At 54.0% G+C, this 57,671-nt stretch carries 49 protein-coding genes and 1 pseudogene (2 of these 50 running past the window's edge); 22 read left to right on the forward strand and 28 right to left on the reverse strand.

Going from position 1 to position 57,671, the window contains the following annotated elements; translation table 11 throughout:
• Window positions 1–2,791: the 5' portion of a hypothetical protein gene (locus ACFIO0_RS08125; RefSeq protein ID WP_390914842.1), read on the reverse strand. Its footprint begins 1,034 nt before the window's first position; 2,791 of the gene's 3,825 nt are visible here — the first part of the coding sequence; it begins with the start codon at window positions 2,789–2,791; its stop codon lies beyond the left edge, outside the window.
• A gap of 291 nt (window positions 2,792–3,082) precedes the next feature.
• Between ACFIO0_RS08125 and ACFIO0_RS08130 the strand changes: the two genes are divergently transcribed.
• From ACFIO0_RS08130 to ACFIO0_RS08140, 3 genes are read left to right on the forward strand one after another with little or no spacing between them, the layout of a single operon-like run.
• Window positions 3,083–3,256, forward strand: coding sequence for a hypothetical protein (locus ACFIO0_RS08130; protein ID WP_390914843.1), 174 nt, complete (start codon window positions 3,083–3,085; stop codon window positions 3,254–3,256).
• The gene (locus ACFIO0_RS08135; RefSeq protein ID WP_390914844.1) at window positions 3,253–5,514 is read left to right on the forward strand and encodes a hypothetical protein; all 2,262 of its coding nucleotides are present in this window, start codon (window positions 3,253–3,255) and stop codon (window positions 5,512–5,514) included. Before ACFIO0_RS08130 ends, ACFIO0_RS08135 begins: the two co-directional genes overlap by 4 nt.
• Window positions 5,515–5,526: 12 nt before the next feature.
• Window positions 5,527–6,921: a hypothetical protein gene (locus ACFIO0_RS08140; RefSeq protein ID WP_390914845.1), complete on the forward strand. Its 1,395-nt coding sequence runs from the start codon at window positions 5,527–5,529 to the stop codon at window positions 6,919–6,921.
• Between the two features lie 496 nt (window positions 6,922–7,417).
• Here ACFIO0_RS08140 and ACFIO0_RS08145 read toward each other — a convergent pair whose 3' ends face one another.
• A complete protein-coding gene (locus ACFIO0_RS08145; protein WP_390914846.1) occupies window positions 7,418–7,891 on the reverse strand; it encodes a TrmH family RNA methyltransferase in 474 nt (157 codons plus the stop codon).
• A gap of 278 nt (window positions 7,892–8,169) precedes the next feature.
• Between ACFIO0_RS08145 and ACFIO0_RS08150 the strand changes: the two genes are divergently transcribed.
• Entirely contained in the window at window positions 8,170–8,622 is a 453-nt protein-coding gene (locus tag ACFIO0_RS08150; RefSeq protein WP_390914847.1) for a methyltransferase domain-containing protein, read from the forward strand.
• On the opposite strand, the gene ACFIO0_RS08155 is transcribed toward ACFIO0_RS08150, so the two are convergent.
• From ACFIO0_RS08155 to ACFIO0_RS08165, 3 genes are all read right to left on the reverse strand, one after another.
• Complete coding sequence (locus tag ACFIO0_RS08155) at window positions 8,619–9,470, reverse strand: hypothetical protein (protein WP_390914848.1); 852 nt, start codon at window positions 9,468–9,470, stop codon at window positions 8,619–8,621. The genes ACFIO0_RS08150 and ACFIO0_RS08155 overlap by 4 nt on opposite strands.
• Before the next feature lie 154 nt (window positions 9,471–9,624).
• The gene (locus ACFIO0_RS08160) at window positions 9,625–10,434 is read right to left on the reverse strand and encodes a polysaccharide lyase family 7 protein (RefSeq protein WP_390914849.1); all 810 of its coding nucleotides are present in this window, start codon (window positions 10,432–10,434) and stop codon (window positions 9,625–9,627) included.
• Between the two features lie 209 nt (window positions 10,435–10,643).
• Entirely contained in the window at window positions 10,644–11,507 is an 864-nt protein-coding gene (locus ACFIO0_RS08165; RefSeq protein ID WP_390914850.1) for a LysR substrate-binding domain-containing protein, read from the reverse strand.
• Window positions 11,508–11,599: 92 nt separating this feature from the next.
• Between ACFIO0_RS08165 and ACFIO0_RS08170 the strand changes: the two genes are divergently transcribed.
• Window positions 11,600–12,466 carry an EamA family transporter gene (locus ACFIO0_RS08170; RefSeq protein ID WP_390914851.1) on the forward strand — a complete coding sequence of 289 codons (867 nt, stop codon included), beginning with the start codon at window positions 11,600–11,602 and terminating at the stop codon, window positions 12,464–12,466.
• Between the two features lie 60 nt (window positions 12,467–12,526).
• On the opposite strand, the gene ACFIO0_RS08175 is transcribed toward ACFIO0_RS08170, so the two are convergent.
• The 9 genes and pseudogenes from ACFIO0_RS08175 to ACFIO0_RS08215 all read right to left on the reverse strand — a co-directional run bounded on the left by ACFIO0_RS08175 (window position 12,527) and on the right by ACFIO0_RS08215 (window position 21,461).
• Window positions 12,527–14,311 (reverse strand): endo alpha-1,4 polygalactosaminidase, encoded by a 1,785-nt coding sequence (locus tag ACFIO0_RS08175; protein WP_390914852.1) that lies wholly within the window; start codon window positions 14,309–14,311, stop codon window positions 12,527–12,529.
• A gap of 365 nt (window positions 14,312–14,676) precedes the next feature.
• Window positions 14,677–15,219: an AAA family ATPase gene (locus tag ACFIO0_RS08180; protein ID WP_390914853.1), complete on the reverse strand. Its 543-nt coding sequence runs from the start codon at window positions 15,217–15,219 to the stop codon at window positions 14,677–14,679.
• A gap of 80 nt (window positions 15,220–15,299) precedes the next feature.
• Window positions 15,300–15,431: a hypothetical protein gene (locus ACFIO0_RS08185; protein WP_390914854.1), complete on the reverse strand. Its 132-nt coding sequence runs from the start codon at window positions 15,429–15,431 to the stop codon at window positions 15,300–15,302.
• A gap of 328 nt (window positions 15,432–15,759) precedes the next feature.
• On the reverse strand, window positions 15,760–16,143 hold the full coding sequence (locus ACFIO0_RS08190) for a hypothetical protein (RefSeq protein WP_390914855.1): 384 nt from the start codon (window positions 16,141–16,143) through the stop codon (window positions 15,760–15,762).
• Between the two features lie 48 nt (window positions 16,144–16,191).
• Entirely contained in the window at window positions 16,192–17,736 is a 1,545-nt protein-coding gene (locus tag ACFIO0_RS08195) for a tetratricopeptide repeat protein (protein ID WP_390914856.1), read from the reverse strand.
• A 158-nt stretch (window positions 17,737–17,894) separates the two neighbouring features.
• Entirely contained in the window at window positions 17,895–18,881 is a 987-nt protein-coding gene (locus tag ACFIO0_RS08200; protein ID WP_390914857.1) for a cytochrome P450, read from the reverse strand.
• Window positions 18,882–19,203: 322 nt separating this feature from the next.
• A complete protein-coding gene (locus tag ACFIO0_RS08205) occupies window positions 19,204–19,368 on the reverse strand; it encodes an SDR family oxidoreductase (RefSeq protein ID WP_390914858.1) in 165 nt (54 codons plus the stop codon).
• A gap of 52 nt (window positions 19,369–19,420) precedes the next feature.
• Window positions 19,421–19,609 (reverse strand): annotated as a pseudogene (locus ACFIO0_RS08210) (3-ketoacyl-ACP reductase); the annotation flags it as partial.
• A gap of 115 nt (window positions 19,610–19,724) precedes the next feature.
• Window positions 19,725–21,461 (reverse strand): hypothetical protein, encoded by a 1,737-nt coding sequence (locus ACFIO0_RS08215; protein ID WP_390914859.1) that lies wholly within the window; start codon window positions 21,459–21,461, stop codon window positions 19,725–19,727.
• 428 nt (window positions 21,462–21,889) lie between these two features.
• Between ACFIO0_RS08215 and ACFIO0_RS08220 the strand changes: the two genes are divergently transcribed.
• Window positions 21,890–24,049, forward strand: coding sequence for a Hint domain-containing protein (locus ACFIO0_RS08220; RefSeq protein WP_390914860.1), 2,160 nt, complete (start codon window positions 21,890–21,892; stop codon window positions 24,047–24,049).
• A gap of 2 nt (window positions 24,050–24,051) precedes the next feature.
• Here the strand turns inward: ACFIO0_RS08220 and ACFIO0_RS08225 are convergent, their stop codons facing one another.
• Both ACFIO0_RS08225 and ACFIO0_RS08230 read right to left on the reverse strand, forming a co-directional pair.
• Complete coding sequence (locus ACFIO0_RS08225) at window positions 24,052–27,099, reverse strand: efflux RND transporter permease subunit (protein ID WP_390914861.1); 3,048 nt, start codon at window positions 27,097–27,099, stop codon at window positions 24,052–24,054.
• Window positions 27,100–27,102: 3 nt separating this feature from the next.
• Window positions 27,103–28,335 carry an efflux RND transporter periplasmic adaptor subunit gene (locus tag ACFIO0_RS08230; RefSeq protein WP_390914862.1) on the reverse strand — a complete coding sequence of 411 codons (1,233 nt, stop codon included), beginning with the start codon at window positions 28,333–28,335 and terminating at the stop codon, window positions 27,103–27,105.
• A gap of 72 nt (window positions 28,336–28,407) precedes the next feature.
• On the opposite strand from ACFIO0_RS08230, the gene ACFIO0_RS08235 reads away from it, so the two are divergent.
• The 3 genes from ACFIO0_RS08235 to ACFIO0_RS08245 all read left to right on the forward strand — a co-directional run bounded on the left by ACFIO0_RS08235 (window position 28,408) and on the right by ACFIO0_RS08245 (window position 32,677).
• Window positions 28,408–28,842, forward strand: coding sequence for an ion channel (locus ACFIO0_RS08235; RefSeq protein ID WP_390914863.1), 435 nt, complete (start codon window positions 28,408–28,410; stop codon window positions 28,840–28,842).
• A 97-nt stretch (window positions 28,843–28,939) separates the two neighbouring features.
• The gene (locus ACFIO0_RS08240) at window positions 28,940–30,058 is read left to right on the forward strand and encodes a metallophosphoesterase (RefSeq protein ID WP_390914864.1); all 1,119 of its coding nucleotides are present in this window, start codon (window positions 28,940–28,942) and stop codon (window positions 30,056–30,058) included.
• The gene (locus tag ACFIO0_RS08245; protein WP_390914865.1) at window positions 30,059–32,677 is read left to right on the forward strand and encodes a chromosome segregation protein SMC; all 2,619 of its coding nucleotides are present in this window, start codon (window positions 30,059–30,061) and stop codon (window positions 32,675–32,677) included.
• Window positions 32,678–32,719: 42 nt separating this feature from the next.
• On the opposite strand, the gene ACFIO0_RS08250 is transcribed toward ACFIO0_RS08245, so the two are convergent.
• The 7 genes from ACFIO0_RS08250 to ACFIO0_RS08280 all read right to left on the reverse strand — a co-directional run bounded on the left by ACFIO0_RS08250 (window position 32,720) and on the right by ACFIO0_RS08280 (window position 41,723).
• Window positions 32,720–33,526, reverse strand: coding sequence for a putative DNA-binding domain-containing protein (locus tag ACFIO0_RS08250; protein WP_390914866.1), 807 nt, complete (start codon window positions 33,524–33,526; stop codon window positions 32,720–32,722).
• Window positions 33,523–34,473 carry a DUF692 family multinuclear iron-containing protein gene (locus ACFIO0_RS08255; protein ID WP_390914867.1) on the reverse strand — a complete coding sequence of 317 codons (951 nt, stop codon included), beginning with the start codon at window positions 34,471–34,473 and terminating at the stop codon, window positions 33,523–33,525. The genes ACFIO0_RS08250 and ACFIO0_RS08255 overlap by 4 nt, the downstream gene beginning before the upstream one ends.
• On the reverse strand, window positions 34,470–35,171 hold the full coding sequence (locus tag ACFIO0_RS08260) for a hypothetical protein (RefSeq protein WP_390914868.1): 702 nt from the start codon (window positions 35,169–35,171) through the stop codon (window positions 34,470–34,472). The genes ACFIO0_RS08255 and ACFIO0_RS08260 overlap by 4 nt, the downstream gene beginning before the upstream one ends.
• A 45-nt stretch (window positions 35,172–35,216) precedes the next feature.
• Window positions 35,217–36,770 carry a ferritin-like domain-containing protein gene (locus ACFIO0_RS08265; protein ID WP_390914869.1) on the reverse strand — a complete coding sequence of 518 codons (1,554 nt, stop codon included), beginning with the start codon at window positions 36,768–36,770 and terminating at the stop codon, window positions 35,217–35,219.
• 71 nt (window positions 36,771–36,841) lie between these two features.
• Window positions 36,842–37,828, reverse strand: a complete 987-nt coding sequence (locus ACFIO0_RS08270; protein ID WP_390914870.1) for a heme-binding protein — start codon at window positions 37,826–37,828, stop codon at window positions 36,842–36,844.
• Between the two features lie 181 nt (window positions 37,829–38,009).
• On the reverse strand, window positions 38,010–39,890 hold the full coding sequence (locus tag ACFIO0_RS08275; RefSeq protein WP_390914871.1) for a thiamine pyrophosphate-binding protein: 1,881 nt from the start codon (window positions 39,888–39,890) through the stop codon (window positions 38,010–38,012).
• 45 nt (window positions 39,891–39,935) lie between these two features.
• Window positions 39,936–41,723, reverse strand: coding sequence for an FAD-dependent oxidoreductase (locus ACFIO0_RS08280; protein ID WP_390914872.1), 1,788 nt, complete (start codon window positions 41,721–41,723; stop codon window positions 39,936–39,938).
• Window positions 41,724–42,112: 389 nt separating this feature from the next.
• Here ACFIO0_RS08280 and ACFIO0_RS08285 point away from each other — a divergent pair, with 389 nt between their 5' ends.
• Together ACFIO0_RS08285 and ACFIO0_RS08290 are read left to right on the forward strand one after the other, a co-directional pair.
• Window positions 42,113–43,282: a 2Fe-2S iron-sulfur cluster-binding protein gene (locus ACFIO0_RS08285; RefSeq protein ID WP_390914873.1), complete on the forward strand. Its 1,170-nt coding sequence runs from the start codon at window positions 42,113–42,115 to the stop codon at window positions 43,280–43,282.
• Window positions 43,279–45,546: a mechanosensitive ion channel domain-containing protein gene (locus ACFIO0_RS08290; protein WP_390914874.1), complete on the forward strand. Its 2,268-nt coding sequence runs from the start codon at window positions 43,279–43,281 to the stop codon at window positions 45,544–45,546. Before ACFIO0_RS08285 ends, ACFIO0_RS08290 begins: the two co-directional genes overlap by 4 nt.
• A 25-nt stretch (window positions 45,547–45,571) precedes the next feature.
• On the opposite strand, the gene ACFIO0_RS08295 is transcribed toward ACFIO0_RS08290, so the two are convergent.
• Together ACFIO0_RS08295 and ACFIO0_RS08300 are read right to left on the reverse strand one after the other, a co-directional pair.
• A complete protein-coding gene (locus tag ACFIO0_RS08295) occupies window positions 45,572–46,165 on the reverse strand; it encodes a response regulator (protein WP_390914875.1) in 594 nt (197 codons plus the stop codon).
• A gap of 243 nt (window positions 46,166–46,408) precedes the next feature.
• Window positions 46,409–47,230: an isocitrate lyase/phosphoenolpyruvate mutase family protein gene (locus tag ACFIO0_RS08300; protein ID WP_390914876.1), complete on the reverse strand. Its 822-nt coding sequence runs from the start codon at window positions 47,228–47,230 to the stop codon at window positions 46,409–46,411.
• Between the two features lie 171 nt (window positions 47,231–47,401).
• Here ACFIO0_RS08300 and ACFIO0_RS08305 point away from each other — a divergent pair, with 171 nt between their 5' ends.
• Window positions 47,402–47,584 (forward strand): hypothetical protein, encoded by a 183-nt coding sequence (locus ACFIO0_RS08305; protein ID WP_390914877.1) that lies wholly within the window; start codon window positions 47,402–47,404, stop codon window positions 47,582–47,584.
• A gap of 15 nt (window positions 47,585–47,599) precedes the next feature.
• Here the strand turns inward: ACFIO0_RS08305 and ACFIO0_RS08310 are convergent, their stop codons facing one another.
• Both ACFIO0_RS08310 and ACFIO0_RS08315 read right to left on the reverse strand, forming a co-directional pair.
• Window positions 47,600–48,361 (reverse strand): SAM-dependent methyltransferase, encoded by a 762-nt coding sequence (locus ACFIO0_RS08310; RefSeq protein ID WP_390914878.1) that lies wholly within the window; start codon window positions 48,359–48,361, stop codon window positions 47,600–47,602.
• A 1-nt stretch (window position 48,362) separates the two neighbouring features.
• Window positions 48,363–49,478 carry a Ppx/GppA phosphatase family protein gene (locus ACFIO0_RS08315; protein ID WP_390914879.1) on the reverse strand — a complete coding sequence of 372 codons (1,116 nt, stop codon included), beginning with the start codon at window positions 49,476–49,478 and terminating at the stop codon, window positions 48,363–48,365.
• Window positions 49,479–49,767: 289 nt separating this feature from the next.
• On the opposite strand from ACFIO0_RS08315, the gene ACFIO0_RS08320 reads away from it, so the two are divergent.
• The 9 genes from ACFIO0_RS08320 to ACFIO0_RS08360 all read left to right on the forward strand — a co-directional run bounded on the left by ACFIO0_RS08320 (window position 49,768) and on the right by ACFIO0_RS08360 (window position 56,457).
• A complete protein-coding gene (locus ACFIO0_RS08320) occupies window positions 49,768–50,064 on the forward strand; it encodes a virulence factor (protein ID WP_390914880.1) in 297 nt (98 codons plus the stop codon).
• Window positions 50,065–50,089: 25 nt separating this feature from the next.
• Complete coding sequence (locus tag ACFIO0_RS08325; protein ID WP_390914881.1) at window positions 50,090–51,025, forward strand: methylenetetrahydrofolate reductase; 936 nt, start codon at window positions 50,090–50,092, stop codon at window positions 51,023–51,025.
• A 25-nt stretch (window positions 51,026–51,050) separates the two neighbouring features.
• Window positions 51,051–52,130 (forward strand): dihydropteroate synthase, encoded by a 1,080-nt coding sequence (locus ACFIO0_RS08330; RefSeq protein ID WP_390914882.1) that lies wholly within the window; start codon window positions 51,051–51,053, stop codon window positions 52,128–52,130.
• A gap of 225 nt (window positions 52,131–52,355) precedes the next feature.
• Complete coding sequence (locus ACFIO0_RS08335; protein ID WP_390914883.1) at window positions 52,356–52,634, forward strand: STAS domain-containing protein; 279 nt, start codon at window positions 52,356–52,358, stop codon at window positions 52,632–52,634.
• Window positions 52,631–52,996, forward strand: a complete 366-nt coding sequence (locus tag ACFIO0_RS08340) for a response regulator (protein ID WP_390914884.1) — start codon at window positions 52,631–52,633, stop codon at window positions 52,994–52,996. Before ACFIO0_RS08335 ends, ACFIO0_RS08340 begins: the two co-directional genes overlap by 4 nt.
• An 11-nt stretch (window positions 52,997–53,007) precedes the next feature.
• Window positions 53,008–55,098: a chemotaxis protein CheW gene (locus ACFIO0_RS08345; protein ID WP_390914885.1), complete on the forward strand. Its 2,091-nt coding sequence runs from the start codon at window positions 53,008–53,010 to the stop codon at window positions 55,096–55,098.
• Between the two features lies 1 nt (window position 55,099).
• A complete protein-coding gene (locus tag ACFIO0_RS08350; protein WP_390914886.1) occupies window positions 55,100–55,573 on the forward strand; it encodes a chemotaxis protein CheW in 474 nt (157 codons plus the stop codon).
• A 141-nt stretch (window positions 55,574–55,714) separates the two neighbouring features.
• Window positions 55,715–56,101, forward strand: coding sequence for a response regulator (locus ACFIO0_RS08355; RefSeq protein WP_390914887.1), 387 nt, complete (start codon window positions 55,715–55,717; stop codon window positions 56,099–56,101).
• 32 nt (window positions 56,102–56,133) lie between these two features.
• The gene (locus ACFIO0_RS08360; protein WP_390914888.1) at window positions 56,134–56,457 is read left to right on the forward strand and encodes a hypothetical protein; all 324 of its coding nucleotides are present in this window, start codon (window positions 56,134–56,136) and stop codon (window positions 56,455–56,457) included.
• 46 nt (window positions 56,458–56,503) lie between these two features.
• Here the strand turns inward: ACFIO0_RS08360 and ACFIO0_RS08365 are convergent, their stop codons facing one another.
• Window positions 56,504–57,424 carry an aminotransferase class IV gene (locus ACFIO0_RS08365; protein ID WP_390914889.1) on the reverse strand — a complete coding sequence of 307 codons (921 nt, stop codon included), beginning with the start codon at window positions 57,422–57,424 and terminating at the stop codon, window positions 56,504–56,506.
• Window positions 57,425–57,537: 113 nt separating this feature from the next.
• On the opposite strand from ACFIO0_RS08365, the gene ACFIO0_RS08370 reads away from it, so the two are divergent.
• Window positions 57,538–57,671: the start of an aldose epimerase family protein gene (locus ACFIO0_RS08370; RefSeq protein WP_390914890.1), read on the forward strand. Its footprint extends 814 nt past the window's final position; the window shows 134 of its 948 coding nt (coding positions 1–134); the start codon lies at window positions 57,538–57,540; its stop codon lies off the right edge, out of view.

Consider the following 57,671-nt stretch of genomic DNA (forward strand, 5'->3'; position numbering starts at 1 on the left):
CCCATTCCTTGTCCCAAAGCTCCATGACATGCTGAAGACACGGTTTCTTACCGATGTGCTCGGTGGCAAAGGTCGCAGGTTGAATAATCGCGGTATCGAGGCGCACACAGACAATTCGGTTATATTTCCCCATAGCGGCTACATCTTTTTCAATCGCATGTTCCTGTATGTGCTTTTGGGCGACGCCAAAAGCCCAAGCGACAACATGGTTCAGTTGTGAATGGTAAGCTGACAAGGCGACTGACAACAACAAATCCAAGCGCTCAACAGATGTTAGAACAGCGTTTAGATGCTCTGGAATATTTGCTGGTAAACCTCTAACTACCTCGGCCTTGCGCAAAGCAACGACCCCTACACGTTCAAGTTTTGATAAAGGCATGAAAAGGCGTAAAAACAATTGAAGTCTAAGCTCATCTTGATCGGTGACCATCGATAACCTGTTAGATTGATCGATATCTTGCTTCAGCAGAACCTTAATAACAAATCGCAAACTGAGCTCCGGAGAATGGATTATATCATTTGATGACTCGTCCTCCACTTGCCGTTCTATCGAATAGCCAAACGTTTCACCTGTGAGCATCCGCAGGTTACCAAAAGAAATATCTGGTGCCTTTATTGGCTCCAGCTTATCAGGTAGGCTGGCAAGCAAAGCATAGAAAGATTGGATATCGCGAGCGGGAGAAAAGCTGGCCTGGACACCAAAATTACCATCTTGAAGTCGGCGAAATTGCGCGCGACGACGTGCAGCAATTGAGAGTACACGAAATGCTTGCCTACGGATCCGACCTTCGTCACGCTGATTAATTTCGCCCATCAACCTCAATGCGAGGCTACGGCTCATATACCATTCTTCGCGGGCCTTCATTGTATTGCTTTCCCGCAGGCCGTATTCCTCCTGATTGTACTGCGTCACCTTCCCTTTGCTCAGATACAAAGCTTGTGTCCCTTTATAGACGCGTCGCAAACAAGCATGAACCTCTTTTGCATTTGCATTGATGCCAGGAAGGACCCCTGACCGCGGATAATGGTCCTTCCAGAGTTTCAGCATCTTTGGCAAAGACTGCACCATGACTCCGTCCTCGGTAATCGCGGCCGCGCTGATCAATGCCATGGCTGGCAAGATGCCTTCGTCAAAAAAGCCATCCACTAGATTTCGTACAACAAGGGGCTGGAGCTTTTGAAATTCCTCCTCGTTTTCTTTTTCTGCCTCATCGTCGACTGCATCAAGGATAGATTGAAATTCAGATGTCAGTTTGACCGTATCAGTTCGCACAGAAAGCAGGGCCGACATGGTCAACAATATCTCACCCGAAACGGGCACATCGTTATAATTCGTAAAAGACGTAATCTTCGGTTCGATGTTCTTTTGAAACAGATCCAGCCGCTCGTCACTGGGGTACCAATAGAATCTGCTTAGATCGGGTGCATCCATCTTGAGCCAACGGTACCAAATGCGTGGCTCCTGGCTCCAATCGTCAAAGGATTTGTCGGGCTGGGTGACCAGAAATCGCGAAGCACAGTTCTTGTACATCAACGTGTCCAATAGCCGGTAGATACCACGGTCTCCAAGAACACGCTGCAAAGCGTCAGCCTCCAGACCATGCACATCCGAAAAGATGAAAAACGCCGGGATAACGTCATGCAAGACAGCAATCTCTGCCAGCAAATCCGACATAGCCCCACGATGCGGATTGGCAGGCAACTGCGCGCGAGCGATTTCTTCGATGCTGCGGGTTTCTTTTGGATCATGTATCCGTTTGAGAAAACCAAGAACTTTCGCGGCCAGTTCAAAATAGTTGTTGTGCTGTACATTAACGGCAAACACTGGCAGCTGCGTGACCGTCCCATCCTCCCCCAGCAACGGCAGCGATGTGGTCCGGTCATGCCGATCATGTGCTTTACGCTGCAAATCCAGCAACAAGTCTCCGACCACGGATTTCTTACCGGTATGTTGCCCGCCATGCAGAATTATGAGTTCGAACCGGGTTTTGCCCCCTACTTTTTCCTTTTCAAGACAGGATTTGATGTCGACAACAAGATTCTCGACGTCCGTGTTCCGTTCAGTGATTGCACTGTGGTCTGCCGCAGCATAATCCAAAAACTGTTCGTCAATGTAATGCAGCTCCCGCACCTTTATCGTCTGATCCTCTGTACGTATCAGACCCAAGTCGAGAGAGAGGGCGCGAAAAAGATCAACAGGCATTTCATAGCCGATGTCTTTGTCGTCCTGATCATAAAGACAGCCTTCAATACGCGCTACGATCTGCTCCTTGCTCAGGGTCGCGCCGTCCACTTCGCATAGTCCCACAAGGTGCACAGCGACAAAGGCTAAAGCCCATTTCATCGCCCTATCGCGCTCGGCGATTTCCCGGATAAAAACAGACTTCCCATGAATGCGCGTACCGGGATCAACGAGGATTGTGACTGTCTGTATTGTGGCCTTGAGAGTATCCGCGCTGACAGTGGGGCGCGCCTCATCCACGATCAACTTGGCAAGTTTCGTGGGCCGTTTGACATCGAGCGAGCTGAGCGCCAGTAAGGCTGTGAGTCCTTGCAGCCGACCGCGCAGCGCTATGGACCGCTTTCCGGTCGTGTTCGTAGTGAAATGTAAGGCGTCAAGGACAGCCTGTTTGTCGCCATAGGCTTTCTTAAGACAATCGGTTCCAGCAGGGAACTTGGTGTCGTACTTCGATATTTCGAAGGCCGCCTCGACTTCTTCGGCGGCGTTGCATGCAAAGGGGCGGCCTTCTGGATTTCTTGTCGGCGCGGAACGAGGAACAGTCTTATTCACATGTGTGCCTTTGATCTGGAAAGTGCCAGAAACCGGCCACTAGATTCTCTTATTCGTAAAAATTGATAGCACATTCCCTTACTCTTTTACCTCAAAATTCACACATTTTTAGCACTTTTTACAAACTGCAAAAATCTGTGCTTAAAAGTGACGGAATTATGAAGCGTTAAGAAACTGGCAACAAAATAGAGATTTTTGCCAGATTGTGTGAATTCTGGAAAAAACGAATTTCCCCGTTTAAATTTATCCGCTCTCCTGGCCGAACCACAACAGATCCAGGGAGAACACAAAATGATAAAACACGTTTTCACACCGTTCGGTACAGGTATCGCGTCGGCCTTTTTCTCAGAGAAGTTCAGCCTGCTGGACATATCAACAATGGATCTGGTCACGACCCGCAACCATGTAGCAACCCTGCCAGCACGCTTTAATGCAAAGGCCTGCGACAGTGGTGAGCGCAAATGAGCTCTCCTTTCGGTAAAACCCCCGATCACACCGCGGCAAAGAGCGAAATTAAGTCTTACGCCAAGGGTTACGTAAATCAGGAAGCCGCTTGGAATGCGGCCCTCAGGAAGTCGTTCAACCGTTTAGAGTACTTTATCGACAGTGTCAGCAAGGCCAGACGCGGCTTTGGTTTGGTTTCCGTATCGATCCCAGCAATCCTCAGCCCGCTTCAGGTCTTGGGGTTGTTGACCAAACCGTTCCGGCAAATCTTGCCCAGTTTGCGCCTTACGAGAACCGGCAGCAAACTGCGGATGGTTGCGCGAGCGGCAGTTTTTACGACGCTCAGCGCTGCAACAGTCTCCGCGGGCACGGTCGCTTTCTATTGGCCCCAAGTGGCCAAGGACGTGGCTCAGATCGAGAACAACCTCACATGCGCACAAGCGCACATGCTGACTGATACCGATGGTTATGCCGGTGCCTTGCCCTTAGGTGATTGTACCAACCGGATGGCTGTTACCGCTGACTTTGGCGAGATGATCAACATGCAGATCACCATCGCCTTCGAAGCGATCGAGGGGGGCGTTTTGGGGGAGAACACTTTTCTTGCTCAGGACCTCAGAGGCTATCTACGCTACTTTGGGTCTTTGATGCCCTTTGCCCAGTCTGTGGCAGAGACTATTGGCTTACCCTTCACCAAAGGCGGATCATCGGGCATCCAGACCACCTTTGAGGCGTATTCCGGCAATTCTCATGCCCTGCGCCTGCGTGAGAAGCCCCGCATGGTTACCATGGGTATCCGCGCTTCACTGACTACCTTTCGTGACGACGACGACCGCGCGCGGCTGGTAGTGCAACTGCCTGTGATCTCCGGCTATGGCGGGGTGCCGATTGGCGGGCGCCATGCGGCACAGATCCTCTTTGACGGCGCTCCAAAACAGATCTGGCAGCAGTGCCTCTTTGCGGCTGCATTGGGCAAGAACTTGTTGCTCAGCCAGTCACCAACCCTTGAGGATGGCAAACGTTCGTCGATTAATCGCGCAGTGATCCGCGCCGAGGCCTGCATTGAAGAAATCTCACCGGATACAGCGACCGCGCAAGTACAGATTGCTACGCTGGGGTTATGGGTTGTGCCACAAGTGCCAGCACCTGACGCGTTGGACCCTGCCATTCGCCGTCATGCCCGGGCCGAAGCGAGGCTGGCTCACATCGACGAAGTCGCCCAAACAATCGTCTTGACGGCCAGCAGAGAGGCCCAAAGCGTTTTAATGGCTGCGGGTGATATCTCTGCCGGTACGGGTGCAATGAAACCGATTACGGATGCGCTTCCTGCGGATGCTTGTCTTGACGGTTCATGCGCGGCTCAAGTTGGGTTTGCATTTGCTGCCGCCGAAATTGTCGACGAAAGGCTGATTCCGACAGCTGTGCGGACCAATGTTACGGGCGCACTCTTCGGCAATCTGAGACCGAGTGAAGGTGGCTTCAAACGTGTTGCCCCCGCAATGGGCCAAGCCAGCTTGCATAAGATCACACACCTTCTTGTGGCGGCAGCGAATAATGTCCAGTCGCTTTGCTCAAAATGGCGCGGAGGGAAACTGAAGGACTTTGACGGTTTTGCAGGGGTAAAGGACTGCGACGACGCCTTTGGTCCGCCAGAACGTCGAAGTGTCTCTGACGCGATCCAATGGAGTGCAAACCTTGGCTTTGCCCACCTCGTAGACCGCTTCCCTGAGGACTTTGAGGATCTACATGAAAACCTGGGGTGGCTTGGCGAGATGACTGGCGAAGCTTCGATCGGAGCGACTTTGGGTCTTGGTGTCATGCCAGCCGGGCCTGCTGATTTTATGCAGCTACTCGGGGCAATCGAGACCGGCAAGATGAGCCCGCTCAGCATGCTGGACGCCCCGCGTGCTACAGGTAACGGCCATGTCTATGACATGGCAGCCATGGGCTTTAATGACGCCGCATTACGGCGCGTGCGCAACTGGCTTGGTGAACCTATTGCAGGCACTCTCAAAGGTACGGTTAACCGAGTCAACTGGCCCAAAGGCTGCAGCAAGCCGCATATGGGAAAGACAGGCACAAATTTTGCCAACAAGAAGCGACTTTCCAAAAACATGGTCATGATCGTCAAATGCGATGGCAGAAAGATCGTCCTCTATGGCGGTGTCTGGACCCAAGATTTGGCAAATGGCTCCGTCGGGCGTGTCAGTCATTCAACACTTGCACCCATGATCGAGGCAACCCTCAGGGCTGCTTTGCTTAACACACCCTCAGATTAAGGAACCGAAACCATGAAAAAGCACTCAAAATCTGTTCTCGCCTTGAATGGCGTCTCAACGATCACTTCGGGGTTGGGCCTATTTGCGATTGCTAAGACCATGCCCCAGCTCGTGGATGTCCCAATTTGGTGGCTGGCACTGCTTTCGATGGCGGGTACTGCAATTATTCAGGCGTTTATCAACAATGGTTGGCGTCCCTTCTTCTTGCGCACCGAGTATTCAGGTGCGGTCATTGGTGGGCTGGCGACAACCGCCAGCTTTGTCTCTGCTTGCGCGGGCTGGCTGATGTTGTTCGACGCAGGCGGTTTGCAACTGGACTTGCAGGCCAAGGCCACAGGACCACACGTGCAGGTGATGCAGGAACAAGAGCAGAAGTATCTGATCGCCCAGACGACCCTTGCAACTCTCAGCACTCAGATGGCCCAAAAGTCGAAACAGGAAAGCACTACAGGTCCAGCCTGCAACAACGATAGCACTTCAAACTGGAAGAACATCTGTGGTCCACGTTGTCGCTATATGAAGCGCGCAGCTGCGCTAACGTCCGAAATGTCAACCGCGTCACAAACCTTAGCGCAAAAAATGTCAGCGTTGGCGATTCAGATGTCCTCTGGCTCTCAGGCCGATATGGACGCCTCATACAACGCAGCACTTGCATTGCCCCAGTCAACTGAATCGGCGCAATTGCGCAGCGGTGTTGCCTCTCTGAAGGCGGATCTTACTGGCGACATTACAGACCCAGATACAGGCCAAGTATTTGCCTGCCGGATGAACAGCACACTCAAACTGGTAACGCAGGCAGAAACAGAGCTGTCTCGTTTGATGAGTATGCCTCCACGGCCAACACGCCCCGAGCCCAAGATTGAAGACGCTTTGACAGCTGCCTTCACCACGGCCAAGGCGATGCTTGACGGCCAATCATCCGATCTACGGGCTTCTGAGCGTGTTTCTTTCTGGCTGGCTATGATCGTCGAGGCTATGCTTTTGTTGATGTTGCGCCGTGATGCGTTGCAAGCCATCCGTCAGGGTACCGAACAGTTGGAGCCAGAAGAGGTCGATGCGGCAAAGCCTCGTAAAAAGTTACATAATCCTGACAAGGTACGCAATATTCTGGGGTTGCTGGACTCTTACACACTGAATGGTGGCCGCCATGGCCGCTTCTTTGCAGTGCCTTATGACGGCAACGATAGTGCGTTTAGAACACGTTGCCTTGAAGTGGTAGACTACCTCAAACTGGTAAGCGCTCGCAAGGCAAGCAGCGCGGTGGATATGCGCATAGTTGCGCCAGAATGGGTCACATCCCGTGCAGGCGAGACCGGAGAAGCAGCCCATTTCGAGCTCTACGAGTGGCCAAGTCGTTTGGATCTCTGGCGGCGTTTTATGCGCAGAAATGCAACACAAACTCCTTAAGCTGAACACCAAATTGAAACCAAGTCCGCCTCCCTCTTTGGGAGGCGGAATGCGTTTGATGGCAGAAAAATGGAGCTGGTATTGACGGCCGTCGTTGGCGGTTTTGGGTGGCTGACCTGTAATTCGGTAGACCTTCCTGCTGGCAGGGAATATCGTTCGGGTATCACAAGAGGTTACACAAGTTTACACAAATACCAAAATCGATGATCATCGCTTGAAAATAAAACAATATATATCAGCGACTTAAGAGGTATTAACGAACTTAACTCCGACCCCTACCGTCGGAGCCATAAAAAGTCACCAAGTTCAAATACTTGGTGGCTTTTTTGCTTTTCACGCTTTGGGTTTCTTTGGTTTGGACAAGCATCAAACATGGCGTTGCAAACATAACGTTAATGCAGTGCTGCGACGTCAACGACAGATTTTAGGCATAGGGTCATGGCTGCGCTTTTGACGCCAACCCGGGGTTTCATCGCGCGTGCAAATCAAAGGTGGCTCAACCGCCCAATTGCGTGCGCATCGCTTGATAAATGACTGCTGTTGCGACGTTTGCCAGATTGAGGGACCGGACCCGTTGATCCAGCATTGGCAGATGAAAGACCCGGTCAGTGTTGCCTTCTAAGATTGCTGGCGGCAGGCCTGCGGACTCGCATCCAAAAACCAGATAGGCATCGCGCTGGTAGTCAGGCGCATACACGCTTTGCGCGCCATGTTCCTCAAAGAAATACAAGCTTTCGCGGGGCGGTTGCCGTTGTTCCAGAAAGTTCTGCCAACTGTCGTATTCAGTTAGGTTAACGTGCTTCCAGTAGTCCGTTCCCGCACGGCGCACCGACTTTTCATCCAGGGAAAATCCGTAAGGTTTGATCAGGATCAGTTCCAGATTTAACGCCACGCAAGTCCGCCCGATCGCACCGGTGTTATAAGGAATTTCGGGCGTCACCAATACCATTTTCATGCGCGGATCAGACATAGGATGTGTCGGCTTTCTAAAGGAACGGCGCGGGTCCCGCCCGCTGCTTGCATCCCGTTATCCTATCTTGCGGGCTTTGAACAACGCCAACTTTGCGCCATCAAACCCGCCTACCTGCCCGCAACCACGTAGCTTTGCTACATACGGTCAAAAAAGCAGCATTGTCGCTCTTTAACGTTTGTGTTTTCACTGACGTTCCAGATGGTCTGCGCTAATTGAACAGTAAACCAAGTACGGCGACGTGGCTAAAGAGTTTACCTTTCCAACAGAAATTACGCATGGGAAAATCCCAAGAAGAACGCGGCGAATATTGGAATTCTTACTATTCATCCAAGGCGGTTCCAGACATTCCGTCACAGTTTGCGGCGTTTGCGCTGAGCGAATGCAGAGATGCTGCCTACTTTTTGGATGTTGGTTGCGGGAACGGACGGGATTCATTCTTTTTTGCGCGCCGCGGGATGGCCGTTGTCAGTGTTGATGGCAGCACTGCCGCGATTGACGACATTGCTGATCGTGCAAAAACGGCCCAATTGCCGATCACAGCGCTGTCGTCGGCCTGTGATAATCCAACGCTGATAGACAAAGTGGCGGCTGCCATGGCCGCATCCAAAATGTCCGGTGTTGGCGTGATTTATGCGCGCGATTACGGAAACGGAGCAAGCCGGGTTTCTGGATTTCTGTGCCGCGTTCCTAAAGCAAAACGGCGGTTCAAACGCCCCCAAGCGGTCTAAAACCCCGGGTCTGGCACACGCAAGCCTTCGCCGTAACTGACAGCCAGCATCGCTTCGGCATCTTTGGGGATCGGCAAGCCGGTGGTCGGGCAACGTTGCAGCGGAAAGACATCACTTTCGGCCAATTCACCCCAGACATCCGGGTACACCTGCACCTTGCCGTTCGACACCCACGCCGGGAACAGATCGATGTTGTACGCGGTGTCCGATTTCAATTTGTAGCTACAGGGGTTGGGGCCAGTTTGTTCTTGCAACAGGTCGTGACTGCGCAGGAATTCGTAAACCTTCATCCATTTATGCTCGGCTGTTCCGGCCTTTAGAACATAGGCAAGGTCGACGTCATCGTCATGGGCAATCAAACTTTTGTCCCTGACAACGCCCAACAACGTGCCACAGCACAAGAACGCCTCGCCGCCCACGTCTTCTAGTTTGGCTATCATGTCTTCGACCTTGGCCCAGATTTCAGCCTGATCAAGCGAGCCAAATGCGCGTGGAAAATACAGCCCTTCCAAGGACGCACCGCCCTGTTCGGCCTTTTTCAAAACCGCCTCTAGCGCTTCGAATTTCTTGAGGTCGCCATTCGCAAGACAGGCTTGAAACAAATGATACAGCGGCTTTTGTGCGCGCCGTGGTTTCAAACCCGCAGCAATCATAAGCAGAATTTGTGCCTCGAGTGCGTCTGCGCTTCGTTTGTTCGACTTTTCCGGGGCCAACAGATCAAGTTCGTTTTGCACATCATCAGCCGAAAAACCGGCCTTTGGCGATGTCAGTTGGTTTCGCGCAAGGTCACCGACCTCAGCAATTCGCGCACGCCGCTGCTGCGGTGTGAGGGTGAGCTCCTTGCTCATTTTGATATCCTTCAACTTCTCGATCACGTTATTCTGCCGGCGTGCTGTAGGTCCAGCGCCAGCAGGAAAGCATGTTCAAAAATACGCAAACCGTGCGCCTAAGCCTCAAACCCTGTGACCATTCGATCATCACATCAGCCAGAGACCAAAACCGTCACGCCATAAACCAGTCGCTGCCGTCACCTGTCAGGTCAATGTCGTAGAATGAAGCTGCGGCAACACCGCTGCCCTCTTCTTGTTTGCCTGCGACATCGCTGACCCCGTTAAACACGCCGGCTTTGAAGTAGAATGTGTCGTCCGCCCACGCGTCAGTGATTTCAGTCGGGTCGACTCCGTCGGTTGCGACCGCAGAGTAGGTTTCGCCATCAGCGTAAATCTGAATGTTCAGTTCATCATCTGCGACGTTGATGTTGTAAGAAAAATCTTCGTCCAGTGACACATCCGGCTGTTCGCCATCCGCATTTTCAAAGTAGAATGTGCGTTCTTCACCGTCCGTTCCGGTTTGTTCGTTTGAAAAATACAGCTCACCGTCACTGTTGTAATAGAGGCGTGCAAGCTCGTCGTCTTGTCCGTGAATTTGGCCAACAATCACTTCGCCCGCGGCACCGTCGTCGCGTGTCGCAACTGACGTTACCTTAAGCGATGCAGATAGATTTGCGCCCTCGTCGATGGTCCATGCCGCGTTCGAACCATCGTCATTTACCTCGCGCAATTCAGAACGGGAATAGCTGCTGGAACCCGTTGTTGCACCGGCGACATCGGCTTGGAACACCATCGCTTCGTCGTCTTCATCATAAAAGAAAATTTCATCCGCCTCAAAGCCTTCGACATCGTCGCCGTCCACTTGAAACCCTTCATCATCCGTGGTGTTGCCATCGCCGCCGTCACTTGCAAAATAGTCCTCATCGACCGGCAGTGTCAGTTTCCAGTTCGACAAGTCCATCACGGTGTAGTCCCATGCCATCAATCATATTCCTTGTGGTGCGTTTCATTTCCGGGCCAGCAAAAATGCAAGTTCTGCACTGTGCCAAACCAACAGGTTCCACAAAAAATATCAGGTTCAAACGTCTGCCGGGTATTGATGCATAGACCAGTATAAAGCCGCCAAATCCGGGTTACATCGTGGCGAAAAAATACTGAGACGCGTTGCTTCTGACGGTTTGGATCAAAATTCTATGCGGCGCGTCTAAGCCATCTGACAAAGGCGTCGGACGCGGCATTCATGTGCGCATGAGCATGCAATGTGTAGTGGCCCAACAGCACTTCGGGCGTGTCAGGCACAGGGCACAGACGACCGGCATCCAGATCATCACGCACGATGAATTTCGATGCCAAAACCATGCCCATCCCTGAAATCGCCGCCCTTAGGGCAACATCATCGAGATCAAAGAAACCCTCTAGTCGAAGCTGAATGTCTGGCATTGCGGCACCTTGCAGCCAAACAGCCCAGTCCCAGTTGCTGCGCGTACATTGCAGCGCCGGAATGTTCGAAAGATCGGTCAGATCAGGGATCTGTGACAGCAAACTAGGCGCAAGGTACGGGCGGCAGCGGTCCTCAATCAGAACTTCGGCATGCGGCGCAGTTTCAGAGATCGGGAAATACGCGACTGTGATATCGGAGTGTGCGCTGTGCCCCAGACCGGTCGCGTCGTGCGTTTCAATCCGCACCGTGATGTCTGGCCAGCGTTTTTTGAACCCACTTAGCCGCGGAATTAACCAGCGTGTCGCCAGTGTGGTTGGCACTTGGACTGTGACCTCGTGCCCGTCTCCCATTGCGTTTTCGATGGCGTGATCAAGGATATGCAGGCCCGACTGGCATTGTCGCAAAAATACAGTGCCCGTGTCGCTCAAACGTATCGCATTGTTGCTACGGATGAACAGTTGCACGCCCATCGCGCTCTCAAGATTCAAGATCTGCCGACTGACAGCACCGGGCGTCACCGCAAGGCGCACAGCGGCGTCTTTAAAGCTACCGCACGCCGCAACGGTCGCAAAAATACGAACCGCATTCAGGGATATTTGATCTGACCTCGGCATGACTAAATCTCATCCAACAAGAGAATTTCTCGTTTGTTTGCAGGTGCCAGAACGGGCCTATCTCGGCCAAAAGTCAAGCGAGACCGTTTTTGATGCCACACCCGCAAAACCACCTCACTGCGATCCTCTGGGTTCTTCTTAGCACTTTTGTGTGGACCGTGATTTTTGCTGCCGCAAAATTTGCCGACGGCGGCATTGGCGTGTTCCAACTGACGCTTTTACGCTACTTTGGCGCATTGATTACCTTGATTGCAGCGCTTCCGTTCCAAGGCGGCATCAGAGCGCATCGCAGCACGCAACCCATGCCACATTTTGCCAGAGCCATCAGCGGTTGCGGGGCGGGTGTAGCGATTACGTGGGCCTGTGCGCACATGCCGCTTGTCGACGCCACAGCAATCGGAATGCTGTATGGTGTCATGGCCATCTTCCTTGGCACTATATTTCTGAAAGAGGCGGTGAATCCAAGGCATTGGGTGGCGATTCTACTGTCGCTCCTGGGTGCGGGAACGGTGATGCCCAGCAAAGGCGCGTTTCAGGGTGGGCTTGCAATTGTGCCCGCTTTGGTCGCATGCGCAAGTGCGGTTTTCTTTGCTATTGAAGGGCTTTTGATCAGCGTTTTGGGACGCGCTGAACGTGCTTTTACGGTGATGCTGTATGTGACGTTTTTCGGGTTTTGTCTGATGCTAATTCCCGCCATTCTGGAGTGGCAACGCATCAGTCTGAGCACAGCATTGATGTGTCTGTTGCTGGGCCCTCTTGGTATCCTTGGGCAATATTGCACGCTTCGTGGGTACCGCGCTGCGCCATTGTCGGTTGTCGCCCCAGTAGATTACGCTTGGTTATTATTCTCAGCGATTTTGGGCATCGTTTTCTTTGATGAAATACCCAACAGCGGTACGTGGCTTGGATGCGGTACGATCATTCTGGCAGGCGTGTTACTGGTCCGCTCGGGCAGGTAGAATTAGACGATGCCAAAGGGCCCCGCAACACGCTGCGAGGCCCAAGGGATACACGAAAAATCAGACGAGGAACGTGTCATCGACCGTCACGCCACCGTCAAACTGCAACGTCTCGATGTTGGTCAGAGTGTCGTAGTAGCCGGTTGATGTTTCGCTCACCGTCCACGCGCCGGTGGCCGTATTTTCATAGGTGTAGCCAGAGACATCACCTGAATACAGCGCGATGTCATCGCCGTCGCCGCCATCGATCGTGTCAGATCCATTGCCGCCCATAAACAGGTTGTTAGCGCTGTCTCCGGTTAGGAAATCGAAATTGTCAGAACCGATAATCCGTTCGACGTTGATGAATGTATCACCGGCTGCGTCACCGCCGACACCTGTTCCTGCCGCAAGATCGATTGTGACGGCTTCGGATGATCCGCGATAAGACACCCAGTCAACGCCGGCCCCACCATCAATAGCATCAGCACCCGCGCCACCTGTGAACAGGTTGTTGGCGTCATCGCCCGTCAGCGAATCGTCGAAATTAGAGCCGATGATCCGTTCGAAACCGATGATAACGTCACCTTCCGCGTCGCCGCCAGTTCCGGTTCCGGTGCTGAGGTCAACGTTCACCCCTTCGGAGGACGTATTGTAGTTCAGATAGTCAGTGCCATCGCCACCATCCAGCGTATCAGCGCCGTCGTTGCCTTTGATGATGTTATTGCTGGCATCCCCGGTGATGACGTCAGCAGATGCAGACCCCACCACATGTTCGAACGCGGTAAAGCTGTCGCCGTCTGCGTCACCGCCGGTGCCTGTGCCGGTGGTCATGTCGATGCTCACACCTTCGGTGGAATTGGAATAGTCGAGGTAGTCAGCACCCTCGCCCCCGTCCATCGTGTCAGCACCTGCGCCCCCCGCGACAACATCAGTTCCTGCGCCTGCGTCGATCACATCATTGCCTGCGTAGGTCTCTATGTAGTCACCCATGCCTGTGCCGAGCAAATCATCGTCCCCAGTGGTCGCATCGGCAATTTCACCAAAGTCACTGTAGCTTGCGTCTGAGGCAAAGAACGACAAAAATCCTGCCTTTTCAGCAGCTTGCTGCGCGAGGTAATTTTGGTAAGGCGTACCACCATATTCCAAAGCCAGAACATCCGCGTGCCCGAGAATGTATTCGCTGGCTTGCGCGATGGCTGCCTCTTCGGTCTGGGTAATACCAAAGAAAATCTCCAGCAACATGCCGTCAATTGAGTCCAGATATTCGGTCGCAGCCGTGGACGTCGCGCCACCCACACCATCGGTCACAACATAAGGATTACCGTTGGAAATCAGCACCGCGTCAGGGTTCACCGCCTTGATCGCCGCATCAATTGTCACCGCGAATTCCATCATGGCGGTGGCATTTTCGGACGTGCTCAGGCCTGTCGCTGCATCAACATAGTACTGCTGAAAATCATCCATAAATACGCCGTCAAATCCAGATTCCACCAGATCAACAGCCTGCGCGATGACAATGGCCTGCCAATCGGCATCGGTGTAATCGACAACAAACCCGAATTCATTTGACGGTTGATCCGCAAGCCAGGCCGGTGCCAAATCGGTCGGCGTGCCGGTGTCTGTGCCGTCATCTGTCCATGTCGGATCCCAGTAGGGGCGGGTATCGTCGGTGACCGACATGTTGATGTAACCGGCGACTTGGGTGCCCGCCGCTTGGATGTTAGACAGCTCTGCTGCCGTGATCGCACTGTTTGCGAAATTCGTTTCAGCGCCACCTTCGGTGATCAATAAATCGACATTGCTGTCAACCACTTGCTGAACGTCAACGCCGGAGTATAGCAGCGCGTAACTTGTAAAAGACATTATTTTCTCCAGTTTCATTATTGGTCGTTCGAGTGACCTAGGCGTGGGAAAATTGCGGTGCCAGATGCCGGTCCAGAACCGTCAGACTTGGGCGACAAGTGACGCAAAGGACGTGTTTTTAACTGCGGCATTCCGCTGGGGTCTGATCACAAACGCGTGTACTGCCGATTGTGCCTATTTATTTTGCAATTTGACCACGAGGTTTATATTTGCCCCGTAATTGATTGATTTTAATTAATTTTAGTTAATCTTGCACAGGCTTCGAGCGGTCAAAAACAGCCTTGCATCGGATAAAGCACATCATTTCACCCTACGCGGGAAACTCGAAACCGCAGGTCTATGGCCCCTCAGCAAAGCTGAAACTATCAGCCCTCAGATCTGCGTAACCTGTCCAGAATAAAGTCTGCACGTTCTTTCACCGACCATTTTGGCAATGGGCAGATGTCGTAGCCTAGATCAAGAAAAGCAGTCTCTAACCGGGATGTTTCGGCCACGGCTGACGTGAAATCGTGGCGGCGTTCTGTGTCTGGTGCGAAAATTTCCGGCCACGGCGGCGCAAAGAACACTTGTTTCGAATAGTGTCGTTTCTGGCCAAGGGTTTTTCGATACGGTTGTGTCGTCGCAAAGTTCAGCGCGACGGCGGCGTCAATCAGACCCCGGTCGAAAAACACCGGACCGTCGGTGGTGACGGCCGATCTGAGGTCACGCTGTGCCATCAAAACCGCGCGCCGTGCGAACGCGCCCATGTCGACCCAAGGCAACGCCTGTCCCGAACCTGACAGTTCTTGTGCCACAATCCGTCGACCGGGCTCGGGCACGGTGGCGAACCCTCTGGCGCTCAGTTCGCACAAGATCTCGGATTTTCCACCGCCCGAACATCCGGTGATCAGGATAAATTTTGCGCTCATTGTTGCGCACCCTTTCTTTGTTCAAAGTCGATAACGCACGACTGTCTAAGGCATGACTGATTTGGTGCGTTTGCATCCGCCTAGCGTGTCGGCTTGATTAACGTCGCGACTGTGCTTTCGGCCAGCTTGATCCTGTCGTCTCCGACTTGATTGGCTGTAACACCGCCCAACTCAACGAGCCCATTCAAGGCCGAGGCGGCGTCAAACCCCATCAGCCTGAGTAGAACGTACGCAAAGAACCCGGGTCGATGAATTCCCGCGGAGCAATGCAAGTAGATGTGAGTGTTCGGCGGCGCGTCATGGTCTACACCCAGAATGACGTCTTCAGGGTTGCGATCAACGCCGAGATATCAGAGTGGCGCAGCATTTCAAGGTTGCCGCCCCCATGGGCAATCAGACCCATTCGTAATGCGCGTCATCGGTCCCCAATTGCGCGCTGATCTTGGCAATCAAAAGCGCGGCCCCAAAGTGATCTTGGCGCGCGGGAAAGCAGTACTGTCAGTCATCTAACGCCCTTGCGAAACGACTATCACGGCAACCCTACCCGTAGATCGAAGTGAGCGACTTTGGATCAATCCAACCGCTGTCGCATCGGCCAACATAGGCCTGTTTTTCGGACACCGTTATGCCAACGCTGCAGGTTTCGCTGGTGCCATCAATGACACCGTCCCAACCGTTTTGTTCATCGCATCCGGATACCACGTGGCCTGCCTGCAATCTGGCAATGATCGGAAATTCAGGCCCCGGCCCTGATCGTAAATCGGCCCCACCAGCGTTGACTTGCAGCCCGATACTGCACGTGCCGTGATCTGTGTCCGGATACAGCATGACCGGGACAGTTTCGCCCAACGCGGTGGATGTTTGCGCCGACAAGCACCCAGATAGCAACGTGGCAACACAGGCGGAAATCATCAGTTCTTTCATTTTATCAAATCCTTGATTGTGCACACACGATGCTCTGAGCCTAGAAAACTATTGCCCCATTACCGCGTTACAGTGTCGGATTGCTGTTTCCATGTGCGGTTTGACGCCGGAAAAATCGCCCTCCAAACCGATGTAGAACGACACGTCCGCCTCTTTTTTGAAATCAGAGGTTCCATCGGGGTAGTTCGTCCAAATGCTTGACACCTCACGATCACCAAGTGTTCTGACGGTGAAAAACGCGGGCTTTCCAAAGAAGAAATGTTCCTCCCAGGCGACGCGTTCCGGATCGAAATGTCCGAGGTTAAATTCGTGGGTGGTTTTGCCCGTGTTGGGATGATCAACAAACGTTTGAAACACACACGCCGTGTCGGTTGCGACAAATGACTGGAGTCCGGCCTGTGCGCCGCCACCTGCGTGCACCCACTCGAGTGTTAACCTTTGGATCAAGGATTTTACCGCCGATCTGTAGGCCCCAGTGTCCGCTGATGACGCGTTTACGCTGCCGGAGTTGCCGATACGGCTGGACGATACGCCGTTCTGGCGTTCCAAAGTTTCGATCGCTTTGCGCGACCCTTTTAGGCCCAGCGTGTAAGTTTTGTTTCCGCCTTGGGTCACGTAGTTGAACGCGATGTATTTGCCGGACTTGATCGCCTCGAGAGTAGCGCGTTGGCTGGAGCGTGGGAGCGTGATCGTGATGAATGATCCCGGAGAGCCAAAGTTATCGCCATATTGCTCGACCTGGCAGGTTTCACTGGTGCAAAACCCAAGATCTATTCTGGTCCGTGTTTTGTCTGCTTTTTCCACGTAGACGCCCGTCACACGAACCGTCGGGTCAAAAGTATCTCGCATCAAACCCAGGTAGACCTGTTTGGTGTCGTCAAAAACACCCACGTAAACCCGTGCTTGAAATTTGCCATTTGGGGCGTGATCCCAGCGGGCTTCGCCGTAGCCGTAACCCCATGCCTGCGTAAACAGCTTTTGGCGTTCGTCGATTTGGGACATCTCGGGGCCGCTGCTGGTTTCGACTTTTGCAAGCTCGATGGCCAACCGCTTTAGCTTTGATTGATCAGCACCGGCGTCGCGTGCGCGGTCATACAGCGATCTGGCTTTTACGTCGTCGATCGGCAGAAATTCCGCACTTAGATAATAGTGACCCAGTTTGACACCCGAATTGCCGTACCCTGCGTTGAGGGCACGCAAGAAATAGCCTTTTGCCAATTCCGGGTTACGTTCGAACGACACCCCTTCCATCAGGTATTCTGCATAATTCATTTGGCCCAGCGGATAGCCACCCAGAGCGGATCGTTTGTACTGCTCGGCTGCATAGCTAAGGTCTGCGTTGCTAAAGCTGCACTTCTGCGTGGAAAACACCCAGCCCAAATCATTCATCGCCACCACGTTGTTTTTCAAAAGCGCGCTGTTGGACAACTCGATGTAGGCACCTTGGTCCCCGGCGCAGGCTTGATCCGACAGCCTGTTAAAGTAGTCCCGTGGCCCTTGCCATGATTGCTCTAACCGTTCGGCGAATGCAGGGGCACCAACGGTGAAAATGACGACACACGCGATCAGGCGGCAAAACAATGTGTAGGTCAAAATATGTCCTTGGTCTAAAATGTACCGATCTGCACAGAATACTAGGAAAAGACGCCTGTTCTGGCAAGTTTGACGGGCTTTTTCAAACAAAATACAGCCTAGAGGCGTAATTCTGAGAGGCCCAAAATCGTCGACAGCGTCACAGCCGTGGCTTCATTTTACGGTGCGGCAATCGCACGAACAGGAACGCTGGCAAGCGAATGAATCGAACTGTTGACCGATGGCACCACGGGTCCGGTCAGCGCGAACCGTTCAACCCTGTCCGCTAGCGCATTGAGCAGACTGGTGATTTCGAGCTGCGCCAGATGCATGCCAAGGCACGCGTGAACGCCGTTTCCAAAACCGACATGCCCACGCGCGTGACGTGAGATGTCAAAGCGATCAGAATCCTCAAATTTCGCAGGGTCCCGATTTGCCGCGCCAAAAACCATCAGCACGCGCGACCCTTTGCGCAAGGTCACGCCCTCGACGAGGCAATCTTGGGTCACGTAGCGCGTAAAGGCCTTGATCGGGGTGTTCAGGCGCACGATTTCCTCAATCGCGTTGCGGATCAGCGTGCGATCGGCCCGCAATTTGGACCACTGATCGGGATGTTTGGCAAACAACACAACCGCGTAGCCAATGGCCGAAATCGTCGTATCCAAACCAGGTGCGATGTAGTCGCGCATCAGCTCAGCGGCGCGCGCAGGTTCCATGCCACTTTGAATACCCAACTCAGTTGCCCGACTGGCCCAGCCACCCGGACTGAAGGATTGCAGCGTTTCGGGGTCTTCAAGAAAGCGGCGCAGTTCTTTCAAATTCGCAATCGCACTGTCACGGCGCGCACGTGGATCACGCAACAATTCGAACGTCGCAGCGCCCCACCCCAGCATGTTGTTTTTACCGTGCTCCCCCAATCCCACAAGGTCGCACACAACCGTGAGCGGCAAGTAAGGTGCAAGCTCTTGGGCGGCATCGAATTGACCTTTTTGGACCATCTGAGCGGCCAAATAATCGGCCTGCATTTCGATCTTTTCGCGGACTGCCTCAAGCGCTTTGGGGGTCAACGGCGAAAACGTGATGGCGCGGGTCGCATCATGCTGCGGCGGGTCCGAATTCAGCGTGCTGCCAACCAGCAGTGTGTTCACATCGTCATTGATCGACACGCCCTAACCAGAGCTGAAGCACTGATGATTTCGCAGTGATTTAATCAACGCCTCAAACCCGCAAATTGCGTAAATGTTGTTGTGTTGCAACCAAACGATCGGGCCATGGCCAAGCATGTCGTGATAGGCCGAAACGGGGTCGGCAATCGCGGCCTCACCTTAGAAATCGACATCACAAACCGGCGCGTCGCCGTCAGATGATCGCATCACAGAGTTTTCCATAGCCGCATCTTTCGTTCGTGTTGATCGTCAGTCTTTGGCAAACAGAAACGCCGATGAAAATCAATGGCCGTGGCTGACCTGTGCCAACGCCGCGTACGGCTCAAAGCCCCAGCGCCTCGCTGGTCGCAATTGCGCTCATGCCGCCGTCGATGACGATATCCTGCCCTCTGATCCAACAACTGGTGGGCGAGGCCAGGAAAACGATGGCGGATGCGATTTCGCTTGGCAAACCCGGCCGGCCAACGCGCGCAACATTTTGGACCATTTTGTCGCCAAATTCGGTGGCAAAATCCTGCGGTGTTGATCAAAGCGTCAGATGGCCCGTCGGCAGCATCAATCGCCGCCTTGATAGACGCAGGGGCGCTGAGGTCCGTTTCGACCCAGCGATCCACATTTTCCTGCGGCTCGGAAATGTCAAATGCAGTGACGTGATGACCATCGACCTTTAGTTCCGCTGCAACTGCCGCACCAATCCCCGACGCCCCACCGGTAAGGCCTATCTTCATATTCTACGCCGTGCAATCTGTTACATTTCGCAGTGAGTGCGCTGAAAAACCTTAACCGAATACGTTTGAAACGCACCAAAGAATTTTGCGACAAAACCCCGCTGAGTGTTGCGTTTCAAAGCCGTGTGATGACGCCCCAAATCGCGCTGAGGTACACAACGACCAACAGCGTTCTGGCGGTTTCGGTTGACCCGAGTGCGCGCACCCCAAAGCCGAGCGACACCAACGCCGCAATCGCAGCCACCCAGATCAATGGCGCAAACTTTGCCCATCGTGCCAACCCTTCAGATTGGTCTTGATCGGTCCGTGTCGGCGGCAGCAATGGCAAGTCGCCTGTAACGACAAATTCGGCGATGGAATCCCAATTCTCTTCGACCAGTGCAGCGCTATGTTGCCCTTTCATATATCTGATTTCATTTATCTTTCCGCCAAACCCGTCATGGCCACCACTGCCAAGATCTTGCACCGACAACATCTCTGCCGCTTTGGGGAAAATAGCCACGACCCAATCCGACGTTGCGACAAAATTCAGCACGTTTTGCACTTGGTTGGTCTTGCGCCGTTCTTCCCAATTATAGCTGGACCGAATGACGCTACCCGCCAGAACCACGTTCTTGAAACGGCAAAACGGATAGTCTTGGAGCGCACGCGCCAGTAAATACGTGCCATTGCTGTGCCCGACAAAAGACATTTGCGCATTGGGGTGCTCGGCCAGTGCTTCGGCGTATTGATCCATCAGCCATTCGACCTTTTGACGTCGCGCCCATGGCAGAAAGAACGGCAACATCGGAAAAAACCCGTAACTGGATGTTTCCGCAGCCATTTGGACCGTTTTGCCGTCAATTGCCCCTTGCCGACTGCGCCGCAGGATCGCGCGCGCAATTTTCTGGGTCCAATGCCCGACATCGCGAATGCCGTGGATCACAAAAACAAAATCAGTGGTGTCGTGGTTGGGCGGGTCCTGTGGTTTGTCCGCTGGCAAATGCGTAATGCCTTCCAGCTCGTCCTTGGTGGACATCAACGCTGCGCGCAGAACCCGTTTGCGTTCGGCCCCATCAGTGGTTTTTGGGCGATAGGCGCTTTGCACGATGTTTGCCGACTGCAGATCAACAACGCTTCTGTGATCGGAATATGGCACATCAAGGTAATAGAAATTCCGACCGGACACCAAATCAATGTTGTCCTTGGGCGACACCATATCATCGGCCGATCCAAGCATCTGGATGGTCAAAGGAAACGCGCCACCCTGGCGCTGCGCCTGGTTTGCCGCAAGGATCCAACGAATGCGCAGATCGGTCAAATAGGGTGATCCACGCCGGATCGACATGATCAGGAATGGCTTTTTGGTGATCGCACCCCAGACGCTGCCAATTGCGGTTCCGACATTCCAGTTCAGCTGATTGAAAAGGCTCAGGTGGTGCCCTGCTTTCCAACCCCGGTTCAGCCCTGCCAGCAAAACCAACCGGTCAACGCGATTGACCCAATCAAGTGTTTGATCCCCGTCAACCGCCCCTGCCCGTTCAATCGCAAGCAACACCGTGCTGCGCGCAATCAACGCGCCGATACTGTGCCCGACAAACATGATAGAGCGATAATTTGCGCTGCCATCAGACCAAATGCCGTCAATTTTAGCCAGTTGGCGCGCGGCAATATCACCCGGGCTGGCCTGCGAAAACGTCGAACACGGCAGGTTAGGAACGTATTGATCCGCGTCCGGATACAGCTGTGCGATGTATTTGCACACGTCAGACATCTTTTCAGGGCCGCCGCGAAACGAGTGAAAAAGGACAATCAGCTGCGTCGATAATCCGTGCTTTCGCAGGTCGCCTTTTTGTGCGTTCAATTTATTCATAATCAAAATCTCCTTCGGATAAATACCCCTATTTTCTTGGTGGTTTTGTAGGCCGGCTGTGGGTGCCGTCATGGGGTGTGCTGTGTTCTTTGCGTCTCAAATGGATCGTAAAAACCGGTTCGCTCATAGCTGTCAGGTACTGCGTAATTTTGGCCGTTTTGAAATTCGCCAAATAATTGAAAATTGAATTGCCGAGCGGCGTTTGTCAATTCTTACGATCCAGAATGACACACCAGACGTCGCGACCAGCCGTTACAATTTGAAATCAATTGCTTGGATCATTTCTCCGCAAATGCGGTTGCCCGTTCACCTGTCTTCAACAGTCGGATGAGTATGGTCGCGCCGCTAAGGGCCAAAGCCGCTGAACAACAGGCGTGCAGGTAATTTTGCGGGATCAGCCCTTAGGAGTCCCGGCAGGAGCGACGACAATGGCCACGTATACAGTCACGACATCAAATTGGAACGACCCGGCATTCTGGGCCGCGATAAGCCAATCCGGGCCGGGCCATACGCTTGATTTTTCCGCTTTGCCCTCCAACTTTGATGTGGATTTTTGGCCTGATGGCGACAGAATTGTCATCGGCAACGGAACGTCGAATTTTACGATCGGTGACAGCGATAATGGTGGTTCCTCGGACGCGCAAATGGGCGGTACGACGCAGCTTGAATATTTCACAACCGTCATTTCATCCCAAGGGAATGACATGAACGATGGCGGGTCGAATTCCGACACGCTGATCGGCGAAGGCGGCCAAGATACATTATCAGGGAATGGCGGCAACGACTACATCGAGGGCGGCGATGGTAATGATCGGCTGTCGGGCGGATCCGGCGATGACACCTTGCATGGCGGCAGCGGCGACGACACTTTGTATGGCGGCGACGGCGACGATTATATGGTTGGCGGCGCTGGGAATGATACACTCTATGGCGGGTATGGGAACGACTCCATCAGTGGCGGCGATGGCCACGACCTGATCCAAGGCGAACAAGGCAACGATACCATCGACGGCGGCGCGGGCGATGACACGATCCGCTTTACCGACAGTTCTGGCGTAGATCAGATTGATGGCAGCAGCGGCGATGACGCGCTGGTCTTTGTCAGTGGCACACCTGTCCTGATTACCTTTAACGGGTTAGAAAACGGCACATACGCCTACGACGGCGGCGGTGGGGCCTCAGGTACGTTTAGCGACATCGAACACTTTGAAGGTGGATCTGGAAAGGACACGCTGGATTTCAGCAACCTGCCTGACGGGGTTACGGTAACCTACACAGGCAACGGTGCAGGTTCGATCACTGACGGCACACAGACGATCACGTTTAACAACATCGAAAACATGGTCCTGACCGAACATGATGACTCTGTGGATGCAAGTGCCTCGTGGAATGGCGTTGGCGGGGACAACGTTGGTGAGGACATCGACGCAGGCGGTGGCAATGACACGATCATTGGCGGGAATGGCGGAGATACACTCGAAGGCGGCAGTGGCAACGATTACATCGATGGCGATTATGGCGACGATGCCCTTTCAGGGGGGGACGGCAATGATACGATCATCGGTGGCAGAGGCAACGACACGATCACCGGCGGCGGCGGCGATGACAGCCTGGACGGCGGCCTAGAATCCGACACGTTAATCGGCGGTGACGGCAATGACACAATCGATGGCGGCGATGGTGACGACAGTATCGAAGGTGGTGCTGGCAACGATGTTTTCGCCTATTCTGTTGGCGATGGTAACGACACGATTACGGACTTCAATTCTGGAAACACTGGTACGCTGAGCGACGGCGACGCGACCAACAACGACTCTATTGATCTCAGTGGGTATTACGATCACCTCTCTGAATTATACGCAGATCAAGCTGATGACGGTGTTCTGAATCAGTCAAACGATGGCTTGGACGGCGTTGATTATTCGGACAACGACCAGTTCGGTTCTGGTTCTCTTACGATACAGGGCGCTAGTGCCGACAACTCGAGCTTTACCGAGGAAAACACCGGTGTGACATGCTTTACAAATGGCACCGCAATTCAAACGCCGCGCGGCGATATTTTGATTGAAAACCTGCGCATTGGGGACTTGGTTTACACTGCCGACAATGGCGCGCAGCCCATTCGTTGGATCGGAACCCGAACCGTTGGTCGTCAGGCGTTGCAGAACTCTGAAAATCTACGACCCGTTCTGATCAAAGCTGGTGTTCTTGGCAACATTCGCCCGCTGCTTGTCTCGCAACAACACGGCATGGTCGTTGGCGACACCAACTTGGTGCGTGCCAAACATTTGGCGACGACAATGACGGGCGTGCGCATTGCCCACGGCAAAACATCGGTCACCTACGTGCATTTGATGTTCGACGCGCATCAAATCATTTTCGCAGAAGGCATCCCATCAGAAAGCTTTTATCCCGGCCCGATGGGTTTGAAAATGATCGGGTCTGAAGTCTGCGAAGAGCTGTTTTCAATTTTTCCGAACCTACGTCCAAACGTAACCGGACGACCCTGCCCCATTAACGAATACGGCGAAACAGCACGTATTTTTGTTGCGAAAAAGGACCTGCTTCGATCCTTGATTGCAGCTTGACATCAGTCTTGCGCCATTTCCGACATCTTTACACCAAAGAAAATCGCGTAAAGCGTGGGCACGATGATCAGCGTCAGGATCGTCGCAAAGCTTAGGCCGCAAATAATGACCACCGCCAGCGATTGGAAAAACGGATCCCACAACAAAGGGATCACACCCAGCACGGTTGTGACCACACCCAATGTCACCGGTCGCGCGCGACTGACTGCGGCATCGACAATCGACTGCATGCGTTCGCGGCCTCCGTCAATTAAACTGTCGGTCTCGTCAATCAGAACAATGGCGTTCTTAATCAACATTCCCGCAAGCGAGAGAATTCCAAGGATCGCCATAAATTCGAGCGCCGTCTGCGTGATGACAAGCCCCCAAACAACGCCGATCAACGCCAAAGGCACCGTTAGCCAAATGATCAAAGGTTGGCGCACCGCGTTAAACAGCAAGAATACAACGATAATCATCGCACCGAATCCCAGCGGCATAGTCGCGGCCAGACCTGCGTTTGCCTCAGCACTGCTGCCAAATTCACCTTTCCATTCGAACGAATAACCGGGCGGCAGATTGATCGCCTCAATCGGTGCGCGCACCGCATCAAATAGATCACCCGACAGCACACCCGGCGCATTGTCAGACTGTGCAGTGATCGCCAACTTGCGATCTACGCGGCGCAATTTGCTTGCCTCATACACCAATTCGAACCGATCGACGACCTGCGCGACGGGAACATAACCGCCTGCGACTTGGCTATAGACTTGGACATCGCGCAGCTTTGATGCGTCATCGCGACTATTTTCATAAGGGCGCATGACGATCGGGCGCAATTCCTCGGCTTCGCGGTAGACACCTATGCGGCTGCCTTCGAGATGCGCATAAAGTGCGTTCGAGATTTCACCCTGCGTCAGTCCCAAACGACGCGCATTCTCATTGTCGATCATTGGGCGCAAGATGGGTGTTTGCGCACCCCAATCGTCTTGGATCGCAATGCCACCGGCATCGGCCATCACGTCTTTGGCTTGCTGTGACAGACCGCGCAAAATCCGAGGATCAGGTCCATAAAAACGCGCCTCGATTTTTGCACCGCCCCCTGGGCCCAGCACAAATTTCCAAACTTTGGCGTTGGCGTTTGTGAAATTTGCATCAATCCAAGGTTGGATTTCAGTGCGCAAACCTTCGATCTGCTGATAGGTTTCAACGTCCACCAAAATCTGGCCGTATGCCGCGCTGGCATCATTCGCCGAATACGTCAGCATGAATCGAGAATGCCCACCACCGGCCACCGTGTTTGTGCTGGTCACCCCGTCAAGGCCGCGCACATGTTCATCGATGCGCAGCAAATCCGCCTTTGTTGTCCGAATATCCGTGCCTTCCGGCAAAGAGTAATCGATGACAAATTGCGCCCGTGTCGAGGACGGAAAGAAGCCCGCGGGCACCATAGACAACCCGATAATTGCCGTCGCAAATAGCCCCAAAACAATCGCAACAGTCACGAACCGCAAGCGGATCGCGGTTGTCAAAAGCGATCTGTAACCGCGCAAAATAGTGTTCTCGCCTTTTGGTTTCGTTTTGCTGGGCTTCAACATCAGCGTGCAAAAATACGGCGTTAGCCAGACCGCAACCAGCCACGAAAACAGCAGCGCAATCGAAATGGTCCAAAACAAACTGCCCGCATATTCGCCGGTATTATCCGGTGAAAACCCGATAGGGGAAAACGCAAGAAACCCCACGATCGTGCCCCCCAACAATGGCCATTTAGTTTGGTTCACAACCGCCGTCGCCGCACTGGCCGTGTCTTCGCCGTTTTGAACGCGCACCAACGTGCCCTCGACCACAACAATGGCGTTGTCCACCAGCATCCCCAGCGCGATAATCAAGGCACCGAGCGAGATGCGCTGCATATCCAAACCGTAGACATACATGCCCACAAGCGTGCCCGCGACGGTCACCAACAGGATGCCGCCCATCAAGATGCCTGATCGCAACCCCATAAAGATCAACAACGTACCGACAACAATCGCCAAGGCTATTACCAGGTTCATGACAAAGTCGGACACCGAAGTTTTGACCGTTGCGGATTGATCCGAGATGGGGGAAATTTCGATGCCGATGGGCCGGTCGTTTATCAGAGTGTCCATGCGGGCTTTGACCGCCTCGCCCATCTCTACGACATTGCCGCCGATGGCGTTTGAAATGCCCAAACCGATGGCGGGCTGGCCATTGCGATAGAGCAATTTTGATGCGGGTTCTTGCACGCCGCGTCGCACCGTCGCGATATCAGACAACCTAAAGGACGCGCCGGTTTGCGGATTAACCAATACCAGATCACCAATTGCGGTCACGGAATCTACCGCGTTTGCCGCCCGAAGCGTCAATCTGGTTTCGCCCGCCCGCAGGGATCCTCCGGGCGTGACAAGATTTTGCCCCTCAAGCACATCCGCGATTTGACCCGTAGAAATACCCATTTCCGTCAGGCGTGCTGGCGCATATTCAACATAGATAATTTCATCTTGCACGCCATTCAAAACGATCTTTGACACACCATCGACCAGCACCAGATCGCGCTGCAAATCCTTGGTGTATTCATAAAGTTCGGGCAGCGAATACCCCTCGCCGGTGACGGCAAAATACAACGCGAACACGTCGCCAAAATCGTCATAAACTTGCGGGTCCAGCGCGTTGGGCGGCAAGCCTGCCTGCCCATCTGTGATCTTTGAACGCATCTGCGTGAATTTCTGCGCCAATGCATCGCGGGTTTTGGTTCCAGCAATTTCGAACTCCACTGTGACAGTGCTGAGCCCCGGTGAAGATACCGACAAGATTTCTTTTACACCGGCCAGTTGTTGCAAGGTATCTTCAATTAAATCAGTGACTTCTTCTGCCACTTCTTCGGCACTTGCACCGGGATACGGGGTGACAATCTGTGCTTGGCGAATGATAAATTCAGGGTCTTCAAACCGCGGCAACGCGGTGTAGGCAAAGTAGCCTCCCACCAAAATGAGCAGGGTCGCAAGCGCTGAGATCAGACGCTTTTCAATAGCGAAACGGGCCAGATCCATGGGTTATTCTCCGACCTTGGTGATGGGCCTGATGACAGTCCCTTCGCGCAGAAATGACACGCCTGCGGTGACGATCATGTCTTTGGATTGCAAACCCTCGCTGACGACGACGGACGCGCCAGAAACATCGCCAAGCGTCACGTCACGGACCGTCACAGTGTTCGATTTTGCATCCACAACCCAGACAAATGCCCCGCCGTTCACGTTGGCGGCAATCGCCGTCAAAGGCACGCTGATACTTGGCATCGCAGCCTCGTTGCTGGCGACAATCACGCTGCCGACCATGCCAGGCAAAACTTGCGCGCCTTCGGGAACTTTGATCGAAACACGGGCGCGGTAGGTTTGGGTGCCTGCATCCGCTTGGGTCGAAAATTCAACCAATTCCGCAGGGACCGACGCCCCCGGACGCGCGTCCAATTCCACCACAGATGACGTGTCAGCCGCCGCGCTCCAGATCAAAACATCGGGGCCCGGCACATCAAAGGCCAGATCCACAGTCGTCAGCGTTTGCAGCAAAACGATGCTTTGGCCGGCTTGGATGTTCGTGAAATTGTCAACGTCACGACGTGCGACGATACCATCAAACGGCGCGCGCAGGGTTGCATCGTCAAGGTTGTCTTGGGCCCGCCGAAGCTGGCTATCCAGACCACGCAAAACGGCAGTCGCGGCCGCGATGTCTTCGGCACGCGCGCCCTCAAGGCCCAATTCCAACTCTTCTTGCGCTGCATTCAACTGTGCTGTGGCCACCTTGAGCGACGCCTCGTCTTGTTCAAGCTGGGCTTTGGAGACAACCCCACGTTCAGCCAACCGGCGGCTGCGTTCGACTTGTTCTTCGGCCTGCGTGACCTGCGCCTGCACCGCTGCAACCGACGCCTCAAGCGCTTTGATTTCCTGCGCCCGTGCGCCATTTTGCAACGCCTCAAGCTGTGATTGAGCCTGATCACGCTGACTGTTCAGTTGCTCAAGAGCGGCTACAAACGACCGTTTGTCGAGTTGTGCAATCACATCACCGGCCACCACAATCGATGACGCGCGAATGGGCAGCGCGATCACTTCGCCTGACACTTTGAACGACACTTCGGATTCCTGAGACGGCTGCACAATCGCGGGGTAACGACGCTGCACCGTGCTTGCTGTTTCTTGAACCACCAGAACCTTGGCAGGGCGCGCAGTGTCTTGCGCATGTCCGGCAGTTCCCGCAATAACAAAGATGGCGGCAGCAATTGAAGTGCGCATGGCAGCGTCCTTATGTGGTTTCCGTTGTTCTACTCTGATCACATATTGAGGTTGTACGAAAGGCGGTTGTCGATGAGTCTATTTGCTCAAATCACGTTCGGCACGGTGCTGCTTGGGGCGAGTGCGATCATTCATGTGCTGGTGCTGTTTGCGGTCCTGCCGCTGCTAAGACGCATCGCAAAGCTGCCGATTTTCAAGCGGGATTTGCCGCGTATCGTCGGGTTGGTCAGTATGATGCTGGCGGCTATTCTGGCATCCCACGGCCTTCAGATTTGGCTGTGGGCGGCAATTTGGCTCGGGTTTGGTGCGTTTTCGGAACTGCCTACCGCGCTGTATTTTTCGGCCGTAACCTACACGACGCTAGGCTATGGCGACATCGTGCTGGACCCCGACATTCGATTGTTTGCCACATTCAGTGCCGTTTGCGGTCTGCTTGGGTTCGGGATCAGCACGGCCTTTTTGGTGGGGCTGGTGTCGCGACTTTTGCCCGATTACTTTGAGGAGTGATCAAACCGGCAAGCGATCCCTGCACATCTGGTTTAGCATTCTCTTGCAGTTTGCTATACGGAATTGATCGACCAACCCCAAGGACGCATGCCCCCTCGTGATCACGTTTATCCATTCTTCCGATCTGCATTTGGGCAAGGCGTTTGGCCGCTATCCTGATGATGTGCAGGCGCGTTTGCGCCAAGCACGCGCTGACGTTTTGCCGCGGCTTGCAGCGTTGGCACATGAACACGGTGCCGGTCACATTCTGCTTGCTGGTGACACGTTTGATCAAACCACGCCTGCCCCGTCCGTCATTCGCCAGGCGTTGAATATGATGCGGGCCGCGGATCATGTAACTTGGGTTTTGATGCCCGGCAATCACGACCATGCCAATGCAACAGAGCTGTGGCGCCAAGTCGCGCAAGACGCCCCCGACAATGTCGCGGTGTTGCTTGACCCCATGCCATTTGCGCTGTCCGACGCGGCGATGCTGCTGCCCGCCCCCCCCGCCGAACGGCATCCCGGTCGTGATCTGACCGATTGGTTCGACACAGCGGACACATCAGACGCCTTGCGTATCGGGTTGGCCCACGGATCAGTCACCACGTTTGACACCAGCGAAGACGGCGCGTCTTCGGTGATCGCGCCGGACCGTGCCAAGCGCGCGGGGCTGAGTTACCTCGCGCTCGGCGATTGGCACGGGCAGCTGCAAATCGGGCCCGAAACATGGTACTCTGGCGCGCCCGAAGCGGATGGTTTCAAACACGCCAAAACGCCCGCCGCCTTGCTGGTCAAAATCGCTGGAAAAACCGCGTCGCCAGTTGTAACGTCACTGCCGACCGGTACGATTCACTGGCAACACGCGCAATTGGACATGACCAGTCAAGACGATTGTGTCACTTTGCATTCCGGCGTTTTGCCAACCTTGAATTCCCGTGCGTTAACCTTGTTTGACCTATCCGTCACAGGATCGCTGGGCCCACTTGCCCGGGTGACGCTTGAACAGGAAATTGCCAAGACCGCCCCCGACTTTTTGTGGCACAGGGCTGATCTTTTTCAGCTTGCGATGGTGCACAGCACCGATGATCTGGATACGATCGATCACCAAGGTGCCTTGCGGGCAACGGCCGAAACCTTAGCCGCCGAAGCCGCAGATGAACGCCTGTCCCCCGAAGAGCGTGCCACGGCGCAAGCCGCGTTGTCGCATTTGTTTACGTTTGCATTGGAGGCGTAGATGAAACTCATTGCGCTTCATTTGACCAACGTGCGTAAATTCGCCGGTAAATCGGCCTCTATCACTGGCATTGGCGACGGCGTTACGGTTGTGTCCGAGGCCAACGAGTTTGGAAAATCCACGTTCTTTGATGCGCTCCACGCGTTGTTTTTCGAAAAATTCAGCTCTTCTGCGAAGGCTGTGAAATCGTTGCAACCCTACGCAGGCGGCGCGGTTCATGTCGCGGCTGACGTGCAAATTGACGCCGGTATCTTTCGCGTCGAAAAGCGTTTCTTGTCCAAGAAAACGGCCAAGGTTACGCGACTGGTTGACGGCAAAATCGTCGCCCAAGAAGACGAGGCAGAGCGTTGGATTTCAACCCTTCTGGGCGTCGGTGGTGAAGGGCCTGCCGGCTTGTTGTGGGTCCGTCAGGGGCTGGTTGGCCTTGAACCTGACAGCACCAAAGAAAAGACGCAACTGACCGAAACCCGCCGCGATCTGTTGTCCTCTGTTGCCGGTGAAATCGACACGATGACCGGCGGGCGGCGGATGGACAGCGTGATGCGCCGTGTGGCCGAAACGCTTGGGGGCATCGCCACCAAAACCGGGCGTAAAACCGGCGCGTGGAAGGATGCCGCTGACACCGCCGATGCTTTGGAAACAAAATTGTCGGGCGTCACGTTGCAAGTTCACGAATTGGAAACTGCGCTGAAGGCCCGAAAGCAAGCTGATATCGCACTGAAAAGGTTGGATAATCCGGATGCCATGGCCAAGCGCGACAACGCCAAGAAAGCCGCCGAAACAGCCCTGCAAACGGCCAAAGCACATGCCAGCACTGTTGCCTTGGCCCAGCAAGAATATGACCTTGCGGGACTAAAAGCAGCGAATGCGCAGTCCGATCTGGATAGGCTTTTGAATGCACTCACAGCCCTCCAGAGTGCTGATCGCAGCGCCAAAGCCCGTGCATCCGACGCGGATCACGCCGCGGCGCAGGCACTCCAACAGCAACATGCGTTAGATGAGGCGCAGAAACGGCACGCCGAGGCAACTGCCGCGATCACGCAAGCGCGCCTGCGTCTTGACGCGTTGCGCACCCAAATTCGCGCGCGCGCCGCAAAGGCCCAGGCCAAACAATTAGCGACCCAAATATCCAAGGCGCACACCGCCATGGCCGATCGTGATGCCGCCCGCGCCGTTGTCAAAGCGTCAGGTGCCACGCCCGACTGGCTTCGATCTGTCGAGACCGCGCACACATCTGTTGCACAGCTTGAGGCCGCACTCTTGGCGCAGGCCACGCGCCTGTTCGTGCACTACGATGGTGACGCCCGGATCACGCAGAACGGATCAATCTTGCCGGCTGGGCAACCGGTTCACTTGGACGGTGACACGCAGCTTGATTTGCCGGGGATCGGGCAAATGGTCATTCACAGCCAAGCCGCCAATGCCGACAGCAAAGACCGCCTCAGCAAAGCACAAGCCGCGCTGGATAGGCTTTTGTCGGGTGCAAATATTTCCACGCTGGACGACGCACGGACCCTGATGCGCGCACGAACCCAAGCAGATGCCAAAGCCGAATTGGAACAAACGCGTCTGGATACACTGGCCCCTGACGGGCTGGACAGTTTGCGTGCCGCCCTTGCCGACGCCAATTTGGCAGCCTCGCAAGCGCATGAACAGCCTGTGCCGACAACTTCGGAATTAGAGGCGCATCTGGCCCAAACCGAACGCGATGAAGAGACCGCGCGTTTGGCGCTGCGCCAAGCCAACGCAGACAATGCGCAAGTTCGGGAAACCGCTGCCAAACTGCAAGCCGCAGCGACCCGCGCAGACGAAATACTGCAAAGCGCGACCGCAGACATTGGCGCGCCAGACACGCTTGATGCGCGCCGCACACAGCTTTTGCGCGATCAGGCAACCGCGCAAGCCGCATTGGAAACATCCCAAAGCACATTGGAAAAACTGGTGCACTCGGCCCCGGATCTGGACACGGCACAGGCCGAACTGACCCGCGCAACGGGTGCCGTCAACACGGCCCGAAACGAACGCACGCAGGTTGGCGAACAACTGGCAGCTTTGTCATCGCAAATTCGCACGTTGGCCGGGCACGGTATCGAGGAACACCGTGATCTATTGGTCGGTCAATTGGAAACAGCACGCAGCACCGAGGCACGCTTTGCCCGTCAGGCTGCCGCGTTGACCAGATTGCAAACCGCGCTGAACGACGAACGCAACGCGGCACGCGACACCTATTTTGGCCCCGTCCAAGAAGAGCTGAAACCACTGCTTTCGATCTTGCACCGCGATGCGGCCCTTAGCTTTGACAGTGACAGTTTGCTGCCCTCTGGCCTTGTGCGCGCTGACGCCCAAGAGAGCATGGATGACCTATCGGGCGGCACCCAAGAGCAAATCGCGATCCTGACGCGGCTTGCCTTTGCACGCCTATTTGCGCGTCAGGGTCGTCATATGCCGATCGTTTTGGACGACGCATTGGTCTATTCGGACGACGATCGGATCATCAAAATGTTCACGGCGTTGACGCGGGTCGCGCAGGATCAACAAATTCTTGTTTTCTCCTGTCGCCAGCTCGCATTTCAAGACCTAGGCGGGGCTAAACCGACCGTCGAGATTGTCGATATCTGACGGTTGCGTTTTGGTCGCGCCACGCAACGCAGCCATCGCAAGTCACGCGACGACGAACATTCCCGCCTTGATCCAAACATCTCGGGTGCCGCCTTGGGTTTCCCACGCTGCCCGCACCTGTTCACGCGGCGTGCCAGTGTGCGTCGCAAGGGTCGAAAGGGACGTGTCAATAGAATGCCCCTCGTGCAGGGTTTGCAAAAACAGATGCTGCGCAGCACTGATCGGAATCGTTTGCGTCAAGTAGTTTTTGCGCACCAACGCGACATGCATCGCATCCAAGGGCGGCAGCGACGCAGGCCGTTCTGCGCGCACGTCGTGGTAATACATAGCCACTGGAAAACGATAGCTGCCAAGCGACACCGCAGGCTGCAACCGCAACGCCGCATCCGGTGTTTGCAGTGTCGCATAGCCGGTCGTTTCTGCACCGGGTGCGTCAAACATTACAAACACTTGCCGTTCGAACCGGGCCAGATCGACCACAAAGTCGATCCACGTTTCGCGCGCATCCGCGCTGTCAGGTCGGTTAGATTGCAAAAATGCGGGGAAACGGCGCCCAAGGTCGTACAGCGTGTAGCTTTCTGGTGGGGCCGCAACGATGTATTCAGCAACAAAATCGTCAAACAACCCCTGCCCCAATGCGTGACACAAGGCGGGAAATTGATCGCGCATACACGAGACAATGCGCAGGAAAAAGCTGCGTTGATAAACGGCCAAACCGTCTGCACCTGAGAACCGAGGGTGCGATGTCAGCATGGCGTTTGCTTGGTTTTTTGGAACACCGGACGGCGCATGCAGCGCGTTTTGCATCCAGGATTGCAATTGTGAAAGGGTAAAAGACGTCTCGCTCACGTGGTTTCCATGACCACAGATTGCATAACGCTCGGCACCAAATGATCGACCGGATTTGACACGTTCGCCTGCCCGACATCGCCGCTCATGTTGATCATCGAGGGGTCAAACGTGCCTTTCATATAGGCCTTGGCCTTCAGTAACTCTGCGTGGCAATCCTCAAAGCTTGGGATATTTCCATCCCACTCCAGTAACGTCGAGGCACCACCGGTACGCGCCCACGCCAAGCGGTAAAGTTCCCAAACATCGGGCCGCACCGGTTGATCGTGCGTGTCGATAATATGCGTGCCGCAGTGTTGATGGCCCGCCAGGTGCATTTGCACCACACGGTCACACGGAAATTTGTCAATGTATGCAACAGGATCGGTGCCTGCATTAAAGCAACTGACGTAAACATTGTTCACGTCTAACAGCAGCCCACAGCCCGTTTCGTCCGTCAGCGCACGCAGAAAATCTGGTTCGTCCAGAGTGTCTTGGGCAAAGGTAATGTAGGTGCTAGGGTTTTCCAAAATCAGCGGTCGTTCCAGGAAATCCTGAACCTGGCGCACGCGATTTGCGACATGCGCCAGCGTTTCTTCGGTCAATGGCACGGGTAACAGATCGTGCGAATTCAACCCCATCACGCCTGTCCAACACAAATGATCACTGATCCACGCAGGATTAACTTCAGCCGCTAAATCTTTAAGTTTACGAAGGTATCCAAAATCCAACGGGTCCGTGCTGCCAATCGACATCGACACGCCGTGCAAAACGACGCGGTACCGTTCCGCAACTTCGCGCATCACTTGGCGCGGTTGGCCGCCAGAATCCATGAAGTTTTCAGAGATCGCCTCGAACCAGTCAACCTCTGGCCAATGAGTGCGAATATGTTCGAAATGAACATTGCGCAGACCCAGCCCAAGACCAAGCTTGGGCAAGGTTGCAAGCGTATCTTGAGACAGGGTCAACCGCAGCCGCCCGCACCGGAAAGGCCGCTGGCACCACAGGACGTCATGTTGCCGCGGTGAGTGTTGTCGTCAGAAATCCACAAATATGTCGGGCCAGTTTGCGCAAAAATTTCAGGCACGGCGCCCAGTTTCTCCGGCAGTTTCAGATCGGCAGGAACCTTGCCCGCCTGCTGTTTTGCCAACAGCTCTGTGCGCAGCGCGGGCCAGCGTTCTTTCTTGAACACTTCGCGCGCGCGCAACCAGACTGATTTGCCCTTGTTAGGGCCGTTTGTGCTGAAGCGTTCCGCGTTGATAGGCGTCGCGCATGACCCAAGCGAGCGGCAATCGTTTGTGCCCGGCTTGTCCATTTCCTCGCCCGTGCCGTACAACCCGCACCCGCCCTGATCGGCGCAGTTGTTTTGTACGTGGCAGGTGTGGTCGTTGCTGGTCGCGCAATATCCCTGCCCCGCGCAATCGTTTGGTCCACGCCCGTCAATTGGTCCGTTCAGCCCGTAGCGATCTGCCCCCGCGCAGGCATTTAACCCCATGCACGCGTGCAGTGGCACACCCGCAGGCACGACGCCCAAGTCTGGCATTTTGCCAGCCGCACGTTTTTGCGCGATCTGTGCTTCGGTCAAAAATACCGGCACCGTTGGCTTATCAAACGGGTTCGGATTTGGAACCGGCGTTCCGATGGTTGGTTTTGGTTTGTCAGTCATTCTCACACCTCGTGTGCTCGTGTTTATTCAAAAGGAAATCGGCGTTCATTGCCAGTAGGCAGACACATCCGGCAGGTGCATCGAATGCACTTTGCCATCTGGTGTCGTGTCCGCGGCGCAAATCGCGGTCTTCACGATGCTGGCGGTGTAGCTGTCTTGGCCAAAGGCGTTCATCACCTTTTCGCCCAATCGAACCAGCGTGCCGAACGCCTGATCCCGTGGTCCCAGATCGAAATTTTCGAACGTCGGAGCCAGAAACTGCGGCGGGTTTGCGCCGTTGTCTAGCTGCATGCCACGCATGTTCAAAATCAGTTTGTCCAGCACCCAAATCATCGAGCGATGCAGGCCCTCGTTAAAGAACTTGCGTTGGATTTTTGAATCGGGCGGCAGTTTGTACATCGTTTCCGTCATGATAAACATGTACGAAAACAGGCCATTACAGAAATCAGACAAGATCGCTTGGTTTTCATCCGTGTACTCCGCAGTCTTTGGATTGTCAGGGAAGTTAACCAAGAAAGGGTTCAGATCATCTTGGGTTATCGTCGGCTGAACCTGCGCGGGTGGCTGAGGGAACTGCGCCAGTTTTTCAACGTGGAACGCGTATTGCTCGAATTGCGCTTGCAAGGTCAGGAACTTGAAATAGTGTGATTCCTCTTCGCCAGATTGATCGTCTGTCTGGCCGTCTTCACCGCCCGCTGGCGCAAACCCTTCACCTTGATCACAGATCGTGTCAATCGCAATCATCGCCTGGATTTTGCTCGAAACCGAGATCAACGGCGTCGCCTCGATGTCTCCGATTGACGCGGCAAAGCTGTCTTCGGCATTTGGGAAAATCGCAACCGCCGACGCTGTGGGCGCATCATTCGCCTTGGCCCATTTTGGATCATTGGCAGGTGACGCAGGTTTCCACGGATCAAATTCCCCAGACGGGTACACCGTGTCGATGTTGTTGGGCGAATAGTTAAAATGCTGGATTTGGTTCGCAGCATTCCCCTGTTTAAAATCGTCATCCGTGATCCAATCGGAACAAATCAAGCAACGAATGTAGGAATAAAATTGCCCGATGCTGTCCCAATCGCGATCTTGAGGCACCGCATCAAAAGTTTCGGGGTATTCGATCTGCAAAAAGTGCCACAGCTGATCGTAGGTCAGTTTGGACAACGGAATTTGCACATCCGTTTGACCATGCGGACCGGGGGGACCAACGGGGTTGTGATACGGCAGACCCGTCGGGTACGGGCCTGGTGCCTTCATGTATAAAATCGGGTCCTGCCCCAATGAATACAGGATATTAGAGGATAGCGACATGTGCAGCATTTCCTCGACCGCAACGGACATAATCGTGCCAGCGGCCTTGTTCGCGTACAGGTCCATCGGGCGGATATTGTTGCCCGTCTTTTGCGTACGCACCAGCGAGTAATAGGTGAACAAATAGATCGGAATGGTCGCCAGCTCGATCTCGACTGCGGTCTGTAAATCCGATTTCAAGCGCGTGATCGCCTTGTCGCGGTTCCAAGTTGTGTTGATCTGGTCAACCAGTGTTTTTTCCGCAGCCGTTAGCTTGGTCACCGGATCTGCGTCTACACATTGCGTGCTCATGAATAATTTTCCTTCCCCGTAGAATAGACAATTTGGGGCCCCTTCGCGCATCCAAAGGGGCCGATTTTGAATTACATCTTGGTCAGTGTGTTCGTGGTGATGTGCGGGAAGCTGACCAGACCGGCACCCGTAATCGGGATGTCCATGTAAATCGTCTGGCTGTATTGCAGCTGTGTGAAATCGGACGAGCCGCCAAACGCCTCTAACCAATAGCTCGCCTCGTACTGGGTGACATTCGCCCATTTCTGTTCAAATTCAATGTTCGAGACAGGGTGTTTCGACGTCTTGGTGTCCACATTCAGCTGGATAAAGCTGGTGGCGGGCACGGCTGCAATCGCATCGATTAGCGGCTGGTTTGGATTGTTGGTAAAGGCCACGTTCGGGTTCTGATAATTGGCGGCCGTGTTGGCTTGGGTCGTGTACAGCGACGTGTCGACGCCTTTTGGCAACACCGGGGCCGAGGCCGGAATGACCGGCGATCCTGCCGTTGGGGTTACGCCGCCTGTGCCGTTCAAGGCCACATTCCCAGCGGCCAAAATCGAGTTCCCGTGCGGCACTGAGATTTGTTTGACCAGATTGAAAGGCTGCGTGGGCGGCGTAGAGTTGGGCAGAGGCGTGGACCCGTACGGCCCTGCAAACTGTTGACGATCGCTCAGAAACAACCACGATCCGTTTTCTGCGTGCACCAGACTGTCTTTGCCCGGCCCTTCAGCGAAATACACACGTTGCTCGTAAAACAGAGTATTTGCGACCTGAGTGCCGGTGCCGCCGCGATTGGGCGCGCTGCCGTGAATGGCGCTAAAGGTGATCTCTTCGTAGTAGCTGAAGTTCTTCAGAATGTAGCCCGCCGGCGCCATGTTGCCTTGCGGCAACGGCATCACGTTGTACGAATACGGGCTGGTCGGGCCACCCAAACCGGTGACAGGATTGTTTTTGTTGGTCCACGTGCCAACCAAATGTTCGATGGGCCCCAGCGACGTTGTGGGCGTGCCGGGGTTGGATTGGGCAGGTTCGTTGATCAAGCTGGCGGGAAACGTCGGAGCGACAGTGCTGCTCATGTAAAAATCCTTAAGTGCTGGCCAAAAACGGCGTGGCGAAATCGATCGAGTAAAATAAAGCGAAGCTGTGAAGCGTAAAATATGTGTGTGATGCTAAGTTGGCATTGAGCACAAAACAACAGTTTTTTTCGCGACATGCGGGAAATTTCTTGCCCTGCGGTTTGACAGGGCAAGACGTGGTTCAATCCGAACAATTCAGACGCCATAAAGTGTTATCAGGCAGATCTTTTTCCGGAATGCGCACAGCCACCAACGTGAATGTCGGCGCACCTGTGACTGGTCCGTCGGGGGTGTTTTGCACCTCTTTCAAAACCGCCGTAAGGTCGGCGTTGGTTTCGACTTTGTAACCTTTGCCGCCGAACCCTTCGGCCAGTTTGACGTAGTCCCAAATGTGGCCCTGCGGTACTTTTGTGATGCTCGAGAAATGCGGCGGCGGCGCGCCAACGCAATAGACATCTGCATTGATCAGCCATTGCTCAACCGCCATCACGCGGTTGTCCATGACAAAGACCACGCCGCCTTGGTGCAACTGCGCCATGGTGCCAAGTGCTTGAATCGTCTCGGCAAATGCTGTGTCACCCGTCACGGTGATCGTACGGCGCGGAGTATCGAGCGTGCTTTGCGCCAAGGCGACACCGGGCGTTGCCCCCACGCCGTAGCCAATTGCCGCCCACGCCAGTTGCGCGATGTAGCCGCGCGCCGCCGCTTTGACATTCAGCAACGCGACAAACGAAAATCCTGAATCTGCAACAATCTGCGGGTAGTTTTGCTCGTCAAATGTCTCAAGAAAATCATGCACGAGACGGGATTTGAAACTGTCCCACGTGATGCCTTTGTCGTCATCGCAGGCTTGGGGAACCGGAATATCCCACGGTGTGCCGCTGGCCAATCCGGGGAACGGCGCGTTGGCCAACGCCTCCGATTGCAGCGCTGAAATCATCGTATCAAGCAGCGGTTCCAGATCGACATTGCCCCAATACGCGAGCTGCCTGCCAACCAAAACCGCACCGTTGCGTGCTTGGATATGGGTCGGGCCAGGCAGGTGGCTGGCGGTCTCAGGATTGTAGTCAGGCGTCACAATTCCGAGGTAGTTAAAATCGGTGTCCTGCACACCCAACGCCACGACGCAGTCCGCCTCTTTCAGCAAATCCTGAAGGTTCTTTTGACTGCTCAGGCCCAGAAACGTACCAGCAAATCGCACGTCCGCGCGAAATTCCGACAGCACGCTTTTGCCCAAACCACTGGCCGCGTACGGCGCATCCGCAAGCTTTAGCAAGGTTGCGAATTTTTCCTCAAGGTTAAAGCGTGACACTTCTGAACCACCCATAAACACCAGCCGTTTGGCCGCCCGCATGTGGGCCACAATCGCTGATGCTGCATTGGCCAACGCCTTTTGATCCGGCGGTAATTTTGCAGGCACCAAAGGTGTTTTTGGCACTTTGATGCACGGCATGTCCGGCACCAGATTGACCAGTTCGATGTAGACGGGTTTGCTTTGCGTGATGCAGGCGCGCAGGGCTGCGTCGATCAGATCAGGGGCCGAGGCCGGATTGTCGATACGCACAGCCAAAGCTGTGACTTCGCGGAAAATCCGCAGATCCGATTGCGACCCATCCAGCATGTGGTGGTACAGCACACCTTGGTCACGCTGCGAATTATACTGCGCGATCGACGGGCTGCCGTTGATCACCACCAGCGGGACGTTTTCGACAAACGCACCCCCGACAGCTTGGGCCGCGTTGATCGCTCCGACGCCGTAGGTGAACGCAACACAGCCCACCGTGCTGGGCGTTGCGCGCCCATACCCGTCAGCGGCGTAGGTTGCGGTCATTTCGTTGTTGGGATGCACCCGCACAAGGCCTGCGTTCTTGCGCGGATCATCAAGCGTTTCGACCCAATCAGCGATGTAATCTCCGGGAATGGCAAACACGTGCCCGACCCCGATTTCGGCCAGTCGCTTGTTCAGATACGTGCCAACAGTTTCACCAATCAGGTGGTTGGCATGGGGGTTTTCGTCATGATGGGCATTCTGCCGAGGCGTGCTGTAATAGTGATTGCGCATGGTAATTCTCCTTTGCAAACATGGGAATAGAGCTGAAAGGCAGGCTTAGTAGCCCCACAATCCAACACGACGATGTCCACGTTTTGCCTCGGGTCCAACAGCCGCTTTGGCGGTTGTGACTGGCGTGCACGGATCCTGAGGCAGCGGGTTAATTCCAACTGTCGCAAGCACGTTATTGACCGAACGCAGTGATCCATTGACCCACCCGTGCATGTCAGAAATCGATTCATTACAGAAATGCAAACTGTCACGAGGGGCTGCAAGATAAGTGCGCACAGCACTGTCTTCGACGTTCAAGCGCCACTGGTGATAGGCAAATTCAAAGTCCTCTTGCCCGTCCCACAACCGGTAGCTGGTCAGAACTGGCGTCGGCACGTAGGTCACGCCAAACAGCTTGCCGATTTGTTCACGGGCCTGATCAACAACCGCTTGGGACGCGCCAAACAGCGTTTGCGGCACTTTGGCGTTCTGCGTGTCTTGCATTTCGGACGAGAACATCGGGCCGATATTTTGCAAGCCGTGCCAAAAATTGGTGTTGTTGAAATCGCAATAGATCGTCAGTGCCGCCGCCGCATCGCCGCGAATGTCAGGGCTGGATTGGTCGTCTGCACTGTCGCAGCGTGCGACGCGATCTTTTTCGGGCAACGCATAAAACGGATAGATCGAATTGATTGGCAATCCGGTAAAGCTTGGCCCAAATTGAACGGGCGGGCGCTGGGACAGGCCGTTTTCCCACCACGGGCTGTCAAAATACAGATTGATTTTCATCAACTTCATCCCCAGCGAAGAATGAATGTTGTCCCACAGTTTTTGGGCGTCGGGCGCGGCGCGCAAGGCCGGCGATTGCATAAACAAATCCTCCATTCCCTTGGTGGCGGCCGCGATTACCAAGCGATCTGCGCGAACGGATTTGGCCGTGCCGCCCGCGATCACGGGCGAGGCGTTCAGCTGATCAGGGGCTTGCGTCATCGACAAACGATACCCTTTGCCATCATCGATTTGATCCACATTCGTCGACAGCATGATGTCGACATTGCCGCCGTGGTCTTTCTCCAGACGCTTAACAACAGTGTTTGGCAGCGTGCTAAACCCTTTGGCAAAGGTGAAATACTGCGGATCAATCGGAAAATCCGCAAGAATCTGCAACGCGTCGCCTGCGTTCGCCATCGATTTAAACGGACCGGCAAAACCAATGGTTTCGGTCAGCATCTGGATACATTCTTCGGAATAACCCATGTCGCGCAGCAAACCCCACAACTGCCACTGGTTCAGGGTTTTGCCCTTCCACGTCACGACTTCGCGCACTTTGGTCCAGAATTCCGGCGGCTCGCCTGCTTTTTGGGTGATGCCGTTTTCGGTCAGGATCGTGTCAAAAGCGACGGTGACGATCTGGCTGGGGCTCAGGCCCTGCTCTTGGGTTTTCAGATCGTAAAGTTCGCTCCAGATCATGTTGTCAGACTCGACAGCATCCGCGACCGTGAAATTGTGACCGCGCAAGAAATAGCGGTTGGTGTCGTCCGCGCTGCCCATCGGGAAATCAACAATTTCGTCGCACAGCCCCATCGCTTTGATAAGGTTCATCAGCTCGTGCATGCCGTAGTTAAAACGCATGCCGCCTTCTTCTTCGCGCACCTGCACGCCGCCTTTGAAATCGATAATGTCTGTGTCCAGACGACCACCGGTGCGGTTCAGCCGTTCAACAATTGCGACCTTTAGCGACGGGTCGTTGTCCAGCAATCGCCATGCACAATAGAGCCCCGAAATACCGGCACCGATGATGGCGACGTCATAACTTGCCGCGTCCTGAATGTCTGAAAATGAAAGTGTGGACATCAAAAGTCTCCTGAAAAATGCTTTGACTTAAATGGGTGCCCGGATGAACGGGCGTCGCAAAATAGTCGGTGCTGCGCGCAAAATAGCACGCCGCAACGGGTGTAAGTGGTGTCAATTCACGCAGGTCGTTTGAGGTAGAGAGCGGCTGAACAAAATTGCAGCCAGAAAACAATAGAATGATAGCGTGAAAAATGGTCGATTGTTCAAAATGAATGCATCAACCCTAGGTTTAATTTTTTGACTTGGCAAGGGGGCAAAAACACGATTCTTGCACAAAAGCGCGACGGTTTGAATGTCACGCGCTGCGTGTTTGCGCACACAATTGGGTTGCGTCGCAAGGCCGGATTGTCGAGTGTCGCACAGGGACAAACGCTGGGGGGCGCATGAACATGCAAACGACACAGACAAAGGGTGCAGGCTACAATGCGGGTCTGATCATTCGCGCCGCACGCATCACGTCGGGGCTGTATTTGTTGGCGTATGTTACCAGTCACCTGATCAATCTCAGCCTTGGTCTTATTTCGATCCAAGCGATGGATATTGCACGACCTTATTTGACCGGAACATGGACAGGCCCGGTCATGGGGCAATTGTTGTCGCTGTCGTTGCTTGTCCATTTTGCACTAGGATTGTGGGCAATTTACAAGCGCCCGACCCTACGCACGAGCCTGCAGGACGGTGTGCAATTGGTCACCGGTCTGCTGGTCGTTCCGCTGTTGGCCACACATGCCATCGGGATTTCGATGCTGGATGGTTTTGGCGTCGATTTCAGTTTCAATCAAACAATTCGGCTGTTCTGGCTCAGCCAACCGACGTTGGGTTTGGTGCAGGTGGTAATGCTTGCGGTTGTTTGGGTGCATGGCTGTGCAGGTCTGTTCACGTGGCTTCGGTCCAAGGAAAATGCACGCAACATATTGGGCTGGCTGTATCCGCTGGCAGTGGCCGTTCCGGTTGTTGCCCTGCTCGGATACGCCGAAGCCGGTCGTGCGGTGCTGACCCAAGCCGAGGCACCAAAGGTAGAACAAGCTTACGAGGTACCGCGTCAAACGACAGAAAACCAACAGGCAGCTTATACCGCGACGCCCGCTCCTGTCGTGGATTATGCGCTGATCAAACAGGTCACAAGAACCGTCATTTGGGGGTCAATCGTTCTGGGCATCCTGACAGTTTTGGCGCGCTGGGTGCGTGTGTCTGTGATCAAATCAGAGCGGGTCAGTTTGATCCGCGACGGCGTTGGACCGATGCCTTCCACCTCTGCTCTGACGATGCTCGACGGGTTTCGCCAGAACGACCAATCGCACGCCAGCCTATGCGAAGGACGGGGGCGTTGCGGCACCTGCGCTGTGCGGATCCTGCAATCGGAATTCCCGCTGCCGCCGCCATCCCCCCTCGAAGCGCGCACATTGCTACGGATCAATGCGCCCGAAAATGCGCGGCTGGCCTGTCAGGTGATGCCGGCGGGCGGGCGAGTAGAAACTGCGCCGATGTATCCAGCTGACTACAGTTTTCACGACGACAAACCCGTTCTGCCCGACCCTGCGTTCGAGGTGCCAACATGATCGGTCTGCTCAAGCGCCTTTCGCTGATTTTGATGCTTTGCGTGCCCACACAGGTTTGGGCTCAGGACGCTGCTGTTGGTGATATCGACGCGCCGTCTTCAAACGATCTGCACGAATTTACCCGGCTGTTGGCGGATCAACGCATTCAAACCTGGATCCAAGATCAAGCCGACGATGTTGACGCTGAAAGCGAAACCAAAACAATTTCAGTGCGCGAGCAATTCGAAGTCTTTGCCGCAAAAACCGGACAGCGGGTGCAGGATTTGGGGGCCGCTTGGGCAGCAGCAGGGCATGCGCCGACAATGATTTCCGAGCGCTGGCAAGAACAGGTCACGCCAAATCGCAAAGTGCGCAGCCTGACATTTGTGATGATCTTTTTGTTCCTTGGTGCCGGGCTCGAATGGCTGCTGCGGCAATACACCAATCCGATCCGCAAACGGCTTGAGCATGGTGAATTCGAAACCCTATCGCAACGTGTCTTGGCAGCCTTTTCGCGGGCGGCATTGTCGCTGTCGGCCTTGATGGTTTTTGCAATTGGTAGCATCGGTGCTTTTGGCGCGTTTGACTGGCCGCCGTTGCTTTATTCCATGATCCTCAATGCGCTGGCGACGATAGTTGCCATCCGCGTTTTTGGAACCGTGCTTGTGTTGTTTCTCGCCCCTTATGTCCCCGCCCTTCGGTTGGTGCCGATTGAAACACCGTTGGCGCGCGGCATCGGGCGGACATTGTTCAGTCTGGCTGCATTGTTCATAGCTTACATCGCGCTGATCGATGTTTTCGAACGCCTCGCCAACCCTGAGTTTGGGGCCGCGCAAACTCCGGACGTCTTGGCGATGTCCGTGGGTTTTGGATTGGTCTGTCTGGCGGCAACATTGATTGCGATTGCGATCTGTTTTCGAATGGTGAAACGCCAGCATGGGCAGGCGTCGCGCAGCCACGGGCGTTGGTGTGCCTACATCAGTTTTTTAGCCTGCATCACGTTTGTGCTGTGGCTGTTTGATATGAAAATCGTGATGTGGAATGTCGCGCTGGTTGGCGGATTGATCCCCGTTCTGCGCTTGCTCGGCATTTGGGTGGATGCGGCTTTTGATCGTGCCATCGCCGATTTTCTGGCCAAAGTCGAAGCTGATCCAGTTCCCCTACCCGATGCGACCATTGAGGATGCTGCTGAACACATCACCCTGATTGATGAGGACGAACCAGAAGTGATCGAAATCATCGACCCGTACGAAACCTACCGCCCGATTGCGCAACGACTTGCACGGTTTGCAGCAATTGTTTGCGTCGGAATGTTGCTGGCCTTGATTTGGAATCTCGGGATTTTTGTGACCACTGACAGCCCAAATATTGCGCAACAGGTGTTTCGCGTATTGCTGGACAGTGCCGCCGCGTTACTGATTGCTGATCTTGTTTGGGTTTGGGCCAAGACCGCAATTGATCGTCGCCTTTCAGCCTATTCACCTCCGGTTGATGGATCAGCGCCCGGTCCCGAAGCCCGCATGGCGACACTGTTGCCGCTATTGCGCGTGGTGTTGATGGTCACGTTACTAGCCATCGTTATCATGTCGATTTTGTCGTCAGTTGGTGTCAACATCGCGCCGATTATTGCCGGCGCTTCGGTGTTAGGCATTGCCATTGGATTTGGCGCGCAATCACTGGTCAAAGACGTCGTGTCCGGGATTTTCTTTTTGATCGATGATGCGTTTCGCGTCGGTGAATATGTTGAAATTGATCAGCTGCGTGGCAACGTTGAGAAAATTTCGATCCGTTCTCTGCAAATTCGCCATCACCGCGGTGCCGTGCACACCCTGCCCTTTGGTGAGCTGAAATCGATGACCAACCATTCGCGTGATTGGGTGATTATGAAGCTTGAATTCCGCGTGCCGTTCGACACGGATTTACGGCTGGTCAAAAAGCTGATCAAGAAAGTTGGCGCGGAATTGAAAGCGAACGAAGTTTACGGCGACAGCATCCTGGAGACGTTAAAGTCGCAGGGCGTCCGGCGCATGGAAGAATTCAACATGGTTGTCGGCGTGAAATTCATGACGCGTCCGGGCGAACAATGGCTTGTGCGCCGTGATGCCTATCAGGGCGTGCGCGACATTTTTGATGCCAACGGAATTCGTATGGCCGAACGCAACGTGAAGGTCGAAATCGAAGGTGGCGACGATCTGACCCCGGATCAACGCCGCGCGGCATCAGCAGCAGCGCAGGAAGCCTCGCAAAATCAGCTCCCGCCCGGTCCAATTCCGGACGAGCCTTAAGGCTCGCCGTCAGCCGCCAATCACGTCAATTCTTAAAGACAAATTCATCTTCGCGCAGGAAACCCTCAAGAAAATGATCCGAATATTGCGGGCTGCTGACTGAAACACCGGTTGATGAAATCGAGTTGCGCAGCCCTTCGGACAATGCGGACTGAATCATATCACGCATACCACCGTCCTGAAGAGCAGTCTGAATCAAGTCCCGCATGTCTCGTGGGTCGGGGTTCAGCAGGTTTCGGCGCAGTTCAATTTGCTGCATCGCTTTCACGAAAACATCGTGGATCACCGCAGGCGACAAATCATCCTTTTGTAAAAAGTCACTGCAACCTTGGCGAAACGCGGATACGGCAACGTCTGTTTGGCTTTGCCCGGTCACCATGATCGTTGCCGCCTCTTTGTTCGCTTTGTGATCTTGGATCACTTTAAGCGCCTGCAACCCGTCCTCATCCGCCAAATGATAGTCGATCATGATCACATCAAAGGTGTTTTCATCCAGCTGATTGGCCATTTCAGTGATAGAACACACTTCTGCTACATCCAGTTGCAGTCCTGCTTTTTCTGTAAAACGTCTGATACGTTTGCGATCAAATGCATCATCGTCCAAAATCAATGTTTTCAAGGCATTAGGCTGCCTTCCAAAAATTGGCGTTCGCGTTTCTGCAACTTGTAACATGACTTAACCTCAAAATGGTTGATCCTACTTTCGATGAAGATAACGAAAAGCGGTTGACCATTGGTTAGCGCGTTCACGTTTTGTCCAATCGTATTCGTTCAATTTGCCATAAATAGACGGCGCCCTGCCTTTATCAAAAAAACAACCTTTATCAAAAAACAACGTTGGGATTTTCGTTTTTAAAAGAGATCAGAGTGGCTGATCTTTTAACAACAACGCTTCGATATCCGGCGTTGAGGCGGCCGTCAGGATGTCCGTAAAATCACCCTCAGACAAAATGGCGCGCGCCGCGTTGATTAGAGCCCCCGTGCTGACGCGTGCAAGGCCGGACCCAAGCGAAATCCGCGCCACCCCCATCGCTGCATATTCGACCCGTGTGGTTTTTGCAAAACGCCCCACTGCCAGCACGTTCACCGGTTTATCCGTGCAATCGATCAATCGCTGAACATCTTCCAGCGATGGTGGCATTGGCGCATACAGGCAGTCGGCCCCCGCCGCATCAAAGGCACGCAAGCGCCGCAGGGCCTCGTCTATGTTATAGACACCGTTCATCATGCCATCAGCGCGGGCCACCAAGACAAAATCATGTGGCAATGCGCGCGCCGCTGATACCGCGGCTTTGATCCGTTCAACCGCCAAGTCAAAGTCGTAAAACCCGCGATCCGACATGTCCGTGTCTTCGATTGAAACGCCTGCCAGCCCGATTTCAGCGGACAAGCGGATCGTTTCGGCAACGGTTTCAGGGTCAACACCGTAGCCGTTTTCGAAATCACCCGAAACCGGCAGATGGGTCGCGGCCACGATATCTTGGGCTTGCGCCATTGCCTCGTCCCGCGTGACATTGCCCATATCGGGGCGCCCCAGTGTGTAGGCGTGACCGTTCGATGTGGTGCCAATCGCTTCGGCCCCCAACGCAGTCAGAACCTTAGCGCTGCCGATATCGTGGGCATTTGCCAGTACAAACGGAGCGCCACGCCGGTGTAATGCGCGAAAAACCTCACCAATATGCATCTCAGGTCTCCTTTTGTTGCGCGGATTTCACCCACTGCGGCCCCGTTCCATACACTATTACCGAGCAGCACTGATCTGTCTAACACATCCTGAAATGACCCTGCGCGCGCCCTTTGTGCGCCGCATTTGCACGCGACGATACGCCCTCGAGCACAGTAAAAGAGGACCGCGATGCCAATCTTGCATGATCCAGAAAATCCGCGTCACGCGCGGCTGTTTGAACTGCTGCGGCAGAACGATGTGGTCGAAACCATGGCATCCCGTGTCCATGATTTTAACATCAGAAAAGTGAACCAAGACGAGATGGACGTGATCAAGCGTGTCGCGGCACGATCGATGCAGCGCGTGAACTAGAACCAGATTTTCACTTTAACTGTCGCCCTTAAAACCCAATGCCACAACAAATTTTTCAGAACTGTCAGAGCGCGATGACGCCGGTTTAAAGTTGTGCACCTTGGTGAACCGTTGCTTAAGCACCTTTTGCAAATCGCCTTCAGCGCCGCCCGCCAGAACCTTGGCGATAAAGGTACCACCCTCTTCTAGCACGTCGAACGCAAAATAGGCGGCCGCTTCGCACAGCGCCATAATTTTCAAGTGATCGGTCTGTTTGTGCCCTGACGAGGACGCGGCCATGTCCGACATCACGACGTCCGCTTTACCGCCAAGCCATTCTTTGACCTGATCGTCAGCGCCTTCGTCCATGAAATCAAGCACGTGCAATTCGCAGCCCGCGATCGGTTCCATCACTTGCAAATCGACGCCTAGAATCGTGCCAATGGCTTTGCCGGATTTTTCGCCCAAAATGTTAGAGCGTTTGACCGCCACCTGACACCAGCCACCGGGGGCCGCGCCCAGATCGACGATGCGCGCGCCAGGCACCAGAAACCGGAATTTATCGTCCAGATCCATGATCTTGAACGCCGCGCGCCCACGATAGCCTTCGGCCTTGGCGCGTTTGACATACGGGTCGTTCAGCTGGCGCAACAACCAGCGCGTCGACGAATTAGAACGCCCGCGTGCGGTTTTGACTTTGACCTTCAGGTCGCGTTGTCCACGCCCTGAATCGTTTTTGCCCGTTGGCGTTTTGGAATTGCCGCTTGGGGTTACGGGCGGTTTTGGGGTCTTTGCCATTTTACAAGGCTCCGTCTGAAAGGACGCCATCGGCGCTCATTTGTGCGTATAACAGGCCCTCGCGCAGACCGCGATCCGCAACTGACAACCTGTCTGTGGGCCAGCAGCGCATCAGGGCTTGCAAGATTGCGGCCCCCGACATGATCAACGCCTGACGGTCCTGGCCAATGCGTGGATCAGCGCGACGGCCGGTGGGGCCCATGTCCAGATAGCTTTGGATGACTTTGTCGATCTGGGCCGACGACATCGACAGCCCGTCGACTTTGGTGCGATCATAGCGGCGCAGGTTCAGGTGGCTGGCGGCAACCGTGGTCACAGTGCCCGAGGTGCCGACGATCTGGAACCGCTCGCGGGCTTTGGTGTCGTGATAGGGCGAAAAGTCCGCGAGGTTTTCCTCGAAAAACCAGCTCATCAAGGCGAAACGGGCTGCATCGTCTTCGACATCGTTGAACTGGTCACGCAGGGTTGCAACGCCCAAGGGCACACTGATCCAGTCGATAACACGCGCCGCTGGCAGGTTGTCGGTCCCTGCCCCGAACCCCGATTGCAAACGCATCACCGATTGCGCACGCTGCTTTTTCGGCACGCCGCTCATGTCGATCCAGACCAGCTCGGTTGAACCACCGCCGATATCAACCACCAACAGGTTTTCGGTTTTCCGGCTGACAAGCGGCGCACAGGAAATCGCGGCCAGACGCGCCTCTTCTTCGGTTTCGATAATATCGAGGCGCAGGCCGGTTTCGCGGTGCACCCGTTTGATAAACTCGGATGCATTCAGCGCGCGCCTACAGGCTTCGGTTGCGACCAATCGCATCCGTTTGACTTTGTGTTTGCGCAGTTTTTGCTGACAGATACGCAGCGCCTGTATCGTGCGCGTCATCGATCCGCGCGACAATCGCCCGGTCTTTTCCAACCCTGCGCCCAATTGGACAGACTTGGAAAAACTATCAACCACATGAAACCCACTGCCCTTGGGCTGTGCAATTAGCATGCGGCAACTGTTCGTTCCCAGATCCAGCGCTGCATACAACGTCGAGGACCCGGGTTTCACCGGTGCAGGGCTCAGAGCCTTACTATGTTCGAGCGCGCCCGCACCATCGGGACGCTTTGGCGCCATGGTTCGCGCCTTTCATATAGAGTTGGGGCAAGGATATGTGTTGCGACCCTCCGGCGCAAGGCACTGTCTTGATTGATTGGCGCGATAATACCGGCAGTTGTACGCATGCTTGTCCTCATTATGACCATGAAGATTATGATAGCCACCGCCACTGGCAGCCTTGCACGCAACAGAATATCCAGACGGCAGGATCAAAGGTCGCTCATGGCCGCGTTTCTGTCGAAAAACGGCGCCATGATTGCTGCTGCGTGAATTAGTTAGGCCAAAGGGAACATCGAGGAATCACCACATGCCAGACGTCACCATTGTATATTGGCGCGACATTCCAGCCCAAGTGATTGTGGGCAAAGGACGTCGTGGATCAAAGCGCCAGCTTGAGGAACGCTTTGAGCAAGCGATTGACCGTGCCGCCATGAAAGTGAACGCCAAAGACGCCGATGCGTATCTGGCGGAATGGCGCAAGGCAGCCCCTTATTCTGTTGACGGCGACCCCGATGACATCGTCGAGGCCGAAGCCACCCGCCTGCACACCGAATACGACCAGGATCGTCTTAAGCAATTGATTGCAAACGATGGCTGGTCTTGATCCTAACAGTTTGAAAGGAAAGCTGATGGCTTTGCTGAACTTCCGCAAGAAAACTCCCGAAGGTCCGGTGTCCGGTGCGCTTAGCGCCGAAGTCGAGGCCTTTTTGCAAGGCTATTCCATCGAAGTGATGCCGCGCACCGCCGCTAAGGTTGATAATTTCGCGGACATCTTGCCCAAAGGCACCCGCGTTTACATCGCCCACATCGAAGGCACGCCGATCGACGAGATGGTTGACACCGCCAAGCGGTTGAACGCCGAAGGCTTTGACGTGATGCCGCATTTCCCCGCGCGCATCATTGCCGACCAAGCAATGCTGAACGACTGGATCGCGCGCTATGCTGGTGAGGCTGGCGTGAACCAAGCCTTGCTGCTGGCCGGCGGCGTCGACAAACCACACGGTGATTTCGAAAGCTCGATGCAGCTGTTGGACAGTGGTGCATTCGACAAGGCAGGCTTCAAACGTTTGCACGTTGCAGGTCACCCTGAGGGCAACAAAGACATTGATCCCTCTGGTGGGATGAAAAACGTCGATGACGCGCTGCGTTGGAAACAGGATTTCTCGAACCGGACGGATGCGAAAATGGCTCTGGCCACGCAGTTCGCATTCGAGGCAGGTCCGATCATTGAATGGGCCGATAACCTTAAGGATGCCGGCATTGATCTGCCGATCCACATTGGTATTGCCGGTCCAGCCAAGCTACAAACCATGATCAAATTCGCCATTGCTTGCGGTGTTGGCCCCTCTTTGCGTGTGCTGCAACGCCGCGCCAAGGACGTCACCAAACTGCTTTTGCCGTTTGAGCCGACCGAAGTGATTTCAGAGCTGGCCGCGCACAAAGCTGCCAACCCTGATTTCAACATCGAGCAGGTCCATTTCTTTCCACTGGGTGGCATCAAGACCAACGCCACTTGGGCCATCGAAAACGGCGGTTCTGCTGCAACACCCATGAACGACGCGTAATTCACGCATATTTAAGGACACATCTATGACGCGCACGATCGTCGAATCCAAAACCAAAACTGCCATTATCGGCTTTGACCAGCCGTTCTGCGTCATTGGTGAACGTATCAACCCCACGGGCCGCAAAATCCTGTCCGAAGAACTGGAACGCGGCGATTTTTCCCGCGTTGAGGCTGACGCCGTGGCCCAAGTCATGGCCGGTGCCAACATTCTGGACGTGAATTCGGGCGCTGTGTTTTCCAACAAAATGGCCGAAGATCCACGTTATGCGGACAACAACTTTGTTGAGCCCACTTTGATGAAAGAACTGATCGAACGGGTTCAGGCCATCGTCGACATCCCGCTGTGCATCGACAGTTCGGTACCCGGTGCCTTGGAAAATGGCCTCGCCGCTGCCGAAGGTCGCCCGCTGCTGAATTCCGTCACCGGCGAAGAAGATCGCATGGAGTTGGTCCTGCCACTGGTCAAGAAATACAACGTTCCGGTTGTGGCGATTTCCAACGATGACACCGGTATTTCCGAAGACCCTGACGTGCGTTTTGCCGTTGCCAAAAAGATCGTCGAACGCGCCGCTGATTTCGGCATTCCTGCGCATGACATCGTGGTCGACCCACTGGTGATGCCGATTGGCGCGATGGGCACTGCCGGCTTGCAAGTGTTCGCCTTGGTGCGTCGTTTGCGCGAAGAATTGGGCGTGAACACGACCTGTGGCGCATCGAACATCTCGTTCGGTTTGCCCAACCGTCACGGCATCAACAACGCGTTCCTGCCAATGGCGATGGCGGCTGGCATGACCTCTGCGATCATGAACCCGGTGGCCTTGCCCATCGGCCCTAAAAAGATCGAAGAGAAAAAGGCCGAAGTCGAAGCCGCGGGTATCGTTTTGCCAGCGGACATGACCGACGAAGCCTTTGTGCAGATGTTCGGAATGGGGTCGACCAAGCCACAATCGGGCAAGGAAATGGAAGCCATTCGCGCCGCCAATTTCCTCACTGACAACGACGCGCACGGGTCCGAGTGGATCAAAGCCAACAAGATCGCCCCAAAAGCCGGTCAAGAAGGTCGCGGTCGCGCTGGTCGTACAGGTGGTCGCCGCCGCGGCTAAAAACCACCCTCTTTTCAAACGATTAAGCCCCGTTGCAATTCTGCGGCGGGGCTTTTTGTTTACGTGTTGGAAGCCGATTTTCAAAAAATCAATGCTATCGCGAGTTTGAGTAACCCTGTCTTAACGCACAGTCCGCTACATCTGCTTCACTCTTGATCCGAATGAGGGAGATTTTGATGAACACGATGTCTTTGGGTGCGTTTGCTTGGCCACAAGGGTGCACGTATGAGTGACCCCTTCAAGCTTGCCTCGCGCCTCGACCTATCCGCCTCACAGGGTTTGGTCGCGCATCTGCTATCAATCCCCAAAAGCAGTCCCACGGTTCTGGATGCCAGCGAGGTGACCCACATTGGCGCGCTTTGCGCCCAAGCACTGATGGCTGCCGGCATTCGCAGCACCGCAGCGGGCGGATCATTGGACATTATCAATACAAATGAACGCATCGAAACCCAATTGGGATCGATGGGTTTAACACTCAGTTCTATAATGGAGGGCCGAGTATGAGCCTTGAAATACTTGCGGTCGATGACAGCCGCACAATGCGCGAAATGATCCGCCTCGCCTTGGAACCTGCCGGATTTACGGTGCATACGGCCGATGACGGCGTGCACGGCGTTGAAGTGCTGGAAGGCAAGATGCCTGACGCAATCATCACCGATATCAACATGCCGCGTATGGATGGATTCGAGTTTATCAGTGCCGTGCGCACCCAAGAAGATCATCGTGCGACGCCCATTCTGGTGCTCACGACCGAAGCGGCACCAGAGCTGAAAATACGTGCGCGCACTGCAGGTGCCACCGGTTGGATCGTAAAGCCATTTGACCCGGCAAAACTAATCAAAGCTCTTCAAATGGTTGCAGGCTAGGACACAACGCAATGACTGATGCACCAGACCCAATGGCCGAGATTCGCGGTTCTTTCTTTATCGAATGTGAAGAACTGCTTGAGGCAATGCAGGATGGCTTGCAAGAGATCGAAAATGGTGGTTCGGATTCCGAAACTATCAACGTCGTCTTTCGTGCGGTTCATTCGATCAAAGGTGGTGCCGGAGCGTTTGGGTTAGAAACGTTGGTTCGCTTTGCGCACCGTTACGAAACTGTAATGGACGCAGTGCGCTCAGATACCTTGGACGTCGACACCGATATTCTAAAACTGTTTTTTCGATGCGCTGACCACCTTTCTGACCTTGTGCGTTGCAGCCGTGACGAGGACGCCTTTCCAGAAGAACAAGGTCGTGAACTCATTGATTTGTTGAACAATTCAATCGGTGAAACGGAACCAGCAGACGAGCCCGAAGTTCAGATTGATTTTCAACCTATGGGGCTCAATATCAATCTAGATTTAGACATGGATGGTCCAGACTTATCCATGGATTTGGATGTACCGGTTTTTGAGATTCATTTTGCCCCGACTGCAGAGCTTTTTGAAACTGGAAATGAACCCTTTTTAATCCTACGCACTCTTCAAGACCTTGGGCCTTGTGAAGTAACGTGTTGTACGGAAAAATTGGTTCCACTTGAGCAAATTTCACCAGAAACTCCGTATTTGTCTTGGGATATCGTCTTGGCCGCAAATGTGGACATCGATGAAATAATGTCTGCCTTCGAATTCGTCGACGGTCTTTGCGAGCTCAAAGTTGATCAACAAAACCTTAGCACTCTCGCGCCTGAACTTTCACCCCTAGAGGTTCTGCCAATCCTCGAAGTTCTTGACGTCGCTCCGCCCCCCCCTTTGGCAACAGTTCCTCCTCCCCCCAAGCCAACTCCAAGTGCGGTAAAATCAGTGGTTCGGGTCGATCTCGACCGTATTGAACGTCTTGTTAACTTGGTTGGAGAGCTGGTCATCAACCAAGCGATGCTATCCCAAAGCCTCGAATCTGCGGGTCTTTCGCCGCACTCAGATGCGATGAACGGACTTGAAGAGTTTCAACGCCTTACCCGCGACATTCAAGACAGCGTCATGATGATCCGCGCGCAACCAGTAAAATCCCTCTTCCAGCGCATGTCCCGGATTGTCCGTGAATCCTCCGCAGCCGTGAACAAGGACGTTCGTCTGGATACCGAAGGTGACACAACTGAAGTAGACAAAACTGTCATCGAACGCCTAGCTGATCCATTAACACACATGATCCGCAATGCCGTCGATCATGGTCTCGAATCAACGGATCAACGCACAGCATCGGGAAAGCCACCACAGGGCAAGATTTCCCTGACTGCCGCGCACCGGTCTGGGCGGGTCGTCATTGAAGTTTCCGATGACGGTGGCGGCATCAATCGTCCAAAAGTGCACCAGATTGCAATCGACAAAGGGTTGGTGCCTGCTGACGCCACACTCAGCGACAGCGAAATCGACAATTTGCTATTCTTGCCCGGCTTTTCAACAGCCAGCGAAGTCTCCGATCTTTCCGGGCGTGGCGTTGGAATGGACGTCGTTCGAACGGCAATTCAGGGCCTCGGCGGGCGCATTACAATCACATCTCAGGAAGGAAAGGGAACAACATTTTCGATATCCCTACCTCTGACACTGGCAGTACTGGATGGAATGGTCGTTCAGGTCGCTGATGAAACAATGGTTTTACCTCTAAATGTTGTGGTGGAAACGCTAACGCTAACCGAAACAAACTTGGATCAAGTTCGACCTGGTTTGGATGTCGTGCGCATCCGCGGAGAATTTGTACCTCTGTTCGACCTCGGCGTATCGCTTGGATACCGCTCAGCTTTGGACAACTACATTGATGCGGTTGTTTTACTGATCGCCCATGAAGACAACAGCCGCGCGGCTTTAATCGTGGATGAAATACTGGATCAGCGCCAGGTCGTCATCAAGGGTTTGGACGATAGCTTTTATCGCGCGCCCGGTATCGCTGCCGCGACCATTTTGGGCGATGGGCAAATCGCCTTGATCCTTGATCCAACAGACATAATCGATCAAGCCCAAGAAATATCTCCAGTCAAAAGAGCGTCATAAAATGGAAAATATCAACATGAATGACATTGACACAAGTGCTCCTGCAGAGCTTCTAACTTTCCGCATAGGTGACCAGGAGTATTCACTAGATATCATGTGCGTGCGTGAAATTAGAGGTTGGACCAAGACAACACCTCTGCCGCATGCACCTGCCTACATGAAAGGTGTGATCAATCTTCGTGGAACTGTATTGCCAGTAATGGACTTGGCAGAACGCTTGGGTATGGGGTCAAGTGAACATACAGACCGAAATGTAATAATCGTGGTCAAACACAATGAAAATATGACAGGCCTTTTGGTAGACGCGGTTTCAGACATCATTGCCTTATCAGACGATGATCTACGCCCGCCACCTGAGGTTGGTGGAACCAGAGGAACCGGCGTAATCAAGGCTTTGACATTAAGGGACGAAAGGATGATCCGCGTCCTGAATCTCGCTAGTGTACTTGAATTCGAGTCTCTAGATGCTGCGTAACTGATGCGTCCTAATCTGTTGCTCCTGAAAACACCACAACAGGAAAAACGCATCTGCTTAGCTGCAACAAAATTCATTGATCTTTACTAAAATACTCACCGAAATTTCGAACCGACCGAATACATCAGAAGTGGACCCCAAATGGCCTTGCGAGACCAGATCAGAATAATGGTTGTTGATGACATGTCCACAAGCCGAGGCTTGATTACGCAGGCGCTTGATGCATGCGGCGTGCAGCATGTGTCGACTGCAGAAGATGGATCTGATGCGCTCCGCATTTTAGCAAGAGCACCGGTTCATCTCGTCATTTCCGACTACAACATGCCGAACATGGATGGTCTTCAGTTACTGCACCAATTGCGCAATGGCGCTAAAACAAAAGGCGTTGGATTCATTCTGATCACGGGGCGCGCAGAGCAACAGATCATTGATCACGGGAGAAAATTGGGCATGAACAATTTTCTGAAGAAACCCTTTGAACCTGCTGCCCTTCGACAATGCATCGAAACTGTGGTTGGGCCACTTTAGATATGACAAGCCCTACATCTTTGGAAACAGACTTGTTAATTGACGTTGTTTTGGCACGTGTTGCAAACCACATGACACATTTGGCAGAAACGTTGGCTATTACTGAAACAGCAGTTTCTGATCATTTCAATGAGGTATTGGCAAATGACACCAACATGTTTCAGGATGTCCAAAACCTTGACTACTTGCACCAATCCATGACCGATACAGCAACCTTACTAAGCTATCTCAGTAGAGGGTGCCGGAAACAAACAGAGTTTGTCGATAGCTTGAAGCTGGAGACGACGCGAGCTTTGGTTCAAGGAAAACAGATACAAACTAGCACACACCAAAGCGGAAACATTGATCTATTTTAACAAAGTCCGACGTACCAGTTTGTATACTTCACTGCTAAAATACAGCTTACAGTTCTGACGCTATCATATCTTTGTACAGTTCTCGAATTCGATGAAAAATTGGGCCGGCCTTTCGGCCTCCAATTACTCGACCGTCGATTTCGAAAACTGGGGTCTGTGCTCCAAATGTACCTGTCAAAAACACTTCGTCAGCACTGTAAGTGTCTACCAAAGAAAAGTTACGCTCAAACACAGGAATTTCGTTTTTACGGCAAATATCAATAACTTTTTGGCGCGTAATGCCATTCATGCAAAAGTCCCCTGTCGATGTCCAAACTTGGCCTCTTTTGACAATAAAGAAATTGCACGCGTTGGTTGTGTTCACAAAACCAAACGGGTCGAGCATTAATGCTTCGTCTGCCCCTGCACGGATGGCATGATTGAGCGCAATAATGCAGTTCAGTTTGGAATGTGAATTTAACTTAGCGTCTTGTGTAAGAGGCAATCCACGATGATGCGGCACGGTGTGAAGACGAATTCCCTTTTCGATCACACTGTCGTCGGGCTTGGAATGCTCTGCAATGATAACAATTGTTGATCCAAAAACACTAAGATGCGGGTGTTGAAATGGTTTCCGCTTCTTCCCGCGGGTGACCATCAATCGAATATGTGCGTCTGTTTGCATTTGATTTGCCGACAGAACTTCCTGAACAGCTTGAACTAGTTCTCGCCGGGTCATGCCAATATCCAGATCGATATACAGCGCCGCCTCGAACAAGCGGTCCAAATGTTCGTCCATGAACGCGATATGCCCGTCGTAAATACGCATACCTTCCCAGATACCGTCCCCTAACATAAAACCACTGTCATAGACCGACACCACCGCCTGTTCGCGCGGAACCAATTTACCATCAACGTAAATCAAAATGTCGGCATTGCGCACATCTTCGGGTGCGTCATGCGTCGATACATGGTCATTCTCAGGCATCTTGCATCCTCTTTTGGCTCGGTTCGCTTTTGTGCAAAGAGCGCGGTTTTGCACCTTTGGTCAAGTTGCAAATGGCTGGCGTCGGCCAGCGATTTGCGCCAATCATGTATCTCATGAATGATGCAATCGAAATTTCCTGCGGTCCATTTACTGCCCGTCTTCTACCTTTGGGCGCAACCCTTAGCAGGTTCCAATACCATGACCGGGATTTGGTGCTTGGCTTCAAAGACCCATCAGACCATTTGAC

It is taken from the genome of Pseudosulfitobacter sp. SM2401 (genome assembly GCF_042932805.1).
Lineage (GTDB): Bacteria > Pseudomonadota > Alphaproteobacteria > Rhodobacterales > Rhodobacteraceae > Ascidiaceihabitans.

What these genes read in the sequence shown, in the direction of transcription:
- ACFIO0_RS08185 (WP_390914854.1), bottom strand. Translation starts at nt 15,431, where the DNA reads ATGGGGTTTGACGCCGCCTCGGCCTTGAATGGGCTCGTTGAGTTGGGC.
- ACFIO0_RS08145 (WP_390914846.1), bottom strand. Translation starts at nt 7,891, where the DNA reads ATGTCTGATCCGCGCATGAAAATGGTATTGGTGACGCCCGAAATTCCT.
- ACFIO0_RS08350 (WP_390914886.1), top strand. Translation starts at nt 55,100, where the DNA reads ATGGAAAATATCAACATGAATGACATTGACACAAGTGCTCCTGCAGAG.
- ACFIO0_RS08130 (WP_390914843.1), top strand. Translation starts at nt 3,083, where the DNA reads ATGATAAAACACGTTTTCACACCGTTCGGTACAGGTATCGCGTCGGCC.
- ACFIO0_RS08315 (WP_390914879.1), bottom strand. Translation starts at nt 49,478, where the DNA reads ATGGCGCCAAAGCGTCCCGATGGTGCGGGCGCGCTCGAACATAGTAAG.
- ACFIO0_RS08345 (WP_390914885.1), top strand. Translation starts at nt 53,008, where the DNA reads ATGACTGATGCACCAGACCCAATGGCCGAGATTCGCGGTTCTTTCTTT.
- ACFIO0_RS08225 (WP_390914861.1), bottom strand. Translation starts at nt 27,099, where the DNA reads ATGGATCTGGCCCGTTTCGCTATTGAAAAGCGTCTGATCTCAGCGCTT.
- ACFIO0_RS08140 (WP_390914845.1), top strand. Translation starts at nt 5,527, where the DNA reads ATGAAAAAGCACTCAAAATCTGTTCTCGCCTTGAATGGCGTCTCAACG.
- ACFIO0_RS08190 (WP_390914855.1), bottom strand. Translation starts at nt 16,143, where the DNA reads ATGAAAGAACTGATGATTTCCGCCTGTGTTGCCACGTTGCTATCTGGG.
- ACFIO0_RS08305 (WP_390914877.1), top strand. Translation starts at nt 47,402, where the DNA reads ATGCCAATCTTGCATGATCCAGAAAATCCGCGTCACGCGCGGCTGTTT.
- ACFIO0_RS08335 (WP_390914883.1), top strand. Translation starts at nt 52,356, where the DNA reads ATGAGTGACCCCTTCAAGCTTGCCTCGCGCCTCGACCTATCCGCCTCA.
- ACFIO0_RS08325 (WP_390914881.1), top strand. Translation starts at nt 50,090, where the DNA reads ATGGCTTTGCTGAACTTCCGCAAGAAAACTCCCGAAGGTCCGGTGTCC.
- ACFIO0_RS08275 (WP_390914871.1), bottom strand. Translation starts at nt 39,890, where the DNA reads ATGCGCAATCACTATTACAGCACGCCTCGGCAGAATGCCCATCATGAC.
- ACFIO0_RS08215 (WP_390914859.1), bottom strand. Translation starts at nt 21,461, where the DNA reads ATGAATAAATTGAACGCACAAAAAGGCGACCTGCGAAAGCACGGATTA.
- ACFIO0_RS08320 (WP_390914880.1), top strand. Translation starts at nt 49,768, where the DNA reads ATGCCAGACGTCACCATTGTATATTGGCGCGACATTCCAGCCCAAGTG.
- ACFIO0_RS08160 (WP_390914849.1), bottom strand. Translation starts at nt 10,434, where the DNA reads ATGGCATGGGACTACACCGTGATGGACTTGTCGAACTGGAAACTGACA.
- ACFIO0_RS08220 (WP_390914860.1), top strand. Translation starts at nt 21,890, where the DNA reads ATGGCCACGTATACAGTCACGACATCAAATTGGAACGACCCGGCATTC.
- ACFIO0_RS08230 (WP_390914862.1), bottom strand. Translation starts at nt 28,335, where the DNA reads ATGCGCACTTCAATTGCTGCCGCCATCTTTGTTATTGCGGGAACTGCC.
- ACFIO0_RS08310 (WP_390914878.1), bottom strand. Translation starts at nt 48,361, where the DNA reads ATGGCAAAGACCCCAAAACCGCCCGTAACCCCAAGCGGCAATTCCAAA.
- ACFIO0_RS08165 (WP_390914850.1), bottom strand. Translation starts at nt 11,507, where the DNA reads ATGCCGAGGTCAGATCAAATATCCCTGAATGCGGTTCGTATTTTTGCG.
- ACFIO0_RS08265 (WP_390914869.1), bottom strand. Translation starts at nt 36,770, where the DNA reads ATGAGCACGCAATGTGTAGACGCAGATCCGGTGACCAAGCTAACGGCT.
- ACFIO0_RS08245 (WP_390914865.1), top strand. Translation starts at nt 30,059, where the DNA reads ATGAAACTCATTGCGCTTCATTTGACCAACGTGCGTAAATTCGCCGGT.
- ACFIO0_RS08170 (WP_390914851.1), top strand. Translation starts at nt 11,600, where the DNA reads ATGCCACACCCGCAAAACCACCTCACTGCGATCCTCTGGGTTCTTCTT.
- ACFIO0_RS08300 (WP_390914876.1), bottom strand. Translation starts at nt 47,230, where the DNA reads ATGCATATTGGTGAGGTTTTTCGCGCATTACACCGGCGTGGCGCTCCG.
- ACFIO0_RS08180 (WP_390914853.1), bottom strand. Translation starts at nt 15,219, where the DNA reads ATGAGCGCAAAATTTATCCTGATCACCGGATGTTCGGGCGGTGGAAAA.
- ACFIO0_RS08365 (WP_390914889.1), bottom strand. Translation starts at nt 57,424, where the DNA reads ATGCCTGAGAATGACCATGTATCGACGCATGACGCACCCGAAGATGTG.
- ACFIO0_RS08205 (WP_390914858.1), bottom strand. Translation starts at nt 19,368, where the DNA reads ATGGTCCAAAATGTTGCGCGCGTTGGCCGGCCGGGTTTGCCAAGCGAA.
- ACFIO0_RS08280 (WP_390914872.1), bottom strand. Translation starts at nt 41,723, where the DNA reads ATGTCCACACTTTCATTTTCAGACATTCAGGACGCGGCAAGTTATGAC.
- ACFIO0_RS08150 (WP_390914847.1), top strand. Translation starts at nt 8,170, where the DNA reads ATGGGAAAATCCCAAGAAGAACGCGGCGAATATTGGAATTCTTACTAT.
- ACFIO0_RS08285 (WP_390914873.1), top strand. Translation starts at nt 42,113, where the DNA reads ATGCAAACGACACAGACAAAGGGTGCAGGCTACAATGCGGGTCTGATC.
- ACFIO0_RS08270 (WP_390914870.1), bottom strand. Translation starts at nt 37,828, where the DNA reads ATGAGCAGCACTGTCGCTCCGACGTTTCCCGCCAGCTTGATCAACGAA.
- ACFIO0_RS08175 (WP_390914852.1), bottom strand. Translation starts at nt 14,311, where the DNA reads ATGTCTTTTACAAGTTACGCGCTGCTATACTCCGGCGTTGACGTTCAG.
- ACFIO0_RS08290 (WP_390914874.1), top strand. Translation starts at nt 43,279, where the DNA reads ATGATCGGTCTGCTCAAGCGCCTTTCGCTGATTTTGATGCTTTGCGTG.
- ACFIO0_RS08235 (WP_390914863.1), top strand. Translation starts at nt 28,408, where the DNA reads ATGAGTCTATTTGCTCAAATCACGTTCGGCACGGTGCTGCTTGGGGCG.
- ACFIO0_RS08355 (WP_390914887.1), top strand. Translation starts at nt 55,715, where the DNA reads ATGGCCTTGCGAGACCAGATCAGAATAATGGTTGTTGATGACATGTCC.
- ACFIO0_RS08260 (WP_390914868.1), bottom strand. Translation starts at nt 35,171, where the DNA reads ATGACTGACAAACCAAAACCAACCATCGGAACGCCGGTTCCAAATCCG.
- ACFIO0_RS08135 (WP_390914844.1), top strand. Translation starts at nt 3,253, where the DNA reads ATGAGCTCTCCTTTCGGTAAAACCCCCGATCACACCGCGGCAAAGAGC.
- ACFIO0_RS08340 (WP_390914884.1), top strand. Translation starts at nt 52,631, where the DNA reads ATGAGCCTTGAAATACTTGCGGTCGATGACAGCCGCACAATGCGCGAA.
- ACFIO0_RS08330 (WP_390914882.1), top strand. Translation starts at nt 51,051, where the DNA reads ATGACGCGCACGATCGTCGAATCCAAAACCAAAACTGCCATTATCGGC.
- ACFIO0_RS08155 (WP_390914848.1), bottom strand. Translation starts at nt 9,470, where the DNA reads ATGAGCAAGGAGCTCACCCTCACACCGCAGCAGCGGCGTGCGCGAATT.